General features: G+C 65.1%; 60 protein-coding genes and 1 tRNA gene (2 of these 61 only partly in view). 24 read left to right on the plus strand and 37 right to left on the minus strand.

Going from position 1 to position 56,564, the window contains the following annotated elements; genetic code table 11:
- Positions 1-376, plus strand: partial view of a DUF6542 domain-containing protein gene (locus ABZ827_RS16360; RefSeq protein WP_357237590.1) — the 3' portion only. It extends 614 nt beyond the left edge of the window; 376 of the gene's 990 nt are visible here — the last part of the coding sequence; its start codon lies off the left edge, out of view; its stop codon occupies positions 374-376.
- 30 nt (positions 377-406) lie between these two features.
- Here the strand turns inward: ABZ827_RS16360 and ABZ827_RS16365 are convergent, their stop codons facing one another.
- Positions 407-1,414: a 4-hydroxy-3-methylbut-2-enyl diphosphate reductase gene (locus ABZ827_RS16365; RefSeq protein WP_357237591.1), complete on the minus strand. Its 1,008-nt coding sequence runs from the start codon at positions 1,412-1,414 to the stop codon at positions 407-409.
- Between the two features lie 259 nt (positions 1,415-1,673).
- Between ABZ827_RS16365 and ABZ827_RS16370 the strand changes: the two genes are divergently transcribed.
- From ABZ827_RS16370 to ABZ827_RS16380, 3 genes are all read left to right on the plus strand, one after another.
- Positions 1,674-2,441 (plus strand): lipid droplet-associated protein, encoded by a 768-nt coding sequence (locus ABZ827_RS16370; protein WP_357237592.1) that lies wholly within the window; start codon positions 1,674-1,676, stop codon positions 2,439-2,441.
- Between the two features lie 95 nt (positions 2,442-2,536).
- Positions 2,537-3,796, plus strand: coding sequence for an exodeoxyribonuclease VII large subunit (xseA, locus tag ABZ827_RS16375; protein ID WP_357237726.1), 1,260 nt, complete (start codon positions 2,537-2,539; stop codon positions 3,794-3,796).
- A 2-nt stretch (positions 3,797-3,798) separates the two neighbouring features.
- Positions 3,799-4,029: an exodeoxyribonuclease VII small subunit gene (locus tag ABZ827_RS16380; RefSeq protein ID WP_357237593.1), complete on the plus strand. Its 231-nt coding sequence runs from the start codon at positions 3,799-3,801 to the stop codon at positions 4,027-4,029.
- 13 nt (positions 4,030-4,042) lie between these two features.
- Here the strand turns inward: ABZ827_RS16380 and ABZ827_RS16385 are convergent, their stop codons facing one another.
- Positions 4,043-4,603 carry a DUF4245 domain-containing protein gene (locus tag ABZ827_RS16385; protein ID WP_357237594.1) on the minus strand — a complete coding sequence of 187 codons (561 nt, stop codon included), beginning with the start codon at positions 4,601-4,603 and terminating at the stop codon, positions 4,043-4,045.
- A 131-nt stretch (positions 4,604-4,734) separates the two neighbouring features.
- Between ABZ827_RS16385 and glpX the strand changes: the two genes are divergently transcribed.
- The 3 genes from glpX to ABZ827_RS16400 all read left to right on the plus strand — a co-directional run bounded on the left by glpX (position 4,735) and on the right by ABZ827_RS16400 (position 7,793).
- A complete protein-coding gene (gene glpX, locus ABZ827_RS16390) occupies positions 4,735-5,778 on the plus strand; it encodes a class II fructose-bisphosphatase (RefSeq protein WP_357237595.1) in 1,044 nt (347 codons plus the stop codon).
- A gap of 308 nt (positions 5,779-6,086) precedes the next feature.
- The gene (locus tag ABZ827_RS16395; protein ID WP_357237596.1) at positions 6,087-6,713 is read left to right on the plus strand and encodes an esterase; all 627 of its coding nucleotides are present in this window, start codon (positions 6,087-6,089) and stop codon (positions 6,711-6,713) included.
- Positions 6,714-6,935: 222 nt separating this feature from the next.
- On the plus strand, positions 6,936-7,793 hold the full coding sequence (locus tag ABZ827_RS16400; protein ID WP_357237597.1) for an acyl-ACP desaturase: 858 nt from the start codon (positions 6,936-6,938) through the stop codon (positions 7,791-7,793).
- A gap of 69 nt (positions 7,794-7,862) precedes the next feature.
- On the opposite strand, the gene ABZ827_RS16405 is transcribed toward ABZ827_RS16400, so the two are convergent.
- The 8 genes from ABZ827_RS16405 to ABZ827_RS16440 form a co-directional block, all read right to left on the minus strand.
- Positions 7,863-9,263, minus strand: coding sequence for a class II fumarate hydratase (locus tag ABZ827_RS16405; protein ID WP_357237598.1), 1,401 nt, complete (start codon positions 9,261-9,263; stop codon positions 7,863-7,865).
- A gap of 270 nt (positions 9,264-9,533) precedes the next feature.
- A complete protein-coding gene (locus tag ABZ827_RS16410) occupies positions 9,534-9,794 on the minus strand; it encodes a PIN domain-containing protein (protein ID WP_357237599.1) in 261 nt (86 codons plus the stop codon).
- A 64-nt stretch (positions 9,795-9,858) separates the two neighbouring features.
- A complete protein-coding gene (locus ABZ827_RS16415; protein WP_357237600.1) occupies positions 9,859-10,848 on the minus strand; it encodes an LpqN/LpqT family lipoprotein in 990 nt (329 codons plus the stop codon).
- On the minus strand, positions 10,845-11,756 hold the full coding sequence (locus tag ABZ827_RS16420; RefSeq protein WP_357237601.1) for a hypothetical protein: 912 nt from the start codon (positions 11,754-11,756) through the stop codon (positions 10,845-10,847). Before ABZ827_RS16420 ends, ABZ827_RS16415 begins: the two co-directional genes overlap by 4 nt.
- Positions 11,753-12,796 (minus strand): hypothetical protein, encoded by a 1,044-nt coding sequence (locus tag ABZ827_RS16425; protein WP_357237602.1) that lies wholly within the window; start codon positions 12,794-12,796, stop codon positions 11,753-11,755. The genes ABZ827_RS16420 and ABZ827_RS16425 overlap by 4 nt, the downstream gene beginning before the upstream one ends.
- Before the next feature lie 6 nt (positions 12,797-12,802).
- Positions 12,803-13,111 (minus strand): hypothetical protein, encoded by a 309-nt coding sequence (locus tag ABZ827_RS16430; RefSeq protein WP_357237603.1) that lies wholly within the window; start codon positions 13,109-13,111, stop codon positions 12,803-12,805.
- Between the two features lie 109 nt (positions 13,112-13,220).
- Positions 13,221-13,418, minus strand: coding sequence for a hypothetical protein (locus tag ABZ827_RS16435; RefSeq protein WP_357237604.1), 198 nt, complete (start codon positions 13,416-13,418; stop codon positions 13,221-13,223).
- On the minus strand, positions 13,415-13,810 hold the full coding sequence (locus ABZ827_RS16440; RefSeq protein WP_357237605.1) for a protein kinase: 396 nt from the start codon (positions 13,808-13,810) through the stop codon (positions 13,415-13,417). Before ABZ827_RS16440 ends, ABZ827_RS16435 begins: the two co-directional genes overlap by 4 nt.
- Before the next feature lie 312 nt (positions 13,811-14,122).
- Between ABZ827_RS16440 and ABZ827_RS16445 the strand changes: the two genes are divergently transcribed.
- Genes ABZ827_RS16445 through ABZ827_RS16460 form a run of 4 tightly spaced genes read left to right on the plus strand, consistent with a single transcriptional unit; the run spans position 14,123 to position 16,516 of the window.
- The gene (locus ABZ827_RS16445) at positions 14,123-14,443 is read left to right on the plus strand and encodes a WXG100 family type VII secretion target (RefSeq protein ID WP_357237606.1); all 321 of its coding nucleotides are present in this window, start codon (positions 14,123-14,125) and stop codon (positions 14,441-14,443) included.
- Between the two features lie 19 nt (positions 14,444-14,462).
- Complete coding sequence (locus tag ABZ827_RS16450) at positions 14,463-14,768, plus strand: WXG100 family type VII secretion target (protein WP_357237607.1); 306 nt, start codon at positions 14,463-14,465, stop codon at positions 14,766-14,768.
- Positions 14,769-14,774: 6 nt separating this feature from the next.
- Positions 14,775-16,106: a polymorphic toxin type 24 domain-containing protein gene (locus ABZ827_RS16455; protein ID WP_357237608.1), complete on the plus strand. Its 1,332-nt coding sequence runs from the start codon at positions 14,775-14,777 to the stop codon at positions 16,104-16,106.
- On the plus strand, positions 16,103-16,516 hold the full coding sequence (locus tag ABZ827_RS16460) for a hypothetical protein (RefSeq protein ID WP_357237609.1): 414 nt from the start codon (positions 16,103-16,105) through the stop codon (positions 16,514-16,516). The genes ABZ827_RS16455 and ABZ827_RS16460 overlap by 4 nt, the downstream gene beginning before the upstream one ends.
- A gap of 139 nt (positions 16,517-16,655) precedes the next feature.
- On the opposite strand, the gene ABZ827_RS16465 is transcribed toward ABZ827_RS16460, so the two are convergent.
- The 6 genes from ABZ827_RS16465 to ABZ827_RS16490 form a co-directional block, all read right to left on the minus strand.
- The gene (locus tag ABZ827_RS16465; protein WP_357237610.1) at positions 16,656-16,865 is read right to left on the minus strand and encodes a DUF397 domain-containing protein; all 210 of its coding nucleotides are present in this window, start codon (positions 16,863-16,865) and stop codon (positions 16,656-16,658) included.
- A complete protein-coding gene (locus ABZ827_RS16470; RefSeq protein WP_357237727.1) occupies positions 16,858-17,733 on the minus strand; it encodes a helix-turn-helix transcriptional regulator in 876 nt (291 codons plus the stop codon). The genes ABZ827_RS16465 and ABZ827_RS16470 overlap by 8 nt, the downstream gene beginning before the upstream one ends.
- A 392-nt stretch (positions 17,734-18,125) precedes the next feature.
- Positions 18,126-18,833, minus strand: a complete 708-nt coding sequence (locus ABZ827_RS16475) for an ESX secretion-associated protein EspG (RefSeq protein WP_357237611.1) — start codon at positions 18,831-18,833, stop codon at positions 18,126-18,128.
- Complete coding sequence (locus ABZ827_RS16480) at positions 18,830-20,170, minus strand: hypothetical protein (protein WP_357237612.1); 1,341 nt, start codon at positions 20,168-20,170, stop codon at positions 18,830-18,832. The genes ABZ827_RS16475 and ABZ827_RS16480 overlap by 4 nt, the downstream gene beginning before the upstream one ends.
- A 3-nt stretch (positions 20,171-20,173) precedes the next feature.
- Positions 20,174-20,803, minus strand: a complete 630-nt coding sequence (locus tag ABZ827_RS16485) for a DUF3558 domain-containing protein (RefSeq protein WP_357237613.1) — start codon at positions 20,801-20,803, stop codon at positions 20,174-20,176.
- Entirely contained in the window at positions 20,800-21,168 is a 369-nt protein-coding gene (locus ABZ827_RS16490) for a hypothetical protein (RefSeq protein WP_357237614.1), read from the minus strand. Before ABZ827_RS16490 ends, ABZ827_RS16485 begins: the two co-directional genes overlap by 4 nt.
- A gap of 261 nt (positions 21,169-21,429) precedes the next feature.
- Here ABZ827_RS16490 and adh point away from each other — a divergent pair, with 261 nt between their 5' ends.
- The 3 genes from adh to ABZ827_RS16505 all read left to right on the plus strand — a co-directional run bounded on the left by adh (position 21,430) and on the right by ABZ827_RS16505 (position 23,926).
- A complete protein-coding gene (adh, locus tag ABZ827_RS16495) occupies positions 21,430-22,947 on the plus strand; it encodes an aldehyde dehydrogenase (RefSeq protein WP_357237615.1) in 1,518 nt (505 codons plus the stop codon).
- Complete coding sequence (locus ABZ827_RS16500; protein ID WP_357237616.1) at positions 22,947-23,348, plus strand: DUF779 domain-containing protein; 402 nt, start codon at positions 22,947-22,949, stop codon at positions 23,346-23,348. The genes adh and ABZ827_RS16500 overlap by 1 nt, the downstream gene beginning before the upstream one ends.
- A 92-nt stretch (positions 23,349-23,440) precedes the next feature.
- Positions 23,441-23,926, plus strand: coding sequence for a VOC family protein (locus tag ABZ827_RS16505; protein WP_357237617.1), 486 nt, complete (start codon positions 23,441-23,443; stop codon positions 23,924-23,926).
- 13 nt (positions 23,927-23,939) lie between these two features.
- Here ABZ827_RS16505 and ABZ827_RS16510 read toward each other — a convergent pair whose 3' ends face one another.
- Entirely contained in the window at positions 23,940-24,212 is a 273-nt protein-coding gene (locus tag ABZ827_RS16510; protein WP_357237618.1) for a hypothetical protein, read from the minus strand.
- Between the two features lie 101 nt (positions 24,213-24,313).
- On the opposite strand from ABZ827_RS16510, the gene ABZ827_RS16515 reads away from it, so the two are divergent.
- Both ABZ827_RS16515 and ABZ827_RS16520 read left to right on the plus strand, forming a co-directional pair.
- Positions 24,314-24,697, plus strand: coding sequence for a DUF488 family protein (locus tag ABZ827_RS16515; protein ID WP_357237619.1), 384 nt, complete (start codon positions 24,314-24,316; stop codon positions 24,695-24,697).
- A 393-nt stretch (positions 24,698-25,090) separates the two neighbouring features.
- Complete coding sequence (locus ABZ827_RS16520; RefSeq protein WP_357237620.1) at positions 25,091-26,440, plus strand: PhoH family protein; 1,350 nt, start codon at positions 25,091-25,093, stop codon at positions 26,438-26,440.
- Between the two features lie 473 nt (positions 26,441-26,913).
- Here the strand turns inward: ABZ827_RS16520 and ABZ827_RS16525 are convergent, their stop codons facing one another.
- From ABZ827_RS16525 to ABZ827_RS16535, 3 genes are all read right to left on the minus strand, one after another.
- Positions 26,914-27,327: a limonene-1,2-epoxide hydrolase family protein gene (locus tag ABZ827_RS16525; RefSeq protein ID WP_357237621.1), complete on the minus strand. Its 414-nt coding sequence runs from the start codon at positions 27,325-27,327 to the stop codon at positions 26,914-26,916.
- Positions 27,328-27,485: 158 nt separating this feature from the next.
- Positions 27,486-28,778: a serine hydroxymethyltransferase gene (glyA, locus tag ABZ827_RS16530; protein ID WP_357237622.1), complete on the minus strand. Its 1,293-nt coding sequence runs from the start codon at positions 28,776-28,778 to the stop codon at positions 27,486-27,488.
- An 83-nt stretch (positions 28,779-28,861) separates the two neighbouring features.
- Positions 28,862-30,052 carry a DUF885 domain-containing protein gene (locus ABZ827_RS16535; RefSeq protein WP_357237623.1) on the minus strand — a complete coding sequence of 397 codons (1,191 nt, stop codon included), beginning with the start codon at positions 30,050-30,052 and terminating at the stop codon, positions 28,862-28,864.
- A 275-nt stretch (positions 30,053-30,327) separates the two neighbouring features.
- Here ABZ827_RS16535 and coaA point away from each other — a divergent pair, with 275 nt between their 5' ends.
- Complete coding sequence (gene coaA, locus ABZ827_RS16540; RefSeq protein ID WP_357237624.1) at positions 30,328-31,260, plus strand: type I pantothenate kinase; 933 nt, start codon at positions 30,328-30,330, stop codon at positions 31,258-31,260.
- 366 nt (positions 31,261-31,626) lie between these two features.
- Here coaA and ABZ827_RS16545 read toward each other — a convergent pair whose 3' ends face one another.
- Positions 31,627-33,300 (minus strand): 4Fe-4S binding protein, encoded by a 1,674-nt coding sequence (locus tag ABZ827_RS16545; protein WP_357237625.1) that lies wholly within the window; start codon positions 33,298-33,300, stop codon positions 31,627-31,629.
- A gap of 175 nt (positions 33,301-33,475) precedes the next feature.
- On the opposite strand from ABZ827_RS16545, the gene ABZ827_RS16550 reads away from it, so the two are divergent.
- Positions 33,476-33,967: a histidine phosphatase family protein gene (locus ABZ827_RS16550; protein ID WP_357237626.1), complete on the plus strand. Its 492-nt coding sequence runs from the start codon at positions 33,476-33,478 to the stop codon at positions 33,965-33,967.
- Positions 33,968-34,004: 37 nt separating this feature from the next.
- Here the strand turns inward: ABZ827_RS16550 and ABZ827_RS16555 are convergent, their stop codons facing one another.
- Positions 34,005-34,208, minus strand: coding sequence for a hypothetical protein (locus ABZ827_RS16555; protein ID WP_357237728.1), 204 nt, complete (start codon positions 34,206-34,208; stop codon positions 34,005-34,007).
- A 180-nt stretch (positions 34,209-34,388) separates the two neighbouring features.
- Between ABZ827_RS16555 and ABZ827_RS16560 the strand changes: the two genes are divergently transcribed.
- From ABZ827_RS16560 to ABZ827_RS16575, 4 genes are all read left to right on the plus strand, one after another.
- Positions 34,389-34,697, plus strand: a complete 309-nt coding sequence (locus ABZ827_RS16560) for a GNAT family N-acetyltransferase (protein WP_357237627.1) — start codon at positions 34,389-34,391, stop codon at positions 34,695-34,697.
- Positions 34,690-35,670: a pirin family protein gene (locus ABZ827_RS16565; protein WP_357237628.1), complete on the plus strand. Its 981-nt coding sequence runs from the start codon at positions 34,690-34,692 to the stop codon at positions 35,668-35,670. The genes ABZ827_RS16560 and ABZ827_RS16565 overlap by 8 nt, the downstream gene beginning before the upstream one ends.
- 130 nt (positions 35,671-35,800) lie before the next feature.
- Positions 35,801-36,241: a MerR family transcriptional regulator gene (locus ABZ827_RS16570; protein ID WP_357237629.1), complete on the plus strand. Its 441-nt coding sequence runs from the start codon at positions 35,801-35,803 to the stop codon at positions 36,239-36,241.
- A 13-nt stretch (positions 36,242-36,254) separates the two neighbouring features.
- Entirely contained in the window at positions 36,255-37,271 is a 1,017-nt protein-coding gene (locus ABZ827_RS16575; RefSeq protein WP_357237630.1) for an aldo/keto reductase, read from the plus strand.
- Here ABZ827_RS16575 and ABZ827_RS16580 read toward each other — a convergent pair.
- The gene (locus ABZ827_RS16580; protein ID WP_357237631.1) at positions 37,232-38,122 is read right to left on the minus strand and encodes a helix-turn-helix transcriptional regulator; all 891 of its coding nucleotides are present in this window, start codon (positions 38,120-38,122) and stop codon (positions 37,232-37,234) included. The two genes, ABZ827_RS16575 and ABZ827_RS16580, sit on opposite strands and share 40 nt — an antisense overlap.
- Positions 38,123-38,223: 101 nt before the next feature.
- Between ABZ827_RS16580 and ABZ827_RS16585 the strand changes: the two genes are divergently transcribed.
- Positions 38,224-39,234: an aldo/keto reductase gene (locus tag ABZ827_RS16585; protein WP_357237632.1), complete on the plus strand. Its 1,011-nt coding sequence runs from the start codon at positions 38,224-38,226 to the stop codon at positions 39,232-39,234.
- Between the two features lie 43 nt (positions 39,235-39,277).
- Here ABZ827_RS16585 and ABZ827_RS16590 read toward each other — a convergent pair whose 3' ends face one another.
- The 3 genes from ABZ827_RS16590 to cynS all read right to left on the minus strand — a co-directional run bounded on the left by ABZ827_RS16590 (position 39,278) and on the right by cynS (position 40,715).
- Positions 39,278-39,760 carry an SRPBCC family protein gene (locus ABZ827_RS16590; protein WP_357237633.1) on the minus strand — a complete coding sequence of 161 codons (483 nt, stop codon included), beginning with the start codon at positions 39,758-39,760 and terminating at the stop codon, positions 39,278-39,280.
- Positions 39,757-40,116 (minus strand): metalloregulator ArsR/SmtB family transcription factor, encoded by a 360-nt coding sequence (locus ABZ827_RS16595; RefSeq protein ID WP_357237634.1) that lies wholly within the window; start codon positions 40,114-40,116, stop codon positions 39,757-39,759. Before ABZ827_RS16595 ends, ABZ827_RS16590 begins: the two co-directional genes overlap by 4 nt.
- Positions 40,117-40,265: 149 nt before the next feature.
- The gene (gene cynS, locus ABZ827_RS16600) at positions 40,266-40,715 is read right to left on the minus strand and encodes a cyanase (RefSeq protein ID WP_357237635.1); all 450 of its coding nucleotides are present in this window, start codon (positions 40,713-40,715) and stop codon (positions 40,266-40,268) included.
- Between the two features lie 259 nt (positions 40,716-40,974).
- On the opposite strand from cynS, the gene ABZ827_RS16605 reads away from it, so the two are divergent.
- Positions 40,975-41,847 carry a formate/nitrite transporter family protein gene (locus tag ABZ827_RS16605; RefSeq protein WP_357237636.1) on the plus strand — a complete coding sequence of 291 codons (873 nt, stop codon included), beginning with the start codon at positions 40,975-40,977 and terminating at the stop codon, positions 41,845-41,847.
- Positions 41,848-41,997: 150 nt separating this feature from the next.
- On the opposite strand, the gene ABZ827_RS16610 is transcribed toward ABZ827_RS16605, so the two are convergent.
- The 11 genes from ABZ827_RS16610 to ABZ827_RS16660 all read right to left on the minus strand — a co-directional run.
- Complete coding sequence (locus ABZ827_RS16610; protein ID WP_357237637.1) at positions 41,998-45,951, minus strand: DNA-directed RNA polymerase subunit beta'; 3,954 nt, start codon at positions 45,949-45,951, stop codon at positions 41,998-42,000.
- A gap of 109 nt (positions 45,952-46,060) precedes the next feature.
- Positions 46,061-49,585, minus strand: coding sequence for a DNA-directed RNA polymerase subunit beta (locus ABZ827_RS16615; RefSeq protein WP_357237638.1), 3,525 nt, complete (start codon positions 49,583-49,585; stop codon positions 46,061-46,063).
- Between the two features lie 552 nt (positions 49,586-50,137).
- A complete protein-coding gene (locus ABZ827_RS16620) occupies positions 50,138-51,226 on the minus strand; it encodes an ABC transporter ATP-binding protein (protein ID WP_357237639.1) in 1,089 nt (362 codons plus the stop codon).
- Between the two features lie 236 nt (positions 51,227-51,462).
- Entirely contained in the window at positions 51,463-51,843 is a 381-nt protein-coding gene (gene rplL / locus ABZ827_RS16625) for a 50S ribosomal protein L7/L12 (RefSeq protein ID WP_357237640.1), read from the minus strand.
- 78 nt (positions 51,844-51,921) lie between these two features.
- Entirely contained in the window at positions 51,922-52,461 is a 540-nt protein-coding gene (rplJ, locus tag ABZ827_RS16630; RefSeq protein ID WP_357237641.1) for a 50S ribosomal protein L10, read from the minus strand.
- Between the two features lie 380 nt (positions 52,462-52,841).
- Positions 52,842-53,561 carry a 50S ribosomal protein L1 gene (gene rplA, locus ABZ827_RS16635; RefSeq protein ID WP_357237642.1) on the minus strand — a complete coding sequence of 240 codons (720 nt, stop codon included), beginning with the start codon at positions 53,559-53,561 and terminating at the stop codon, positions 52,842-52,844.
- Between the two features lie 156 nt (positions 53,562-53,717).
- The gene (gene rplK, locus ABZ827_RS16640; RefSeq protein ID WP_357237643.1) at positions 53,718-54,152 is read right to left on the minus strand and encodes a 50S ribosomal protein L11; all 435 of its coding nucleotides are present in this window, start codon (positions 54,150-54,152) and stop codon (positions 53,718-53,720) included.
- Between the two features lie 86 nt (positions 54,153-54,238).
- Complete coding sequence (nusG, locus tag ABZ827_RS16645; RefSeq protein WP_357237644.1) at positions 54,239-55,021, minus strand: transcription termination/antitermination protein NusG; 783 nt, start codon at positions 55,019-55,021, stop codon at positions 54,239-54,241.
- Positions 55,022-55,141: 120 nt separating this feature from the next.
- On the minus strand, positions 55,142-55,543 hold the full coding sequence (secE, locus tag ABZ827_RS16650) for a preprotein translocase subunit SecE (RefSeq protein ID WP_357237645.1): 402 nt from the start codon (positions 55,541-55,543) through the stop codon (positions 55,142-55,144).
- Between the two features lie 31 nt (positions 55,544-55,574).
- A tRNA-Trp gene (locus ABZ827_RS16655) sits at positions 55,575-55,647 on the minus strand.
- Between the two features lie 281 nt (positions 55,648-55,928).
- Positions 55,929-56,564, minus strand: the 3' portion of a protein-coding gene (locus tag ABZ827_RS16660) for a fused (3R)-hydroxyacyl-ACP dehydratase subunits HadA/HadB (RefSeq protein ID WP_357237729.1). 387 nt of this gene lie beyond the right edge of the window; 636 of the gene's 1,023 nt are visible here — the last part of the coding sequence; the start codon falls outside the window, past its right edge; it ends in the stop codon at positions 55,929-55,931.

Here is a 56,564-nt window from a genome sequence, read left to right on the forward strand (position 1 = left end):
TCGCGCCAGTAAGCCGACACGCGCCGAAACGCTGGCCGCCCGCTCGAAGGCGAACGCGAAAACAAAGACGAAGGCGCGGCCCGAACGCCCCGGGCAGCCGGAACCCGATTACACCCGCGATGCCGCCCCCGAACCCCCGCGCCGCGGGGGCCGGCGCCGGCCCCCGGCACCCGCGGAGCCCGGCCCGCGGACGGCCGCGACCCGGTCTCGTGATCTCCATCAGCAACGCCCCCCACGGCCGCCCGCCCCGGCCCCGGAAGAACCCGCACGGGCACGGCCCCGGCGCGGCGGCGGTGAACCGCCCCGTCAGCCGCAGGTCACCCGGTTTCGCGGGCGCGAGCCCATCCCGGAACGGCGGCGACCGGACCGGATGTGATGTCCGGCCGCCGGGCGGCCCGGGGTTACGTCAGGCCCGGGCTGCCCGCAGCTCCCGCGGCAGCGCGAAAACGAGTGTTTCGTTCGCGGTGGTCACCGGCTGAACCTCACCGAATCCGTGTTCGGCCAGCATGTCCAGCACACCCCGCACCAGGATCTCGGGGACCGACGCGCCCGAGGTGATCCCGACGGTGTCCACCCCCGCAAGCCAGGCCGGGTCGATTTCGCGCGCGTAGTCCACCAGATACGACGCTTTCGCCCCCGCGCCCAGCGCGACCTCCACCAGGCGCACCGAGTTGGACGAATTCCGCGATCCGACGACGATCACGAGATCGCATTCGGGGGCCATGGCCTTCACCGCGACCTGCCGGTTCTGGGTGGCGTAACAGATATCGTCGCTGGGCGGATCCTGCAGCGCCGGGAACTTCTCGCGCAACCGGGAGACGGTCTCCATGGTCTCGTCCACGCTGAGCGTGGTCTGCGAAAGCCAGATCACCTTGGACTCGTCGCGTACCCGCACCCTCTCGACCGCGTCCGGACCGTCGACCAGTTGCACATGGTCGGGAGCCTCACCGGCCGTACCCTCGACCTCCTCGTGCCCCTCGTGGCCGATCAGCAGGATGTCGTAGTCGTCGCGGGCGAACCGCTTGGCCTCCTGGTGGACCTTGGTCACCAGGGGGCAGGTCGCATCGATGGTGCGTAGTTTGCGTTCGGAGGCGGTCGCGTGGACCGCCGGGGAGACACCGTGGGCGGAGAACACCACGAGCTCACCTTCGGGCACCTCGTCGGTGCTGTCGACGAAGATCACCCCGCGTTCGCGCAGGGTTTCCACCACGTGGCGGTTGTGCACGATCTCTTTGCGGACATAGATCGGTGCGCCGTGTTTCTCCAGCGCCTTCTCCACGGTTTCCACCGCGCGGTCCACGCCCGCGCAGTAGCCACGCGGTTCGGCGAGCAGCACTCGTTTCCCCTCCGGGGCCACGGTGGCGGCGCCGGCGGAGCGAGCGATTCCGACATTCAACGGTATTGCCGAGGACATGCCGACAGGATACGTGCGTGCCTTCCGCCCCGCTGCGGCCGTGCGCCACGGCACACCCCCGCAGGCGCGGCCGACCGCCGCCGATACCGGTGCGCAGCGGAGACAGCGCTCTGACCTGCAACGGAGGGATCATCACAGTTTCCGGATCCCATGCGCGGACGCCGACGGGCCCGGCAGGCGCGCCCCAATGGCCGTTCGCGGCTTGCCGGGTGGGCGCACCCTCTTTTGCTGACCGTGTGCTATCGGGCAGGCTAGTACCATGTTTCGACCACCGTTCCTGGCCCGTGTCGCCGCCGGAGCCGCCGTCTACGTTCTCGAGGAGACGCGCCGGCTACCTTCCGCGGCGGTGAAATTCCCCGTCACCGCGGTGAGCCAGCTGCTGCAGACCGGTATGCACGTCCAGCAGTTCGTCACCAGTCTCGCGATCAAAGGCGACTCGGTCTTCGACCGGATCATCAACCGTCCGGAAGAGCAGCCGGAATGGGCCACATTCGACGAAGACGAGGAGCTGCCCGTGCGCGCGCCGGGCGCCTCCGCTCCCGCCCGCAGTAGTGGGTTCGACCGGTTCGAATCCGATCCGGTCGAGGTCGAACTGGCACTGAAGGAAACCCTCGCCGGACTGCGCGCGATGCAGAACGGCAATGCCGTGCCCGAGGCCACCACCTTCGAAACCGAGGAGTGGGAATCGCCGGTGGTGACGGAGCCGACCCCGGAAACCGCAACCGGTGAGCGCGACACGGTCACGGCCGCCGACCCCGAACCGGAGCCGGAAACCGCGGGCGACCCCGAAACCACGGCGCCGGGCACTTCCGAGCCGGAGGCTGTGGGCGACCCCGAACCGGAACTCCCCGCGGTAGGCGCCCGCTACGACTACCCGAATATGACCCTCGCCCAGCTGCGCGGCCGGCTGCGCACCCTCACCGTCGCCGACCTGATCGCCCTGCTCGACTACGAGCAGCGCACCCTCGATCGCGCGGCGTTCGTCACCATGCTGACCAACCGGATCGCCACCGTGCGAGCCCAGTGACGGAAGCCGATTCGGTCGCCGCGGCCGGCCGGTCCGGTACCGGCCGGTCCGGGCAGCAGGCCGCGCCCGCCAATTCCGCCGAGCAGCCGTGGCCGGTGCGTTCGGTGTCGATGAAGGTCGCGCAATGGATCGACCGGCTCGGCAGCATCTGGGTCGAGGGACAGCTCACCCAGATCAATCTGCGACCCGGTACCCGCACGGCTTTTCTCGTGCTGCGCGACCCAGCCGCCGATATGTCGCTTTCGGTGACTTGCGATCCCGCGCTGCTCCGCGATGCCCCCGCGCCCCTGCAGGAGGGCAGCCGGGTGGTGGTGTACGGCAAACTCGGTTTCTTCACCGGCCGCGGCACGCTGTCGCTGCGGGTCACCGAGATCCGCCCGGTCGGGGTCGGTGAACTACTGGCCCGGATCGAACGGCTCAAGGCGCTGCTGAACGCCGAAGGGCTGTTCGACGACCGGATCAAACGCCCGATCCCCTTCCTTCCCGCGACCATCGGTTTGATCACAGGCCGCGGGAGCGCCGCCGAACACGATGTGCTGAGCGTGGCCCGGGGACGCTGGCCCGCCGTGCGGTTCGAAGTACGCAACACACCTGTGCAGGGTCCCTCCGCGGTGCCGCAGATACTGGACGCACTGACCGAACTCGACCGCGACCCGGCGGTCGATGTGATCGTGCTGGCCCGCGGGGGCGGCAGTGTCGAGGACCTACTGCCGTTCTCCGACGAGACCCTCTGCCGCGCGATCGTCGCCGCGACCACACCCATCGTCAGCGCGATCGGCCACGAACCCGATTCCCCGCTCTCCGACCTGGTCGCCGACCTGCGTGCCGCCACCCCCACCGACGCCGCCAAACGAATCGTCCCCGACGCCGCCGCGGAAACAGCGCTGATCGGCGAACTGCGTTCCCGCTCGGCGGCCGCGTTGCGCGGCTGGGTTCAGCGGGAGTCCGCCGCGCTGGCGCAGCTGCGCTCACGACCGGTGCTGGCCGACCCCATGCGTGAGCTCGGGTACCGCCACGACGAGGTCGAACGCCTCCGGACCGCGGCCCGCCGCAGCGTCGAAGACCTGGTCCGCACCGAATCCACCACCACCGATCATCTGCGCCGGCAGCTGACCGCGGTAGGCCCGGCCGCGACCCTCGCCCGGGGCTACGCTGTCGTGCAACGGGTGGCCGGCCCCGAACGCCATGTGGTGCGCGCCATCGAGGACGCGCCCGCGGGCAGTCAGCTACGGATCCGGGTCGGTGACGGCGCGATCTCCGCGGCCGGTCTGGGCACCACACCGCTCGGCGACCGCCGCTCCCCGGCGCGCCGGGCCACCACCGAACAGCCAGCCGACGAGACCGAGAGGACCTGACCGTGCCGGATACCAGCGCCGACGACGAAGTGGCCGAGATCGCCGGTTTCGGCTACGAACGCGCCCGTGACGAACTGGTCAATGTGGTGAAGATGCTGGAGCAGGGCGGTATGGATCTCGACGACGCCCTCGCCCTGTGGGAACGCGGTGAGGCGCTGGCCAACCGCTGCGCCGAACATCTGGCCGGTGCGCGGCAGCGCATCGAAAAAGCGCTGTCCGAATCCGACCGGTGACCGGGATCCCGGATTACAGGGGCCGCGCGGCGGTCACCGCCGCGGCCATCGTTTCGAAAGCCGCGGTATCCCCCGCCCCGCGGATCAGGACCCGGCTGTCACCGAAATCGGCGACCCACGCGGGTTCGGCGTCCGGTTCCGCGTACTCCACCCATTTCTGTCCGCCGGTTTCCCGGGTCCCCGTGGCGTAGCGAGCACCGACGATATGGTCCACCAGTACGTCCTCGGTGGCATCGCTCTGGTTCAGCTGCATATAGGTTCCCGCACCGGTGATGTAGCCGATGGTGCTCACCGTCCCGCCACCGGCGCCGGTGACGGTGTCGCGGCTGCCCGAATTCGGCTTCCAGTTCTCCGGCAGGGCCGGTTCGCGGATCGGGAACCGCAGATTCTGCGCATCCGAACGCAACGCCGAGGGCGCGTCGAAACTCGGGACGGTCCCCTGCGTCGGCCCGTTCGCCGCGAAACTGCACTGACTGGTGACACCGGCGAACACCACAGCGATCAGCACCAACGGGATCAGTGAGAAGAGCAGGTCCCGGTAGTCGTTCAGGATGCGTGGCTTCTGGTTCGGCACGCACTCAGTATCCCCGTGTCGCGGCACCTGCCCCGCGCCGCCCCCGGCACGGCCGTACCAGGTGATCAACTCCACGGATCCGGTCAATGCGACAATTACCGCGAAGTTACGACGCCAAGGAGGCACCCGCCATGACGGCATCTTCGACCCCTGCGAGCCGCCGCGAGGCACCCGACCGCAACCTCGCGCTCGAACTCGTCCGAGTCACCGAGGCCGGTGCCATGGCAGCGGGCCGCTGGGTCGGCCGGGGCGATAAGGAGGGCGGCGACGGCGCGGCCGTGGATGCCATGCGCCAGCTGGTCAGCTCGGTATCGATGCGCGGCGTGGTGGTTATCGGCGAGGGCGAGAAGGACGAAGCGCCCATGCTCTACAACGGGGAGAACGTCGGCGACAACACCGGCCCCGAGGTCGATTTCGCGGTCGACCCGATCGACGGCACCACGCTGATGTCCAAGGGTTCCCCGGGCGCCATCTCCGTACTCGCCGTCGCCGAACGCGGCGCCATGTTCGACCCGTCGGCCGTGTTCTATATGCACAAGATCGCCGTCGGCCCGGATGCCGCCGACGTGATCGATATCTCGGTCCCGATCGCGGAGAACGTCCGCAAGGTCGCCAAGGCGAAAGGCGCCTCGGTATCCGATATCACCGTCTGCATCCTCGACCGCCCCCGGCACGCCGACCTCATCCAGGAAGTCCGGGACGCGGGCGCCCGCATCCGCCTGATCTCCGACGGTGACGTCGCCGGCGCCATCGCCGCGGCCCGCCCCGATTCCGGCACCGATATCCTCGTCGGCATCGGCGGCACCCCCGAAGGCATCATCGCCGCGGCCGCCATGCGCTGTATGGGCGGTGTCCTGCAGGGCAAACTCGCGCCCAAGGACGACGAGGAACGGCAGAAAGCCATCGACGCCGGCCTCGACCTCGACCAGATCCTGGTCACCGAGGACCTGGTATCCGGGGACAATGTCTTCTTCTGCGCCACCGGCGTCACCGACGGCGACCTCCTGCGCGGCGTCCGCTACTCCGGCGGCGGCGCATCCACCCAATCCATCGTGATGCGGTCGAAATCGGGCACCGTACGAATGATCGACGCCTACCACCGCCTCACCAAACTCCGCGAATACTCCTCGGTCGATTTCCACGGCGACGAACACGCCGCCCCACCCCTGCCGTGATTTTGGCGCCGCCTCCGGCGTCGCGAGGGCCGGGGCCCTATTAACCCCGGCCTCAAAGGTTTGGCCCTCCGGCACTGCCTTCAGCCCTGGACCAGCTCACCCCATTCACAACGCCCCCACCCACACCCAGCTAATTCCCGGCATACTATTCCACCCCCATCCGAGCGGGTACTATCCTCCTGACCACCGAAGCGGTAGCGCTACGAGTCTCGAACCAGATAGCCGTCGCGTTGCCACCTCATAGCGCCGGAGTGATGAGTACACGGCCTCGCCCGCGTATCACGCCGGCCTGTCGCGAGAGGATGGACATGCACCACTTCACCCGACGTTCGGCCGGATTCACCATGGCCCTCGCTGCCGCAGGCCTACTCGTCGCAGGTTGCGGCGACGACGACAACTCCGTATCGGATTCCGTCGGTTCCTTGACTTCGGCGGTTATGCCCGGGGGCGACAACACCGGCACCGGCGCCCCGTCCGAGTCCCCCGGAGCACAGGGTTCCCCCAGCGAGACCACCGGCGCCGAGGGATCGGGCACACCCGACCAGGATCCCAACGCCGACGCCGGCGAAACCACCGTGCAGACACCGGACGGTACCGAGGTCACCGTCTCCGGCAGCATCTATCAGAAGTACAACGAGGCAGGCGGCCCCGCCGGCACCCTCGGTATGCCCGAAGGCGAAGAGCAGGTCGCGGGCACCGGTGGCCGCTACCAGAACTTCGTCGGCGGCACCATCTTCTTCAGCGAGGAGACCGGAGCCCACATCGTATGGGGCGATATCCGCGAAGCCTGGGAGGCCAACGGCGGCGCCGAGGGCGATCTCGGGTTCCCGACCTCGGACGAGGAGGACACCCCCGAGGGTAAGCAGAGCCAGTTCGAAAACGGCACCATCACCTGGAACTCCTCCGACCGAACCACCGAGGTCACCCAGAATTGATCACCGGCGAATGGGGCGCTCGCGTAGTGGGTGCCCCATTCCTGTCCACACCGATCTCGCCGAAAATGGTTGCCACCCCGGACTCCGGACGGAATTTCCGGTAACTTTCCACACCCTCCGGAAATGGTGCGTGATCACGATAGGAACTGGACCCGCGACCGACAGTTCCCAACCCTGCACGGCGCTCACCCGATCTCCCGTCCGACCCGCTACCGTGTGTGCGTGCAGAATCTGTTGAGCGACCGCGACCTGCTGGAATCCCTCGCGGTCGAAGTGGAACTGACCATCCGGCGCCATATCGAAACCGCCGACGAATGGCAGCCGCACGACTACGTCCCCTGGGACGACGGTCGGAACTTCGCCTTTCTCGGTGGTGAGGATTGGGACAGCTCCCAATCCGAATTGAGCGATACCGCCCGGCTGGCGCTCACCGTGAGTGTGCTGATCGCCGATAACCTGCCGTCGTATCACCGCGAGGTCGGCAAATACCTGCGGACCGGCGCGTGGTGGCGCTGGGTGGGGCGCTGGACGGCCGAGGAGGCCCGGCATTCCATCCTGATCCGCAACTACCTGATGGTCACCCGCGCCTGCGACCCGGTGGAACTGGAACGGCTGCGCATGCGTCATATGACCGACAGCTTCCGCCGGCCACCGCTGCACCTGCTCGATGTGCTGGCCACCTGCGCGTTCGAGGAGAAGGCCTCCGCCATCCGGCACCGCAATACCGCCGCGCTCGGCGAGAACCCGCTGGTTACCGCCATCAGTGAGCGGATCGCCCAGGACGACGAGACCCAAGCCGAAGTTTTCGCGGATCTCGTGGCGGCCGGTTTCGCCGAAGCACCGGATCAGACCATGCGCGCCGTCGCCGATCAGATCGCCGCGTTCCGGGTGCCCTCGGTAACGCTGCCCGATGGGCGCAGCAGCGATGAGGTGCTGGCCGCGGCCGGAATCTACGATCCGGCGAAACAGGACGAACTGGTTTTCGCCCCGCTGTTGCAGCGCTGGGATGTATTCGGCCGCACCGATCTCGGCGAGGCCGGCGAGGCGGCGCGGGCCGAACTCGCCCGTTTCCGGTCCTGACCTACGTTTTCAGCTCACCCGGCTGTACGAGCGGCGGTCCGCCACCGCCGCTCGTACAGCCGACCGGGTTCAGTCCTTGTCGATATTCGTCATGGACAGCACATCCAAGCGCCGGTCCAGTTCTTCTTCGCTGAGTTTCTCCCCGATCAGCCCGCGGTCGATCACCGTCTGCCGGATCGTCTTCTGTTCCCGCAACGCCTGTTTCGCCACCGCCGCGGCCTCCTCGTAGCCGATCGCCGAATTCAGCGGCGTCACAATCGACGGCGAGGATTCCGCCAGTGTGCGCAGCCGTTCGGCATTCGCGGTCAACCCGTGGATACACCGGTCGGCGAACAGCCGCGATACCGCCGCCAGCAGCCGAATCGATTCGAGCACATTGCGCGCCATCACCGGAATGTAGACATTCAATTCGAAATGCCCGCCCGCCCCGGCGAACGCGACCGCGGCATCGTTACCGACCACTTGCGCCGCGACCTGGGTAACCGCTTCCGGCAGAACCGGATTCACCTTTCCGGGCATGATGGAACTGCCCGGCTGCAGATCCGGCAGCTGCAGCTCCCCGAGCCCGGTGAGCGGTCCCGACCCCATCCAGCGGATATCGTTGGCGATCTTCGTCAGGCTCACCGCCACGGTGCGCAGGGCCCCGGAAACCTCCACCAGCCCGTCGCGCGCGGCCTGCGCCTCGAAATGATCCTCGGCCTCGGTGAGCGCGTCGAGACCAGTGCTGCGGACCAGTTCGGCCACCACTTTCGTACCGAACCCGGCGGGCGCGTTCAGCCCGGTCCCGACCGCCGTCCCGCCGATGGGCAGCTCACCCAGCCGCGGCAGTGTCGCCAGCAGCCGCTCCATCCCCGCCGCCACCTGCCGGGTGTAGCCGCCGAACTCCTGCCCCAGGGTGACCGGTACGGCGTCCATCAAATGCGTCCGACCCGATTTCACCACCGTCTGCCACTGCCCGGATTTATCCAGCAGCGCGAGCCGCAGATGTTCCAGCGCGGGCAGCAGATCCTTGATCACCGCCTCGGTGGCGGCCAGATGGGTCGCGGTCGGAAAGGTATCGTTCGACGACTGCGACATATTCACGTGATCGTTCGGATGCACCGTGACCCCGTTTTTCGCCGCGATCGAGGCGATCACCTCATTGGCGTTCATATTCGAACTGGTCCCCGACCCGGTCTGGAACACATCGATCGGGAACTGGTCGTCGTGCAACCCCTCGGCGATCTCCGCGGCCGCCGCGACAACGGCCCCGGCCCGCTCGGCATCCAGCAGACCGAGATCCCGGTTGACGACCGCGCACGCCCCCTTCAGCAGCCCGAGCGCCCGTATCTGCGCCCGCTCCAGCCCCCGCCCGCTGATCGGGAAGTTCTCCACCGCCCGCTGCGTCTGCGCGCGCCACAACGCGTCCACCGGAACGCGGACCTCACCCATGGTGTCGTGCTCGATGCGATACTGCGTCTCCTCGCTCATAACCCGACCCTATGCGCGCGCCCAGGGAAGTTGGGATGCCACGCTCGAGGTCTCGATCACCCCGACCGATCGATGCTCACAGTCCACGAGCCCACCGCGTGGCCGCGTGCGCTTCAGGCGCCGGTCGAAATCACCGCGCTCCCCATAGCCGACAAAGAGTCGAACGCGTCCAGATGTCCGAGTTACTCGACCTACTGCCTCAGGGCGGTATCGACGGCTTCCTACTTCATACTGCACCCACGGTAGGTCTGCGATGATTCGGCCGACGGTTCAGGAGATCGAACCGCGTGGCACGATCCAGCGCTGACGCAACCCGGGGTACGCGGCAGATATCAATTCGAAGTGTTCGTCGTAGTGCAGGACCACGGCACCATAGTGGACCGCGGAGGCCGCGATGAGGATATCGGTGGCCTGAGCGGAGCGTCCCTGACCGGCGGACCACAGCTGCTGCCGGATCGAGCGGGCGATCGGGTCGATCGCCGGGTCCATCGGCAGATAGCGGAACGTCTCGGTGTAGATCGCCGCCAGCACCAGGTCACCAGAATCCTCCCCCGAGTAGGCAGTCCGCCGAACCCCCTTTCCCCTTCACGTGCAGCTAGCGCCACTCACGTGGAGGCGGTGACTGTGGATAGTGCTGCGATTGTGCAGGGCCATGCGGCGGCGGGCGATGTGGGTATTGTTGCCACGGATAAGGCTGTTCGGCCGCCGAGACATAGTCCGCCGGTCTGCTGGGCTGGTTGTCAGGCAGCCAGTCGCCGCCGGTGGTCGGCGCACGCCATTTCGACGGGTCCGGCACAGCCGTGTCCGACCGGATTGCTTCGCTGGATGGCAGGGCTGCCGCCGCGCGCTGGTAGGCATCGACGATGCTCGCCGCCAGCGCATCAGGCCCTTTGGCGAAAGCGTGGGCGTCAATGGTCAGACTGTGCAGGCGACCAGACGACTCCAACCCGATCCCGATACCCCGGACATCAGCTGTGGCGATAGTCCTCGGCTCGACATGTGGTCTCGCCTGGGTGCCACCGCTGGGTGCGCCTCTGTCGTCGGCCACGGCTATATTCAGGCCACTCATGATCATGCTGATATCAGCTACCGCAGTGGGCGAGCCGGCGCGGACCGTGGCCGTGACCTGTATCAGGTACTGAGCAGGCCCCCTGTCTATCATGACGTACCGTGTGTATGCGACGAACTCGTCATCCTCGACGCGATACTTACCCAAGATGGCCGCCGCTGGGAAACCTGAACAGTCGCTGGTGTCGGCTTGGATATCCTGCCACCCCGGCATTCGCCGCGAATCGGTGTGTCCGCAACGAAGCAGTGTGGTGGAATCCACCGCCTGGTCCAGACGGCCGATCATGATTAGGACATTATCCGCCCAATTCGTAGCACCATCCGGAACCCTGGACCAGGCGCAGTACGCGCCGGGGAGAACTTCACGAGGGATTTCCCGCCACCCTTGCGGTACTTGGATAGAAACTCGGGGTGCCGCTACGGTATCCGGATGGACGGGCGTCGAATGGACATTGTTCTCAGCGAGGTACTCGGCGATGCTGAGAAAATGCTGCGTATCGCTCGAAAATACGCTCACGCTTCCCCACCTCCGACCTTCCGGGCCCGGTAGCCTCCTCTGTCCCCCCGCCCCACTCGAAGAAACCACTGCGGAACGTCTGGACGCGTCAGCAAATCTCTCCGTTTTGGGTTGCCGTGCAAATATGCCAGTATCGAAAACGCCGAATTAGGGTCACATCTATATGTATACAACGGAATGCCGAGGATTCCCACCTGGTCGAACATTCGATTTCCGGGAGGAGTCGAAATATCCGATAAATTAATATTCAATACCGGTAAGTTCTTGGCCCTTCCCGACGAGAAGGTACCCGGAGTGAGCGAGGTTATGTCGCCCCAGGAGACGAACTCTCGTTTTTCTTTCCCGAATGGAATCGAATGGCGTCGAACAATCCCTGCGGGGTGAACAGTTACTTGTATCGCCCACCTCCCGAGCAGACTGAAGAGCAGCACCGCAAGCGCCAGGACCACGGCAAATATCAGGGCAAATGTGGCACCTCCGCTATTCGACCTGGACATCGGTAGCAGGCTGTCGCCACCTGCGCGCCAGTCCAGCCAACCACATAACCCGTAAACCGACATGCCGACCAGTGCCGGAATAAGTCGTGTCATCTCGCGGTGGTCAACTGCTAACCGAATTCCTGCACCGTGCTCATCGTCGATGGTCGGCACAATTCCCGCATTTCTGAGCGGAAGATATCCACGCAGCATAGAGGCGAAGAAATACGCCAAACCCAGGAATGCCAGAAGTCCTCCAACCGATCCCAGGGACACTACTGGACCGGCGTCCCATGGAGCACCCAGAATCGGCGTGACAGCGAGCGCCAGGAATATTACCGTCATCAGAATCGGTAATGTCATCGCGGATTTCGATCGATCTCTCGGCCACCCCTCGATCCAGTCGACCTCGGGGAACGTGGCGCCTGTCATGACCATATCTTTTGAATTCCCTTGGACGTCAGGTACGCCGCTCCAGCGGCTACACCCGCACCGACAACGAACCCGACCGCGGTACCAACACCTGGAACCGGCACCGCGGTGCCGATCGCGGCGCCGACGGTGCCGCCGCTGACCCAAGCAGCGGTCGCTCCGCCTGCGGCCATGCCGACAGCAGTGCCAGCGGATTCACTGACGACAGCTTTTGTGGGGTCCATTCCCCCTTCGATGTCGTTGGTGATGGCAGGTACGGTGCCTATCGCATTTCCGATTATGCCCAGCCGGCTCAATCCAGTGGTGTACTTTCCATCTGCTAGATTTCCCCATTCTTGGACCCATTTCAGAACAGCGGTATCGTTCGCGCTTTTCGCTGCGCCTTCCAGTCCCATTTTCACACCGTCGGTCATCATTCCGGAGATGGACGCCGCTGTCATTGCCGGCACGTCCGGCTTCCAGTGAGCCCAGGGGGACGCAGCGATTTCATCGGGCAGCGCTTTGGGATCATCAGTTTTGATTTGTTTTACGGCGTTCACAACGGCCGTGAGGGTTTCATCGGAGGCCATGCGTTCGAGCTCGGCGTTGGCATCCGCGAGCCGCGACCCCCATTGCGCATCGGCGGTCAGCAGCGCCTCCGCCAGACCTGGCAGGCGAGCGAGCTGGATTCCGGCCTCGGAATTCCAGTCCTCGACTCCGCTGACACTCCAATCCTCGCCGACATCGACAGGAGCGTGCACGTAGTTGCGGAAGAGCACTTTTATTTCGGTGAGAGTGTGTTCCATCGCCTGATAGGCTCCGGTGGCTGCCGAGGCAAGGTCGTCGTAGACGGTGGCGATTGCCCGCATCTGTGTCTGTTCGCGGTCGGCTTTGCCTTCCGCCGCGACCTTGGCTTCACCTTTCCACATGAGACCGTTGTGGAGCGTGTCGTACATTGTGCCAGTGGCTTTGATGATCCCGTCGGCAATGCCTGTCGCATTGGTCGCCACTGTCGGCAAGCTTGAAACGTCCCAGCTGAGAACTTCGGTCGGGGTTGCCATCTCGGACTACTTCACCGCATGCGGATCGCCGGAATTCAGATCGACGGCGGCAGCGATTCGGTGGGCCGCATCGACATCGGTTCCGGTGAAGCTGTTCGCAGACATAGCCAACAGGCCGGACAGCTGATTGAATCGCGCGTTGAGCAAGTTTTTCGCACGAGTGCTGGCCGAATTGGAACTCATCAGCGCGGCGCCGACGGCCGAGCCTTTCAATGTATTCCCGACTCGTTCGGCGTCGAGCTTCGGCACCGCATCGATATCGCTGGGCAGCAGAGCTAATGCCGCAGCGGCCTGCCGCAGGCTGTCCTCGTCCACCTCGATAGACATATGTCTCCCCCTTCGCGCTGACATGCCCAGGGCCGTAATCCGGTCCGCCCATTCGTACCATGACCAGACCAGGAGTCTCCGATCCGGGGTCTTGAGATCATCGTATGGAAGGCGGCGTGCCGAACATGCCGGTGGACGGATCGAATTGTTCCGGGGCCGCGTACCGGAAACTCGCATACACCTCCCCGGTGCGGGTGAGGCCCACCGATTCGTCCAGCGCTTTTGCAATATCCAAATCCGCGAGCAGGACCCGCGGCTGCGGGCCGCGGGACAGCAGGATGTTCGCTGGCTTCACATCACGGTGCAGGATGTTGTGCTGGTGCGCGCGATCGGGGGCCCGGGCCGCATCCACACCGCATGGCCCGGAGCCAGGCCACCGTTATCCAGCAGCGCAGCGACATCAGTGCCGTCCACGTATTCCATCGCGATCCAGAGCCGATCCGCGTATTCACCACGGGCATACACACTCACGATATTCGGATGCGCCAGCCGCGCGGCGGTATCGGCCTCACGCTGGAACCGCGCCCGCACCCCGGGGTCGCCGGCCACTGCGGCGCCGAGCAATTTCAAAGCAACCGGACGCGGCAGATCGCGGTCCTGTGCCAGATAAACCTCCCCCATACCACCGACACCGAGCAGCCGCTCAATGCGATAACCGGCAAAATCATCACCCTGTGCCAGCACCACCCGGTTCCCCTCTGCACCTCGAAATCCCGGGTAACCCTCCTGGACTCCATCACCCGCTGCCCGGCCACGCGACACCCACCTATCCGCCGCAGCTGTGGCCCTGGGCAGTCCAGAACACCGGCGGCCGCTACGTCGCCCCGGAGACGGTCGGATTAGCTGCCGCGGGTCACAGCCCGGCCCCGTGGTGGAGCCGCGCCGCGCGCGAGGTCTGGGTCACCGCGCGATCATTTCAGCCCAGCAGGACGGATTGACAATGCGATATGTGCCGGTACTGTTCGGCGGGAACGCTGTTCGATCGATTGTGGGGATGTTGTGGGGGATCCGGCAGATTCGGCTCCGGTATTGCGGGTCGTCCCCGAACATGTTCTGGATGCGGGCAGATTCGTGCAGCTCACCGCCGATCAACTGGTGAACGCCCTGCACTCGCTCGACACCGATATCGATGCCGTACTCGGCGTGTGGAGGGGCAACTCCGCGAACGCCTACCGGGCGGGCTGGGACGAAACCAAACAGGGCGCGGTCGAGGTCCTCGAGGCCCTGTCGACCATCGCCGAGCTGCTGGGAGTCACCACCGCGACCTTCGTGGAACAAGACGACAGCAACTCCCAGAGCTACCCATCGCTCAACCTATAACCACACATGGGGATCCACCGTGCCCGAAGATTCGCAGGCTTTCCAGGTCGACCTCGACCAACTCGACAACCTCACCGCCCGCGCCGCGAACTTCATCGGCTTCCTCAACGACAGCCTCACCGGCCTCGAACAACGCATGGCCACCCTGCATCAAACCTGGGGCGGCGAAACGGCTACCGCCCAAGCCGACGCGTTCCGGAAATGGTCGAACGGGGCCACCGATGTCCGCGAAGGCGTGGACGCCATGCGCCAGGCCGCCGTCGACGCCCACACCCGCTACACCACCGCCATCCAAACCGTCCAGCGCATCCTCGGCCCCAGATAACCGTCGATGAACTTCATCAACGTCGACCCGGCCGTCTATTACGAGGCCGCCACCATCATCAACCGCGCGGCAATCGCATTCTTCACCACCTACAGCAACAATCTGAAAGCACTCGAACCCACCACAGCCATGGCCGGAAGCGTCGGCCCCGGCAAGGACTGGGCCATCTCCTACGACAAGCAGGTCCGCGAAACCAACAGCATGGTGACCGCACTGACCATGCTCCTGGACCGATACACCAGCGCCCTCAACCAAATCGGGCACACCTACGCCCTCGGCGACCACAACCCCGCCTCCGGCACCCCACCCCCGGAAAAACCACCCATCCCACCCCTGGCCTACGCCAGCTGCCCGATACCACCCCCCTCGGCCGGCGGCCCCGGCAGCGGATTGATCGACGACGGCCTCGACCTCGCCAAAAAGATCGGTATCGACCTGCCCGTCCCCGACGGCGACACCGACAAACTCAACACCGCCGCCACCACCTGGAACGCCCTCGCCCACGCCCCCGAAGTCACCGGCCTCCCCGCCGAACTCGAACGCGCCGCCGCGATGTTCCAGACCGTCACCGCACCCGAAGTCGCCACCATCGACGACGACCTACGCACCGCGAAAACCGCCGCCGAAGACCTGATCGCCGCCTTCACCGACCTCGCAGGCGAGTGCGCCCACCAGAAAACCGCGCACGACAAGATGAAAACCGACCTCCAAGGCATCCTCGACTCGTTCGCCAAAGAACTCGGCAAGCAAGTCGCCGTCACCGTCGCCCTCGCCGTCGCCGCCTCCGTCATCAGCTTCGGCGTCGGCAGCGCCGCGGTAACCGCCGTCCGAGCCGGCAAATTCGCCAAACTCGTCAACGACACCGTCGGGCTGCTGCGCGGCATCGTCGCCGCCGCGGGCCTCCGCCGCCTCATCACCCTCACCCGCAACCTCGCCGACACCCGCACCAAACTCGAACGCCTCCACGACGCCATCGAAACCGCCGAAGACACAGTCGAAGCCGGCGCCCCTGAGCCCCCACTCGCACAGAAATTGGCTGGTGCGCAGGTATGGACGAAAGGAAACCTGCCGGTCATCAATGGCCCGCCGAATGGATATATCGTCAAGAAGGACGCAAACGGTAACATCACAAACTACTCGTATTATGACGAAGATGGCGTGGCGACCAGCCGAGTCGATCTCACAGGAAAGCCACATTTGGACAAGCAAACAGGACAGTATATTCCTACGCCGCACGTCGTCGAGGTACAGAAGAATGTGAATCCGAAGACTGGTGAGATCTTCGCCAAGACACTCAGCGATACCGTACGTCCCGCTCTACCCCAGGAGATTCCGTGACCGATCCGAATGACGACTCAACCACCCTGGAGAACGCGTTGGCGGAATCCAGGAGCACGGATGGCATGACCAGAGATCACGCTATATATAGCCTAGCGGAATATATTCATGATGGCAGAGCAGTCGAACGCCTGCACGAGATGTTGGACGATGAGATCGTCACGATGCAGGTTGATGCCGCCGATGTTCTGGCCCGTAGGGGCGGCAAAGAAGGTATTTTCCTTGTCCTCGACGAGATCGGAAGACGTCGGGACGATCCGGACGCGGACTACATGGCCAACAGACTCTATGAGCTGGACGCAAGCGGTGAAATCGAGATCCTCGATATCATCGAGCCGGTACGAGACCAATTGTCAGATAATGGCGCCATCGGCTTCCAGCAGCTCAAAAGACTCCGAGGACGGGAGTAGCAATTCACTCGTATTCCCGGCGGAGAATCAGCCGTATGGCGTACTGACAGGCGAACCCAGCCCGCGGCGGGATTTCTGTGGGAGGTAGGCTCAAGCGAGCTCGACCGGTTTGTTTACGCAATGCATAATAGTCAATTCTCTAGCGATCCCAACTCTTGAACCAAGCGCCCGCCAGGCCGGTGAGGAAACCGTCCCAGTCCTCCGGACGGAAGACCAGGGCCGGACCAGCGGGGTTCTTGGAATCTCGCACACCGACCAGACCGTCACCCAAGAAGGCGACCTCCACGCAGTTTCCGTCTCCTTGACTTCTACTGCTTTTGAACCACTGGGCGGTTGACAAGTCACTCATTGTTCAACTCCTTCAATGCCGCGAGCACCAGCGCACCAGAATCCTCCTCCGAGTATGCAGTCCTCCGAATCCTTTCCCTAACGCGCGCATACTCGGCGACGTCCGACTCATCTTCGAGGTAGATCCTGCCGAAGTGACCTTCCATGTACACCACCGGCGCCTGCCGCAGCCGTGATGTCGGCATTGGAGGAAGATCGAACAGTACGAACGGTCCGGTGACTACGCCGACCTGGTCATTAGCGCGTCTGCTGACAACGCGCATGGTCACGTTCGGCCGATGAGAGACCTCCAGCAGGTGTGAAAGCTGGTCCGCGAGGACGGCTGGGCCTCCTATCGCGGTGGTCAGTACCGACTCGGCTATCAGCCCCTCGAAGTGAAAATCCGCCTTGTTCAACAGCTGCTGTCGCCGCGCAACGACGTCCAGGGTCGACTCCACCTGATGCGAGGGCATTTCGGGGAACTCCGCCCACAGCAATGCGCGACGATACTCCCTGGTTTGCAGCAGGCCGGGAACGAGACATGTCTCCCACGAAAAGACGTGTGTCGCAGATTCTTCCAGAGTAACGAAGTCGCTGAAGCTGTTCGACACCGAAACCCTCTGCGATAGCCACCATCCGCCATCGAACTTGGCGGACTTCCTGATGACCTGTGCGAGGTCGAGAACGATCGACCGCTCCTCGTCCGTACTAGAGAATGCGTTGCACAGCGCGTTCATGGCCAGATCGGTGACCTTGGTCTGCCTGCCGTCCTCCAATCGTCCGTAGGACTGCGGCGATACCTCCGCGACCCGTGCGGCACCGGACTGCGTGATCCCCTCGCGCAGGCGCATTTTGCGCAGCTGTCGCCCCAAGGCACGGCGGGGAAGCATGGACCCACTACCCACGATATTTACCCTCGCTAACTGGATTGGCTCTATATGGAAGGCGCCGTGGTGGAAAGTCGGCTTTCCCACGGCAATTCCCCAATGAAGAGGCGGCGCAACCGCGCGCCTGTCCTATCTACTGGGGATACGCCCCGCACGGGATGTTCCGCGACTCACCTTCGCGGAACGTCACCGCCGCAGCCGGAAATCTGCTGCGGGAGGGTCCGGCACCGTCCATATGCCCCCGCCGGACCCTGCGCCGGGCGTAGGCCAAGACTAACCCGAGGAGTGAAAGATGGTGTGTGATTGCACTTCTGCGCCACCGGCCGGTCCGGGCGTGACCTGCCACGTCCGGGTACCTGCCGGCCCAGGAACGCCGACTACCGGTCGGATGCGGCTCAGGAAGGAGCGATCAATTGCGTGAGCGCACGTTTGAATTCGTCGTGCGAAACCGGGTCGATGTGGAAGTCCTGGTAGCGGTGCCCGTAGATGTAGCGGCCGTCGTCGGCGATATCGAACCAGCTGAGATAACGCGGCTCCGGTGGCTGAGGGTCGCGAAGCCGATGACGGGCCTGCAGGAAGCCCGAGCCCGCGCGGGGGGCCTTCAACAGGCGGCGCATCCGGTCCGCCGGTTGCGGTTTGCCGCCGTTCCACACCTCATAGGTGTCACGCAGCCGATCGATACTCTCCACCAGCGGCGGGCGGGTGCCCTTGGGCAGCTCACCGAGGATCTGCAGGAAGATCCGCGGGACGATCGCCGGCGACCCGATCTGCACCACGAACTTTCCGTCGAAATCCGTTGCCGTTCCCGGGAACTGCACCACGGTCACACCGGCGGCACTCGCGAACGCTCCACAGGCGCGGATCCGGCGGCGACGACTACCCGAGAGGGTGAGCGTCGACTCCGGTTCCGCCGCGATCCGCAGCGCCGCCGTGAGGTCTGGGTCGCCGCCCCGCGGATACTCGGTTTCGATCCGCGCGGCCAATCGGTGGAACTCGTCCTCCCAGCGCACCGAGGAACGCAGCTCGAGCGGGTACGGGTAACGATCCTTACCCGTCTCCTTCCAGACGTGCATGAACTCGTCCGGCGTGAACTCCCACTTCACCAACGTTCTCCACGATCATCGGCCGGTTGCGCGGCGGGGGCGTCGCCGCCCAGCACACCGTCCAGGAGTTGGGGCCGCGCGCCGAACAACTCTTCCTCGCGATCCTGGATCAGGTAGTCGGGCACCGTATGGTCGGCGTCGTCCTCACCTTTCCTGGCTCCCGCACCACCGCCCATCATCCCGGGCATTCCCGACATCGCCCTATTGGTCCCCGCGGCAGTCGATGTCGCCGCCGGACCGCCGGAGGGACTGTTCGGCGGGCCGCCGGGAGCTCCCGGGACAGTTTTGCCCGGCGTCTGGTTCTGGGGTGGAGCACCGCCCGGCATACCAGGTGTCCCCGCCGGCGTCCCAGGCGAACCGGGCGTAGTGGTCGACGGGGTGGTGCGTGGCGGGTCACCGGCGGGGTTACCGGGAGTGGTACCCGGCTGTTGCGAGGTCGGAGCCTCGTTGGTACTCGCCGTAGTCGTCTGCGGTTCTTCGGTTCCGGGTGCCTCGGGCGTCTGTTCTTCGGTGGGATTCTCCCCCGGAGCCTCGCCACCCGGCGTTTGGGAACCAGGCCCGGATGTGGTGCCGCTGGGACCGGCAGTACCGTTCGGGCCGGTGGGACCGGGCTGATCACCGGGAACCTGGACCGGTACAAATGTCGGCACACCATCACCCGCGGGCTGGTACGTGGGTTTATAGGCCATATTCATCACTTCGACGGCGGCCAGCCGCTGATCTTCCTTATATGTATCGAAAGCCGCCGCGGCCGCCGGGTCGGTCGCACCCACGACGACCTCCGCGACCTTCATCGGATCGACCACGCCTGTCGTCACGGCGGTATTGCCACCCGGCGCTTGGGTAGGCGGCGGTGGAACAGATTTCTTCACCACCTCGGCACCGTAGGCAGCGGCATGGATCCGCATACCGACAGCATTGATTACTTCCTGCACATCGGTCGCCTGGTCGAAGAATGCCCTGGACGCCTGATTCGCGGCATCCGCGAACTGGCCGTCCATACCGTCGGAGAGTTCACGCTGGATGGACAGGAAGGAACCGAATAGTGCACCGCCCAGAGAATTTGCAACCGACTGATAGGCGTCGGCAACACTGTGCATGATGCCGGGCGTCATCTCGCTGACCTTCGCGTAGATCTCTTCGTGCGACAGTCCCTCGAAAAGCTCCATCTGAGTGATGTAGGCGGGGTCCTGCCCGTCATGCGACAGCTGCGAACCGAAATACTGCGCGCCGGACAAGCTCTGCTGGCCCGAGAGCCGATCCTCCACAGATCCGGGGTCGATACCCAGCGCTGGGCCGAACATACCGAGCGGCGGAGGTGTCTTTTCATCGCCCATCGTTCAGTTCTCCGCCCCGATCTCGGGCTCCAGGACTTTCGCGATCTCCAGAACGCCATCGCAGCGTTGAAGTCCCGCCTCGGACCCTTCGAAGGTTCGGGACGAACTGAACATGACGAATCCGACCTTCGTACGCATATGGATGCCGCAAACCCCGGGCTGCTGCGGATCCTGCACCAGCAGCCCTTCCCGGCCATTTACCGTCAACGGCTCACTGTATGTGCCAGTCTTCTGCAGGTTCTCTTCCCAGGCAACATTGCCCGATTCGATCGAAAGGTTACGGAGCTTGCCCTCGAAGTCGCACGTCAAAAAGGTATATTCGGCCACCAGATCAGTCCCTCGGCGCCGGGTGGCCGGATCAAGTCCGGCCTTGCTGACGGCCTCATCACTGATCCATGTGCACGGATCGAACACCACTTCGGGGCGACCCTGAGTCGTATATTCGTTCTCCAAGGGCGGAGGCTGCAATCGCGACTCGGTCAATGTCGGCCGCGGCGAGTTCGTTTGGGACACCGCAGATGACGCGGATGTGGCTGAAGCCGTCTCGCCCGACTGATCGGGGGTCGAGCAAGCCACCAAACCCATCAGGGCTCCCGCGGCGACGACAACAGTCAACAAGTTCCGAGGGTTCATTCCACAGCCTCTCCCATGACACTCAGCGCGCGACTGTTCATCGCATCTGCTTCCTCGACTGCGCCGCCGGCCTGCAGGTAGGCTGCGGCCATTCGCAGTGCGGCTTCCTTCATGCCCTTCAGCGCATCGGTCACCGACGCCCCTTTGGTGGCAAACCCCGCCTGCAACTCCTGCGCCGATACGAAACCGCCGAATCCGGACACTCGGTGCAGCTGTTCAGAGTCCACAATCTGCTTATCCAGGCAGGTATCCACCAACCTGGTGTAGACCGCTGCGCACCGCTCGGCAGCCCCCCGCTCCATCCGGAACGTCCCGGCCGCCGCCTGCCGATACAACGCGTTCGCGGTCCCCTGCCCCACATCCATAGCGTCAGCCCACCCTTCGTAAAACTTCCCTCACCCTACTGGACGCAACCCGACCCTCACCGGTTCCCTCGATCGCCACATGACCCCATCCACTCGACCCCACCCGCGCCCCCACCTCCCCGTGGCATAGTGATTTACATCACGAAGCAAAACGTCGTGTATCACTGCGTCCGAGTCGACCGAGGAGCTCGTCATGATGCGATACCTCCGCCTTCGCTTCGGCCTCCGCGGACCGCATGAATCCACTTCGAGGAGCACCCCATGACCTACGCCAAGCCCGGTACCGACGGCAGCATCGTCAGTTATGCCAGCCGATACGACAACTTCATCGGTGGTGAGTGGACCGCGCCCGTCGAAGGGAAATACTTCGACAACCCGTCCCCGGTCGATGGCGAAACCTTCTGCGAGATAGCGCGTTCCACCGCTCCCGACGTCGAACTGGCCCTCGATGCCGCGCATGCCGCCGCGGACGGGTGGGGGGCCACCTCCGCGACCGAGCGGGCGAATCTGCTCAACAAGATCGCCGATCGGATCGAGGAGAACCTCGAGGCGCTGGCCGTCGCCGAGACCTGGGAGAACGGGAAACCCGTCCGGGAGACGAAGGCCGCCGATCTGCCGCTGGCCGTCGACCATTTCCGGTATTTCGCCGGCGCGATCCGGGCTCAGGAGGGCGGGATCAGCGAGATCGACGCCGATACGGTCGCGTATCACTTCCATGAGCCGCTCGGGGTGGTCGGGCAGATCATTCCGTGGAATTTCCCGATTCTGATGGCCACCTGGAAACTCGCGCCCGCGCTGGCGGCGGGGAACGCCGTGGTGCTGAAACCCGCGGAGCAGACTCCGGCGTCGATCTTGAAAGTTGTCGAGCTGATCGCCGATCTGCTGCCGCCCGGTGTGCTCAATGTCGTGAACGGATTCGGGGTGGAAACCGGCAAACCGCTGGCGTCGAGCCCGCGCGTCGCGAAGGTGGCCTTCACCGGGGAAACCACCACGGGCCGGTTGATCATGCAGTACGCCAGCGAGAACATCATCCCGGTCACCCTGGAGCTCGGCGGGAAGAGCCCGAATATCTTCCTGCCCGATGTCATGGCCGCCGACGACGATTTCCTGGACAAAGCGGTCGAGGGATTCGTGATGTTCGCGCTGAATCAGGGCGAGGTGTGCACCTGCCCCTCGCGCGCCCTCATCCATTCCTCGATCTACGACGAGTTCATGGCCCGCTGTCTGGAGCGGACGAAGGCCATCGTCAGCGGCGACCCGCTGGACGACGCCACCATGATCGGCGCACAGGCCAGTAACGACCAGTTCGAGAAGATCATGTCGTATATCGATATCGGCAAGAAGGAGGGTGCCGAGATCCTCACCGGCGGCAATTCGCGTTCGGTGGACGGTTACCCGAACGGCTACTACGTGGAGCCGACGATCTTCAAGGGCAGCAACGATATGCGGATCTTCCAGGAGGAGATCTTCGGCCCGGTCGTATCTGTCGCCACCTTCGACTCCACCGAGGAGGCCTTGAAGATCGCCAACGACACGCTCTACGGCCTGGGGGCGGGGGTGTGGACCCGCGATACCAACACCGCCTACCGGCTCGGCCGCGGTATCAAAGCCGGGCGGGTGTGGACGAACTGCTATCACGCCTATCCGGCGCACGCGGCGTTCGGCGGTTACAAGAAATCGGGCATCGGCCGGGAGAACCACGCCCAGATGCTGGACCACTACCAGCAGACGAAGAACCTGCTGGTGAGCTATTCACCGAAGAAACTGGGATTCTTCTGATGCCGGAGCCGAACCGGGTGGAACTCACCGCGGCCGCGGCGAGCCTGCTGGCCGAGCTGATCGAACGGCACGGCCCGGTGATGTTCCACCAGTCCGGCGGCTGCTGCGACGGTAGTGCGCCCATGTGCTATCTGCGGGGCGAGTTCAGGGTCGGCGGGCAGGACGTACTGCTCGGGCACGTGGACGCTGGCACACCGTTCTGGATGAGTGCCGACCAGTACGAGTACTGGAAGCACACACACCTGACGGTGGACGTGGTACCCGGCCGCGGGAGCGGTTTCTCGCTGGAAGCACCGGAAGGGGTGCGCTTCCTGATCCGCTCCCGGCTGCTGACCGACGAGGAATTCCTCCGGCTCGAGTCCGCGCCCGCGCCGAAGACGGGAGCCGAGATCGACAGCTGAGGCACAGACAGGCCGCGGTAGTGGCTCCCGATGAATTCCCGGCCCGCGCGTCGTCTCCACAGCAGACCAGCCGACCGTCCAGGAGGATCGCCATGCAGAAGATCGTCACCAATCTCTGGTACGACACGCAGGCCGAGGAGGCCGCGGAGTTCTACTGTTCGCTGTTTCCGGACGCGAAGATCATCGGCGTCGTGCGCTACACCGAATCCGGTATGGGCGAACCCGGCACCGTGATGACTGTCGACTTCGAACTCGCCGGACAGCAGTTCACCGCCATCAACGGCGGCGGCGACTATCACTACACCCACGCCATGTCACTGCTGGTCAACTGCGATGATCAGGCCGAGGTCGACCGCCTGTGGGAGGCCCTGCTCGCCGGCGGTGGCCAGGAGATCCAATGCGGGTGGCTCAACGACAAGTACGGGGTTCCGTGGCAGATCTGGCCGAGTGAGGCCAACGAAGTGCTGGGCGGTGGCGACCCAGTGGCCGTCGACCGCGCTGTGCAGGCCATGTTGACGATGAAGAAGATCGACGTGCGCGCCCTGCGGGACGCTTATGCGGGCAACTCCGCCGACTGACTCCGCACCGGCCTCAGGAGTGCCCGCGCAGATAGTCGAGGTAGAAATCGCGCAGCGCCTCGGCGAGTTCGCCGTCACCGGAATGGACGTAATCGTCCAGCATGGGCACCACCCATTTGATATCGGCTTCGCTCTCCCCGGCCCGGCCCGCCGTGGCCTCCGCGGCGGGAATCCGGGTGAGCAATTGCCAGAGAAAGCGGATATCGCCGTGCCGGACCGCGAGCTTGACCGCACGATCGTGCAGCTCCTTCGACGACAGACTGTCCAACTCCTCGCTCGGACTCATACCGCCGACTCTAATAGCGCCGGCGGCCGCCGGCCGGGTTTCCGGCTACGCCGGCTGCGTGGCGCTGTCCGATGGGGCAGTGCACATGATGCGATGACGTCATGACCGACGACCCACACACCGCACCCGCCGGATTCCAGGTCAAACGGATATACGAGGCGCCGGAACCGGACGACGGCTACCGGGTGCTGGTCGACCGGCTGTGGCCGCGCGGGGTCGCCAAAGCCACTGCCCACATCGACGAATGGGCCAAGGACATCACCCCGTCCAGTGAGTTGCGGCGCTGGTTCCACGAGGACCCACCCGGCCGTCACGACGAGTTCACCGACCGGTACCGGGAAGAGCTGTCCGCCCGGACCGCGCACGAAATCCTGGTGCGGCTGCGCGGGCTGGCCCGGACCAAGCCGCCGGTCACCCTGGTCACCGCGGTCAAAGACCCGGACAACAGCCACGTTCCCGTGCTTCTCCAGATGTTGCGCGAATAGTCCCGAGCCGGTCGAAGGCGAATCCGTGGCGAACCCGGCGGCCGGACGTCGGGTTCGGGCAGTTTGCCCGAATACTCGACGGGTACCGACCCGAACCCCCCAATACCCATGCTGACCTGCGTTTACGTCACAGAACCCGGACACGTTCACAGTGAATTCATCAAACCCGCCCGCATTTCTGCGAGCGCGAAGGGCCTGGTACGGGGTAGCTTCGGAGTGGCGGGTCGCGCGTTGTGGCTCGCTCGGGAGGTCCTGACCGTGACTGAGAAACTCAGTACGAGGGGGCCGGCACCCGGCCCTCGTGGCAGCTGACGCACCCCGTCAGCCGTCATCCGGACCGACCGGCCCAGCGAGACTGTCTGTGTGGGTGCCGCGCAGACCTAGGAGCCTACCGTGACTGATAATCGCTCCGTATCCGCCCCCTCGGCGAATTCTCGCTCCATTCAGAAAGGTTTGAAGACCTTCGTCATCGACACCTCGGTACTGCTGTCCGATCCCTGGGCAGTGACCCGGTTCGGCGAGCATCAGGTGGTGCTACCGCTGGTCGTGATCAGCGAACTCGAAGGTAAACGACACCACCACGAACTCGGCTGGTTCGCCCGCGAAGCCCTGCGCATGCTCGACGATCTGCGCCTGACCCACGGACGGCTGGACGAACCCCTGCCGATCGGTACCGAAGGTGGCACGTTACAGGTCGAACTGAACCACACCGATCCCACGGTGCTACCGGTCGGTTTCCGCACCGAGAGCAACGATTCCCGCATTCTGGCCTGCGCGCTGAACCTCGATGCGGACGGCCACCAGGTGGTTCTGGTGTCCAAGGACATCCCGATGCGGGTCAAGGCCAGCGCGGTAGGTCTACACGCAGAGGGATATCACGCACAGGACGTGGTGACCTCGGGCTGGTCGGGCATGGTCGAAATCGACACTGCCTCCGATATCGTCGACCAGCTCTACAGCGAATCGATCGTCGATCTCGACGAGGCACGGGAACTGCCCTGCCACACCGGGATCCGGCTGTTGGGCAACAGTTCCAGCGCCCTCGGCCGGGTAACCGCGGACAAACGGGTGCAGCTGGTACGCGAACGCGAGGCATTCGGGCTGCACGGCCGCTCCGCGGAACAGCGCGTCGCCCTGGACCTGCTGCTCGACGAGAGTGTCGGCATTGTGTCGCTCGGCGGGCGCGCGGGCACCGGTAAATCGGCGCTGGCGCTCACCGCCGGACTGGAAGCGGTGCTGGAGAAACGCAGTCACCGCAAGGTCGTGGTGTTCCGGCCGCTCTACGCGGTGGGCGGACAGGAACTGGGCTACCTACCGGGCACCGAGAACGAGAAGATGGGCCCCTGGGCGCAGGCCGTTTTCGACACCCTGGACGGCCTGGCCAGTCGCGAGGTGATGGAGGAGGTCCTCAGCCGCGATATGCTCGAAGTCCTTCCGCTGACCCATATCCGGGGCCGGTCACTACACGATTCGTTCGTGATCGTGGACGAAGCCCAATCGCTGGAACGCAACGTACTACTCACGGTCCTCAGCCGGCTGGGTAGCGGTTCCCGGGTCGTCCTCACCCACGATGTGGCACAACGCGACAACCTGCGCGTCGGCCGCCACGACGGTGTCGCCGCGGTAATCGAGAAACTCAAGGGCCACCCCTTGTTCGCCCACATCACCCTCACCCGCAGCGAACGCTCCCCGATCGCTGCCCTGGTCACCGAAATGCTGGAGGAATACGGCCCCAACGCCTGACCGATCGACCTGTTGAGCACCCCCGCCCCCACCAGCATCCGGGGGTGCTTCAACAACACCCCCACACCCCACATCCACGGTCGGGGCCCGCCCCGCGTCTGCAGCGACAGAGCGAAGGAGCGCAGCGACTGAGCGCCGGAGTGAAGACGCGGGGTTAATAGGGCCCCGACCTCGAGGCGCGGAGCGCCTCCAAAAACACAGCCCGCCCCTCCACGGACGGCTACGCCGAGAACTCGCCTTCTCGGATGGTCTACACCGGGACGCGCCTTGTCGGATGGTCTACGCCGAGAGCGCGGGTTACCCCACGGATGATCAACGCCGAGAGCGCCCCTAGCGGATGGTCTACACCGAGAGCGCGCCTCCACCGATGGTCTACACCGAGTAGCGCGATTAGTAGGTCCCTCGACCCACGCGACACCGGAGGCGGCGCCGAAAACACAGCCCCCCGCGACGCCGAAATCACCGCGCCGCAATCACCGCCCGAGAATCGCCTTGACGATGCCCACCGCCGTACCGCGCAGGAAATTCTCCCAGCTGAAGTGGTCGTGCCACAGGATGATCCGGCCGTCCACCAATTCGAAGGTCCCCATAACCCAGAACTCGATACTCACCGGCCCGAACCGCAGAATATCGGTGCGATCAGTGAGCACGATCGGGCCGTCCGCCGCGATATGGTGCATCCGCGCAGCGAACCCGAACCGGTCTCCGTCCAGACCACGCAAGACTTTCCCGACCCGGCGCGCTCCCTTCACGTCCGGAAGCGATGTGTTCTTCCAGACCATATCCGGGTGCGCGAGCTCGAGCGCCTCATCAATTGCGCCGACCTCCATCGCGCGGAAGAACTCGCGGACCGTGGTGATTGCGTCCTGGTTCAGCTCGGTTTCCATAACACGAGCGTAGACCAGGGGGTCTCGGGTTGCTGGTGACGTGTTGGCGTGCACCGTACGAGCAGGGTGCGGTGACCACGGGTCTCGGGGGACCAAAGTTCACCGCCCCTGGGTCGGGCTGTGTTTTTGCGCCGCCGGAGGCAGCGCAAAAAACAGACTTACAGCAGGTTCCAGTCCTCCAGGCCCTGGTACAGCGGAACATCCTGGGCCAGCTTCTTCACCCGGCCCCGCAGCGCGTCCAGATCGGCGCCGCCGGCGAGGGCAGTGCCGATGATATCGGCGACCTCGGTGAACTCCGTATCGCCGAAGCCGCGGGTGGCCAGCGCCGCGGTGCCGATCCGCAGACCGGAGGTCACCATCGGGGGCCGTGGGTCGAACGGGACCGCGTTGCGGTTCACCGTGATACCGATTTCGTGCAGCAGGTCCTCACCCTGCTGGCCGTCGATATCGGAGTTGCGCAGGTCGACCAGTACCAGATGCACATCGGTACCGCCGGTGAGCACGCTGACCCCGTTGCCCGAGACATCGGCGGCGGTGAGACGTTCGGCCAGGATCTTGGCACCGGACACAGTACGCTGCTGCCGTTCGGCGAACTCCTCGGTGCCCGCGATCTTGAAAGCCGCCGCCTTGGCCGCGATGACATGCATGAGCGGCCCGCCCTGCTGGCCCGGGAACACCGAACTGTTCAGCTTCTTCGCGTAATCCTGTTTTGCCAGGATGAGCCCGGACCGCGGCCCGCCGAGCGTTTTGTGCACGGTGGACGAGACGACATCGGCGTAAGGCACGGGCGAGGGGTGCAGCCCGGCCGCGACCAGCCCGGCGAAATGCGCCATATCCACCCACAGGTAGGCGCCGACCTCGTCGGCGATCTCCCGGAACGCCGCGAAATCCTGGTGCCGCGGGTACGCGGACCAGCCGGCCACGATCACCTTCGGCCGGGCCTCGCGGGCGATGGCCCGGACATTGTCCATATCGACACGGTGGTCTTCTTTGGACACGCCGTAGGAGTGGACCTCGTACAGCTTGCCGGAGAAGTTCAGCCGCATCCCGTGTGTGAGATGACCGCCGTGCGCCAGATCGAGACCGAGCAGCCTGTCACCGGGATCCATCAGCGACATCAGCACGGCGGCGTTGGCCTGCGCGCCCGAATGCGGCTGGACGTTGGCGAAGTCGGCTCCGAACAGCGCTTTAGCGCGCTCGCGGGCGAGGTTCTCCACCACGTCGACGTGCTCGCAACCGCCGTAGTAGCGGCGTCCGGGATACCCCTCGGCATATTTGTTGGTGAGCACACTGCCCTGCGCCTGCAGCACCGCGCGCGGCACGAAATTCTCCGACGCGATCATCTCCAGGGTGTCGCGTTCACGGGCGAGCTCACCCGCCATCGCGGCGGCGAGCTCCGGATCGAGCTCACCGAGAGACTGAGTATTGACAGAGGCGGTCGTCTGCGTCACGGGCCCAGTGTATGTATGGGTCCTGGCTTGCCACGCCGCGGGTGGTGTGTCCGTCGGCACCGGCTGCGGGGCGCGGGCGGTGTTCAGCGGAGTGACGACGGGATGAGCGGTTCGTCCAGCAGCCGCCGGAAACGGTCGGCCCGTTCGTCGGCGTCGACAGCTCGATCCAGCCAGCCTCCGAGCAGCTTGTACCCCTCCACATATGTGCTGATATACGCCCGCCACAGCGGCGACGACAAGAAGCGCAGCGATTGGCGGGCCCGGTCGGGTGTGGTCAGTGACCAGCGTTCCAGGAAGCCGGCCACCTCGTCCGCGTCCTTGCCCTGGTCGTGCAACATGAGCGCGGCATCCTGGCGGACGCCGAGCAATTGCGCCGAGGCCTCCGACAACCGCTCCGCGCGTTCACCGTCGAACCGCAGGCCCAGGTCCGCGTAGATCTCCTGGGCCCATTTACCCCAGCCCGGCCCGATGATCGATTGCAGCGCCAGATCGGCCAGACCTTCCGCCATCAGGCACTGCGGCGTGTTCACCAGGAAGATCGTCTGCTCACCGTGCCCGGCGGACACCAGACCGGCTTCTTTGCGGCAGTGTTCGGTGTGGTGGCCCGGGTAGGACTCGTGCGCGATGAGCCGCGGCAGTACGGCCATATGCTGACGCAGATCGGAGTTGATCGCGACCTTCGAGCGGTAGTTGCCCAGGTAGTAGTTGAACCCGGACCACGGTTTATCGCCCACCACCTCGTAGGTGACATGTTCGTGATCGGGTAGTGGGTACCGCGCCCGCACCAGCTCGCGGAGCGCGCCGGAGAACGCCTCGACGCAGGCCTCCAGGCGGTCCGGCGGGATTTCGTCGGCTTTGCGGTGGGCCGCCATCCGCTCGGCGAGCGGGCCCGTGCCGCCCAGCACCTCATCGATCTTCTGGTGGGCCTCGTGGTATTCGGCCGGGTCACCGAGCGCGATATCCACGTCGAAGTACCGGCTGACCTCGTCCACGAAACCGATCTCATCGCCCGCGAATTTGCGCCCGGAACATTCCAATGCCCGCAGATGGGCATCGAGGAACGCGGTTCGTCGCGGGCCCAGCCCGGCGGCCAGGAGTTCGGCGCGCAACCGCGTGGCGGTAACGGCCAGTTCCCGGGGTTCGGGCCGGGGCGCGTTCTCGACATCGCGCCGCAGCTGCGGATCGGCGGTGTAGGCGTCGACAAAACCCTCTTCGAGCCGGTCGAATGACAGACCGAGCCGCAGGTATTCGGTCACCAGAGGATGGGCTTGCATGATCTCGACGATAGCCGTGAATACGAGAGACCGGCCGGTTCGCGCCGGGTCGGGCCCGCCTTACTGCGAACGCCGAGCCGGGATAACCGGAGGTCTGTAGTTATATCAATCGGTAATGGACCCCCTCTGCGGACCAGAGGTACCCGGGGGGCAGAATTCAGCCATGAGGGCACAGCCAGAGCGCCGGATCGACCGGAGTCGAGCCAGCCGTGACCACGGCATCTCCCAGGTACGGCACCGCGAGCACGAGTGTCCGGCAGAGCGGAGCTGAGTAGATGGCCAAGGCGAGCGAGCCCAGCCCTTATGTGGAGTTCGACCGGAAACGGTGGCGGGAACTGCGCAAGTCGACTCCGCTGGTGCTCACCGAAGAGGAACTGATCGGACTGCGGGGCCTGGGCGAGCAGATCGACCTGGAGGAAGTCGCAGAGGTCTACCTGCCGCTCGCTCGGCTCATCCATCTGCAGGTCGCGGCGAGACAGCGGTTGTTCGCGGCCACCGCCACCTTCCTCGGCGAAGTACATCCGGACAAACAGGTGCCGTTCGTGATCGGGGTCGCGGGCAGTGTCGCGGTAGGTAAATCCACCACCGCCCGCGTACTGCAGGCACTGCTGGCCCGCTGGGATCACCATCCGCGCGTGGATCTGGTGACAACCGACGGATTCCTCTACCCCACCGCCGAACTCACCCGCCGCGGCATCATGCACCGCAAGGGTTTCCCCGAAAGCTACGACCGGCGCAAACTGCTGCGATTCGTGACAGAGGTGAAATCGGGCGCCGAAGAAGTATGCGCACCGGTGTATTCACATATCTCCTACGACATCGTTCCCGGCGAATTCCACTGCGTCCGCCAGCCCGATATCCTCATCGTCGAGGGCCTGAATGTCCTGCAGACAGGTCCACGGCTGATGGTGTCGGACCTGTTCGACTTCTCGATCTACGTAGACGCCCGTATCGAGGACATCGAAAGCTGGTACGTGCGCCGGTTCCTGAGCCTGCGCGCCACAGGTTTCGCCGACCCCAAGGCCCATTTCCACCATTACGCGAAGTTCACCGATTCCGAGGCGACCGCCGCCGCGAAGGACATCTGGAACTCCACCAACCGCCCAAACCTGGTGGACAACATCCTGCCCACCCGCCCCCGCGCAACCCTGGTGCTACGCAAAGACTCCGACCACAGCATCAACCGCCTCCGCCTCCGCAAGCTGTAATCTTGGCGCGCCTCCGGCACGCGGGGTTCCGTCAGGCACGTTCGGCTCGACGTGGAGCCGAAACCCAAAGTCCGAACTCGCCGCCGCCGTCAGGCGCGTTTGATCCCCTACCGCCAGGCTGTCCACATCCGACCCCCACCCCGTTTCCTGCATGCGATCAGTCCACCTCGGTGGTTCGGGGCCCGTCTCGTTCTGGAGCGACCAGAGCGAAGGAGCGCAGCGACTGAGCGCCGGGAGTGAAGAACGAGACCAAGGGGGGCCCCGAACCCCGCGACGCCGCAGGCGGCGCCAAAAAACACTGACCCGCGTGTCACCTTCTCGGACCGATGGTCCCGGTAGCTCCACGCGGGTCAGTGCCGGCGAGAATTACTCGCCTTTGGCTGCCTGCAACAAGTCGGGCCGGGTCGTTAACTTGACCCGGGGACGCCCCGATTCCTTTCCGGCGCCGCGTTCCGCCTGGTCGATCGCCTTCCAGCCGACCCTGTCCACCAGATCCGGCTGGCGTTCCTGTACCAGGGCACGCAGGGCGTCGCGGTCGCCCTCAGGGGCAACCAGTTTGCCCGACATGAAGTCCGAGATCAGGCCTTCGACCGTTTCCTCCGAATCGATCCGGTTCGAGCCGATCACTCCGCGTGGTCCCCGTTTGATCCAGCCGCTGACGTACACGCCGGTCAGTGGTGTGCCGTCGGGGCCGGTGACCCGCCCGTGTTCGTTGGGCACCACCGCACGCTTATCGTCGAACGGCAGATCCGGTACCGGCTCACCGCGGTAGCCGATCGAGCGCAGCACCAGCGATGCCTCGTAGGTTCCGGTGCGGTCGGTGGCCCGGGCGTTCAGTACACCGTCGATATCGACCAGTTCGTTGTGGGCGACCTCCAGCCCTTCGACCTTGTCCGTGCCGGTCACCTCGGTGGGCGAGGCCAGGTACTTGAAGACGATCCGCTTATTGCCTTCGGTAGGCGATTTCGCGGCGAATTCCTCGGCCAGGGTGTATTTCAACTTCAGCGACGGTTCGATATCCGGATCGTCGAGCAGGGCCTGCGAGGTCGGGTCGAGTTCCAGTTCGGCCGGGTCGATGATCACGTCGACTCCGGACAGATGCTCGAGCGCCAGGAATTCCGGTGACGTGTAGGCGGCCTGCAGTGGTCCGCGGCGGCCCAGTACCACCACTTCCCGGATATTGCTGTCGCGCAGGGCGGCCAGGGCGTGGTCGGCGATATCGGTTTTCGCCAGTTCGTCCGGATGCACGGTCAGTACCCGGGCAACGTCGAGTGCGACGTTGCCGTTACCGACGATGATCGCCCGCTCCCCCGACAGGTCGAAGGTGCGGTCGGCGTAGTCGGGATGGCCGTTGTACCAGGCCACGAATTCGGTCGCGGAGTGGCTACCGGGCAGATCCTCCCCCGGCACATCCATCCGCCGATCCGAGGACGCACCGACCGCGTAGAGGACCGCGTGGTGATGTGCCAGCAGTTCTTCGTGGCTGATGTGTTTACCGACCTCGACGTTCAGGTAGTACTGCAGGGTGTCGCGGCGGAAGGCCGATTCGAACATCCCGGCCACCGTTTTGGTACCGGGGTGGTCGGGGGCCACACCCGCCCGGACCAGGCCCCACGGCGTGGGTAGCCGGTCGAACATCTCCACCTGGACATCGCATCGGCGCAGCAACTCGTCGGCCGCGTAGGCGGCCGCCGGGCCGGCTCCGACGATGGCGACGCGGAGCGTGCCCAGCTCCTTGGGCGGTCGCACCGGGGTGGAGATCGGGTCCAGGTTGGATTCCAGGGGATGCCGCTCGAACCAGGCGGCGTTGATATCCCGGAAGCGGGCCAGCGACGCGGAGAGATCGTCCTCGGAGAAGATGGCCTCCACCGGGCACGCGTCGACACAGGCGCCGCAGTCGATGCAGGTGTCGGGGTCGATGTAGAGCATTTCGGTCGTGGCGAATTCCGGCTGGTCCGGAGTCGGGCGGATGCAGTCGACCGGGCACTCGGAAACGCAGCTGGCATCGTTACAACAACGCTGCGTGATTACGTAGGCCATATTTGTGCAGATCCTCGAGACTTATGTGCGGGCTGGTGCCTTCCGGGTTGCGGTGGGCAGGGCGTGACAATCGAGCGCGGACCGGGATCGCCGGGCCACCTCCATTGTGACTCCGCTTTCAGTTTGCCTCGAGTGTGTTATGTATCTCCGCACCGAGGGTGCCTACGGTGGTCTCATGACCCGGACTCTGATCTTGATGCGGCACGGAAAGTCGGCGTATCCGCCGGGAACCGAGGACCATGAGCGCCCGCTGGCACCGCGCGGCCGGCGTGAAGCCGCGCTGGCCGGAGACTGGTTACGTACCACCGTGCCGGCCGTGGACGCAGTGCGCTGCTCCACCGCGACCCGCACCCGCGAGACCCTCGCCGCTACCGGTATCGCCGCCCCGGTCGAATTCGATGCCGGCATCTACGGGGCCGAGCCCGACGATCTGATCGAACTGATCCAGATGACCGACCCGGCGGCGGCGACCCTGCTGGTGATCGGGCACGCTCCGGGGATGCCGCAGACGGCGTGGGATCTGGCGGCCGAGCACGACACCGAGGACGCGCTGCGGATCAGCCGCAAGTTTCCCACCTCGGCGCTGGCGGTGCTGCGCTTCGCGCAGGCCTGGGACGAGGTGCTACCCGGTACGGGCGACCTGGTGACATTCCACGTCCCTCGCTGAGCCGGCGCGGCCGTTCGGCCCGGCAGGTTTCGACCGCTCAGCGCAGCAGTTTGCCGCCGAATACCGCTCCGGCGCCGAGCAGCACCAGCAGCAGGAATGCGGCCCAGCCGCCGATCAGCCACCAGACCAGCCCGAACACCACCACGATCGGTGCCACCGCGATGGCGGTGATCACCGGGCTTTCCTTGACCGTGGCCCAGGCGGAACGCGCCCGGATCCGGTCGATTTCCTTCGCCATAATCCCAGGTTACGTCTTCGGCACCGGATGCGCTGGGGGGCTCGGGATCCGGCCGGCCCGCCCGCCGGTTCCGTTCCGTCCAGGCGGTGTCCCGGCCGGGCGGGCTGAGTACGCTGGCGCTCGGCGGACCCCGGCGGCCCAGACCGGCGGGGACAGTGATCCCGACCGAGAGGAAATGCGGAGATGGCTGAAGCAACCGAGCAGAGCACAGTTGTCCGCAACGCGGACAAGGACCGCTACGAGGTGTTCTACGGCGGCGATCTGGCCGGATTCGCCGAATACACCGAACGCGGCTCGGAAACGGTATTCACCCATACCGAGATCGACTCGGCTTTCGAGGGTAAGGGGTTGGGCAGCAAACTCGCCGGGTTCGCGATCGGCGATACCGTCGAACGCGAACGGAAGATCCGGCCGGAATGCCCGTTCATCCGTGGCTACCTGGAGAAGCATCCCGAATACTCCGCGCATGTGGTCGGCACCGGCAGTGAGTGATCTCGACCCACACCCGGCCGAAACACTGTGCGAACCGGTCCTCGGCCCGGGTCCGGTGGCCGAGCTGTATCCGGCACGGGAGGTACCGCTGGGCGGGGTGCGCGGAACCTATGTCGAGCGCACGCTGCCGCAGCGGGATCTGCCGACGGTGGGAGCCTGGTGCTTCCTGGACTATTTCGGCGCGCCGACGGTGACCACTACCGGCGCTCCACCCGATATCGATCCGCACCCGCATATCGGCCTACAGACCGTGACCTGGCCTTTCGAGGGCATGATCAGGCATCGGGATTCGGTCCACTCGGATGTCCGGATCGAACCGGGGCAGCTCAATCTGATGACCTCCGGCCGCGGTATCGCGCATTCGGAATACACCGTGCCCGATTCCCCCGCCGGTCGCGGACTGCAGCTGTGGATCGCGCTGCCCGATGATCATCGCGAGATCGCACCGCATTTCGAGCAGCACCGCGAACTGCCGGTCCATCGCGCGCCGGGTCTGCACGCCACGGTGTTGATGGGAACGCTTGCCGGGGTGACTTCGCCGGCGATGATCTACACCCCGCTGGTGGGCGCGGATATCGAGATCGACCCCGCCACCACGACCACCCTGCCGGTGCATCCCGAGTTCGAGTACGCGGTTCTGGTGGTCGCGGGCGCGGTAACGGTGGCCGGGGTCGAGTTGGCGCCCGGTCCGCTGCTGTACCTGGGTACCGGGCGCACGGAGCTGGACCTGTCCAGCGCGACCGGCGGCCGGTTCGCGCTGATCGGCGGCGAGCCGCTGGCCGCGGAATTGGTGATGTGGTGGAACTTCGTCGCCCGCGACCATGCTGAGATCGCCGCGGCGCGCACGGACTGGGAGCAGCACAATACGGCACGTTTCGGAGATATCGACGGCCATCCGCCGGAGCAGCGCATCCCGGCTCCGCCGCTGCCCGGCGGGCAGTTGAAGCCGAGGAGTCGGCGGCCGCGCGGCTGAAGACTCCGCAATCACCGCTTGCCTGGAGTCCACTCCAGGTGGCTAGCGTTATCGGTGTTCGACGAGAGGGCATCGGCGCCCAGAGCAGAAAGTTTTGTGGCGCAGAATAATTCGGCACGAAGGGTGGCCCGTGAGCGTATCCGAACTGAATCGGGACGAGCCCGGCCGGGATCTCCCCCGGCATACGATCAGCGCGGCCGCCCGGCACTGCGGGCTCAGCCAGGACACGCTGCGCTGGTACGAGCGCATCGGTCTGCTCTCCCATATCGGCCGCGACCACACCGGCAAACGCCGGTTCAGCGACCGGGACCTGGAATGGCTGACCCTGATCACGCGCTTGCGCACGACCGGGATGTCGGTGGCCGATATGATCCGCTACGCGGAGCTGGTCCGGGCCGGTGAGAACACCGTTCCCGAGCGGCTCGCGATGTTCCGCGCGACCCGCGCCGAAGTCCTCGACCGAATCGCCGAACTACAGCAGACCATGGCGGTTCTGGATCACAAGATCGCGATCTACGAAGAGCACACCGCGCCCGACGCCGCCCGGTCACCCGATAACGCCGCATCGTGAAGGGAACCTCCGCATGACCACCCCCGCAGCACTCCCGGCAACCCCGCTGGGCTCCGACGGAATCCGCGTCGGCATCCAGGGCCTGGGTTGTATGGGTATGAGCGAGTTCTACGGCCCCACCGACCGCGCGGAATCCCGCGCGACACTGGACCGTGCGCTCGAACTCGGTGTCACACTGTTCGATACCGCCGATATATACGGGTCCGGCGACAACGAGGAATTCCTCGCCGATTTCGTCCGCGCCAATCGGGAACAGATCACGCTGGCCACCAAATTCGCCATCGTCCGCAAACCGGACGACATCCATTACCGCGGCATCGACAACTCACCCGGCTACATCCGTGGCGCCGTGGACGCGAGTCTGCGCAGGCTCGGAATCGACACGATCGACCTCTACTACATGCACCGGCGCGACCCCGCGGTACCGATCGAGGAGACGGTCGGAGTGATGGCCGAACTCGTCCGTGCGGGCAAGGTTCGCGCCCTCGGGCTCTCCGAGGTCACCGGTGACGAACTGCGCGCCGCGCACGCCGTCCATCCGATCGCGGCCGTGCAGTCGGAGTGGTCGCTGTTCTCCCGGGACGTCGAACGCACCGCGGTGCCCGCCGCCGCCGAGCTGGGCGTCACCTTCGTGCCCTACTCCCCGCTCGGGCGCGGATTTCTCACCGGGTCGTTCGCCCGCGCCGACGATCTGAACGACACCGATTTCCGGCGGCATATGCCGCGTTTCACGGGTACGAACGCGGCGCACAACATCGCCCTGCTGGCGCCCGTACACGCCATAGCCGAAGACCGCGGTATAACTCCCGCACAGGTCGCGCTGGCCTGGGTGCATTCCCGTGCACAGGAGCACGGACTGCCGGTCGTCCCGATTCCGGGCACCCGCAAGCGTTCGAGACTCGCCGAGAACGTGGCGGCGGCGACCGTCGGGCTGACCTCGGCCGAACTGGGCCGGCTCGAACCGATCGCCGAACAGGTGGCGGGACCGCGCTACGCGGATATGTCCTTCACATCGGCGGGCCGCGAATAGGGCAGGTCCGCCGATTCGTCCAGCCGCTGGGTACCGATAACGCGCAGCAACTCCAGTTTCTCCGCGGCATCGGTGCCCGGCCGGGGCCGGTAGATCAGCAGCCGCTGGGTGGCGCTGGTGGTGAGCAGGGTTTCACAGTCGAAAGCGATCACGCCGACTTCCGGGTGCACAATGCTCTTGATATCGGAAAGTCGCACGCTCACCTGGTGTTCGTTCCATAGCCGATCGAATTCGACGCTGGCCGCGCGGAGCGCGCCGACGAAATCGAGCACTTCGGGGTCCTTCGCGCGCCGTGCCGCGGTGGCGCGCAGATCGGCCACCTGCCGTCGCGATATCCGGTCCACGTCCTGCGGCGGGCAGAAATCACGAGCAACCGGATCGGTGAACCAGCGCCAGGCAAAGAAACGATTCCGGCCGGGCAACGCGCTCTGGTCACCGATCAGCAGGATATGCATCCGGTTCTGCACCAGGGTTTCGCCGAGGTCGGTGATCACGGCCGCCGGTGTGTCGTCCAGCTTCGCCAGCACGTGCATCATTCCCGGCCCGACATGTTTATCGGGCCCGCTGCCGCGCGGCGGCGCATGATCGCACAGCAGGTAGACGTGATCGCGTTCATCGCTGGTGTACCGCAGTGCCCGGGTAAGCGCGGCCAGGACCTGTGTGGACGGCCGCGGACCCCGGGCCTGCTCCAACCGGGTGTAGTAGTCGGTGGAGATCCCAGCGAGCTGAGCCACCTCGTCGCGGCGCAGCCCCGGCGTCCGGCGGCGCGAACCGGCGGGCAGCCCGACAGCCGAAGGCGTCAGCTGCTCGCGGCGGCGGCGAAGGAAATCGGCGAGTTCGCTACGCTCCATACCTCCACTGTGGCGCACCCCGGCATTGCGAGCCAGGGATCGCCGCTCCCCCGATAAAGCGTCTCTGCCTACGGCGCGAGCGGCACGCCAGCCTGGAGTGCATGACGAACACACAGATGCAGACCTCGAAGCTGGGCAGCACCGGCCCCACGGTCGGACGTATCGGCTACGGCGCGATGGGCCTGTCGGGCGTGTACGGCCCCGCCGACGAGGCGGAGTCGATCGCCACCATCCACGCCGCGCTCGATTCCGGCGCCGGACTCATCGATACCGGCGATTTCTACGGCAGCGGCCACAACGAGATGCTGGTCGGCCGGGCGATCGCCGACCGGGCCCGCGAGGAGATCACCCTCAGCGTGAAGTTCGGGGCCATGATGGGTCCGGATATCAGCTGGCAGGGTATGGACACCCGGCCCGCCGCGGTGAAGAACTTCGTGAGCTACAGCCTGCGCCGGCTCGGGGTGGACTACCTCGATATCTATCGCCCGGCGCGGCTGGACCCCGCGGTCCCGATCGAGGACACCGTCGGCGCCGTTTCCGAACTGATCGAGGCCGGCTACGTCCGGCATATCGGGCTGTCCGAGGTGGGCGCGGAAACCCTGCGCCGCGCCGCCGCGGTGCACCCGATCGCCGACCTGCAAATCGAGTACTCCCTGTTCTCCTGCGGTATCGAAGCCGAGATCCTGCCCACCTGCCGCGAACTCGGCATCGGAATCACCGCCTACGGCGTGCTCTCCCGGGGCCTGCTCAGCGATTCGCTCCGCGGGCGCGCAAATGCCGTGGTGTCGGATTCTCGGGCGGGCATCCCCCGTTTCCAGGGCGAGAATCTCATGGCCAACTTGAAGTTGGTCGACACCCTGGCCGGTCTGGCCGCGGAAAAGGGCATAACCACCGCGCAGCTGGCCATCGCCTGGGTGCTGAGCCGCGGCGACGATATCGTCCCGCTGATCGGCACCCGCACCCCGCGGCGCTGGGCCGAGTCGATCGCCGCCGCGGCCATCTCGCTCACTCCGGCGGAGCAGGCCGCGATCAGCGAGGCCGTCCCGGCCGAGGCGGTAATCGGGAGCCGCTACCCCGAACCTCTGATGACCACACTGGACAGCGAGCGGTGACCCGCCACTCGGCCCCGGTCCGAACCGGGGCCGAGATACTCGCTCAGCCGGACTGTTTCGCCAGCAGGGCGTCCAGCGCCCGGTAGCTGTCATTGAGCCCCTCGGCCATACCGGACTGCAGCATGCCGTCCCGTTCTTCCGGTGTGTGGAACTGACTGACGGTGACAACCCGGGTACGCCCGTCACCGAGATCTTCGAACGTCGCCGCGTCGATCGCGATATGGGCGGGCATACCGTCCCATTCGAAGGACTGCACGATTCGCTCCTGCGGCACGATCTCCCGGATCCGGCCCTCGAACCCGTGGGCCTGGCCCTGATCGTGTTCGACGAAACGCCAGTGCCCGCCGGCACGGAACTCCCAGCGCTCGACGTCGACCTGATGCCCACGGCCCCACCATTGGATCAACTGTTCGAGCCGGGTGTAGGCATCCCACACCCGCTCCCGGGATGCGTTGAAAACACGTTCCACCCGGATCTCGCGATCCGCGGCCGGCGTGACTACGGCTTCTTCGGTACTGGTGCTCATTTCTCGTGCTCCGTTCGTTGCAGGAATTCGCCGAGACGCGTTCGTTGCAGGAATTCGCCGAGACGGTCCATGCGCGCTTCCAGCATCCGCCGGTAGCTCTGCATCCAGGCCACCTCCCGTTCGAAAACATCGGCGCCGATCCGGCAGTACCGAACCCGGCCCTGCTTCTCGGTGATCACCATTCCGGCGTCCTCGAGCAGCTGGATGTGCTTCTTGATGCCGGTGAGGGTCATCGAGAAATCGTCGGCCAGTTCACTGACGGTGGCGGGGCCACGGCCGAGCCGCTCGAGGATGCCCCGCCTGGTGGGGTCCGCGAGCGCCCCGAAGGAGACGTCCAAGAACTCATACTGAACCATCTAGTTCAGTATTGAGCCGTGACCCTGGAAAGTCAACAGGCCATCCGAAACTTGCGGAGCCGCCGGCCGAGGGCTCCCCGGCCGCGGCCACAACCGTCGCCTCACCGATCACCTACCGCGCCCGCCCACGAACGGCTGGACGCGGCCCCTCACCACCGATAGTCGAGGAACTTCCCGTCGAAGGTGATGACCACCCGGTCCCCATCGGGATCCGGACGGCGCGCGAAATCGACCTTGAAATTGATCGCGCTCATGATCCCGTCCCCGAACTCCTCATGGATCAATTCCTTGAGCGCGGGCCCGTACACAGAGATCGCTTCCACGAATCGATAGATCGTGGGATCACTCATCAGAGCTGGATCGGCAGCACGGGCAGGCTGCAGGCTCAAGCTCTCCGCCACCGCGTCGTCCAACCCGAGCAGATCACACACCTGCCGGGCCTGCTCCGCCGTCATCGGATGCTGCCCGAGCAGCGCGGCCGTGGTCCACACCAGCGGAGCGCCGAGTGCGCCGGCAATATCGGCCCAGGACAGCCCCCGCCGAATACGTGCCGCGACAACGAGATCGGCGGCCGCGCTCTTCTTCATGATCGGTTCCATACAACACTCCTGGCGTGGGAAACATCGGAAACAGCGAAAGCCTCCCACCGCACGACAAAGCCGGCCGAACCGGTATCACACTATTTACCTTGCTGATACATAACGAACTTCGATGCACGACCCGACGACTCCCGAAAAGGCAAACGGGACCGCGAGATCCGGTGAGGGCCCGGTAACACGGGCGCGCCCGTCTCGATACGACCAGGAAATCTGGACATCGCACACTTCGCCCACGAGCACTACAAGCGAAGGACGTGTCATGTCTTATCTCAAACCGGCGGAATTCGTCGGCAAAATGATCGACGCCGGAGAAGCGAAGGCATTCATGTCCACCCGCGATACGGTGATCCGCGCCTATATGGCGGGCGCGATCCTGGCCCTCGCCGCCGCGTTCGCCGTCACCATCACCGTGCAGACGGGTAATGCGCTGGTCGGCGCCGTCCTTTTCCCGGTCGGTTTCTGCCTGCTGTACCTTCTGGGCTTCGACTTGCTCACCGGCGTATTCACTCTGGTCCCGCTGGCCTGGATCGATAAGAGACCGGGCGTGAATTGGCGTGCGGTACTGCGCAACTGGGGCCTGGTGTTCGTCGGCAATTTCGCGGGCGCGCTCACCGTCGCTGTCATGATGGCGATCATCGTGACCATGGGATTCTCGATGGACCCCAACGAAGTCGGCCAGCGACTCGGCGAAATCGGCGTCTCGCGCACAGTCGGCTACGCCGACCACGGCGCATCCGGAATGCTCACACTTTTCATCCGCGGCGTGCTGTGCAACTGGATGGTCTCCACGGGCGTGGTAGCGGCCATGATGTCGACTTCGGTCTCCGGCAAGGTTATCGCCATGTGGATGCCGATCATGCTGTTCTTCTACATGGGTTTCGAACATTCGATCGTGAATATGTTCCTGTTCCCCTCCGGCCTGCTCCTGGGCGGCGATTTCTCCATCGGCGACTATTTCATCTGGAATGAAATTCCCACAGTGATCGGCAATCTCGTAGGCGGTCTGGCCTTCGTCGGCCTGACGCTCTATGCGACCCACGCCCGCACCGGGAACCCCAGGCCCCGGCCGGCGGCTGCGGAATCCGGTACAGCAGCCGAAAGCACACCGGCCGAGACCAGCGCACGGCCCTGAAACCCCCTCTTGTACTCACTTATCCAACAACTGAGTACAAGGCGCCGATATTGGAATCAGCACGAGATCTTCCGGATCTTCGGGGCATCACACAGTTCGGCCCCGCTCCGAAAACGGAGCGGGGCCGAACTGCTGACAACCGTCAGGCGATTACCGGTAGTCGCTGAACCCGTAATCGTCCAGCGGGACCGCGGCACCGGTGGCGGCACCGAAGCCCTCCGGGCTGTAGTAGGTGTCGTCGTAGGACGGCACCGCGTACGCCGCGGCACGTGCTTCTTCGGTCGGCTGAACCTGGATATTGCGGTAGCGGTTGATACCGGTACCGGCGGGGATCAGCTTACCGATGATCACGTTCTCCTTGAGACCGATGAGCCTGTCGGAGCGGCAATTGATGGCCGCATCCGTGAGGACTCGGGTGGTCTCCTGGAAGGACGCCGCCGACAGCCACGAATCGGTGGCCAGCGACGCCTTGGTGATACCCATCAGCACCGGACGGCCGGCCGCGGGCTCGCCGCCCTCGGCGACGACCCGGCGGTTGGACGCCTCGAACTCGGCACGCTCGGTGAGCGAACCGGGCAGGAACTCGGTGGCACCCGAATCGATGATCGTCACCCGGCGCAGCATCTGGCGGACGATGACCTCGATGTGCTTGTCGTGGATCGACACACCCTGCGAGCGGTAGACCTCCTGGACCTCGTGGACCAGGTGGATCTGCACCTGCCGGGGGCCCATCACGCGCAGCACCTCGTGCGGATCCGCCGCGCCTTCCAGCAGCTGCTGACCGACCTCGACGTGGTCGCCGTCGGACAGCAGACGCTCGGAACCGTCGTCGTGCTTGAAGACACGCAGACGCTGGCGCTTGGACAGCTTGTCGTAGACCACTTCGTCGCCACCGTCATCGGGAATGATGGTGATCTTGTAGAAGCGGTCGTCGTCCTCCAGCCGGATCCGGCCCGATACTTCGGCGATGGGCGCCTTGCCCTTCGGCACACGCGCCTCGAACAGCTCCTGCACACGCGGCAGACCACCGGTGATGTCATCACCCGCGACACCACCCTGGTGGAAGGTACGCATGGTCAGCTGGGTACCGGGCTCACCGATGGACTGAGCGGCGACGATACCGACGGCCTCACCGATATCGACCAGCTTGCCGGTCGCCATCGAACGGCCGTAGCAGACCGCGCAGACCCCGGTACCGGTGCCGCAGGTCAGCACGGAGCGGACCCGGACCTCGGTGATACCGGCTTCCAGCAGCGCTTCGATGGCCGGGTCGCCGAGGTCGGCACCCTTACCCACCACCACGTTGCCGGCGGTGTCCAGCGCGTCGGACGCGAGCGTCCGGGCGTAGGCGGAGGTCTCCACATGCGCATCGCGGATCATCGTGCCGTCCGGCTGCTTCTCCGCGATATGCACCACGATGCCGCGCTCGGTGGCGCAGTCGGTCTCGCGCACGATCACGTCCTGCGAGACGTCCACCAGACGACGGGTCAGGTAACCCGAGTCGGCGGTACGCAGCGCGGTATCGGCCAGACCTTTACGCGCGCCGTGGGTGTTGATGAAGTACTCCAGAACGGTCAGGCCCTCACGGAACGAGGACTTGATCGGCCGCGGGATGAACTCACCCTTCGGGTTCGTCACCAGGCCCTTCATACCGGCGAGGGTACGGGTCTGGGTGAAGTTACCCGTGGCGCCCGAATCGACGATCGTGATGATCGGGTTATCGGCCGGGTAGTGCGCACGCAGCGCCCTACCGACTTCCTCGGTCGCTTCCTGCCAGATCTTCACCAGGGCGTTGTTGCGCTCCTGATGATCGAGAGCACCACGCTGGTACTTCTTCTCGATCTGATCGGACTGCTGCTCGTAGCGCTCCATGATGTCGGCCTTCTCCGGCGGAACGAGAACGTCCGACATGGAGACGGTGACACCCGAACGCGTGGCCCAGTAGAAACCGGCGTCCTTGAGCTTGTCGACGGTCTGCGCGACCACGATCATCGGGTAGCGCTCGGCGAGATCGTTGATGATCGTCGCCTGCCGCTTCTTCGGCATCGGCTCGTTGATGAAGGCGTAATCCCCGGGCAGCAGTTCGTTGAACAGCACCCGGCCCAGCGTGGTCTGCGTGGTCCACGCATCGCCGCGCCGCCAGCCGTCCGGGAACAGCTCCGCTTCGACATCCTTCGGCGGACGCTGATCGGTCAGCCGCACCTTGATATTCGACCGCACGGTGAGTTCACCGCGGTCGACCGCCATCTGGGCCTCGGCCGGCGAGGAGTACACGCCCTGCTCCGGACCGTCGGCGGTGGACGGCTGGTACTCGCCCTTGGCGCCCTCTTCGAGCCGGGTCAGATAGAACAGACCCGTCACCATGTCCAGACGCGGCATGGCCAGCGGGCGACCCGACGCCGGAGACAGGATGTTGTTCGAGGACAGCATCAGGATGCGGGCCTCGGCCTGCGCCTCCGACGACAGCGGCAGATGGACGGCCATCTGGTCACCGTCGAAGTCGGCGTTGAACGCCTCACAGACCAGCGGATGCAGCTGGATGGCCTTACCTTCCACCAGCTGCGGTTCGAAGGCCTGGATACCGAGACGGTGCAGGGTCGGCGCGCGGTTCAGCAGCACCGGGTGTTCGGCGATGACCTCTTCGAGGACATCCCACACCTGCGGCCGCTGCCGCTCCACCATCCGCTTGGCGGATTTGATGTTCTGGGCGTGGTTCAGGTCGACCAGCCGCTTCATCACGAACGGCTTGAACAGCTCCAGCGCCATCAGCTTCGGCAGACCGCACTGATGCAGTTTCAGCTGCGGGCCGACGACGATAACCGAACGACCGGAGTAGTCGACGCGCTTACCGAGCAGGTTCTGCCGGAAGCGGCCCTGCTTGCCCTTGAGCAGATCGGACAGCGACTTGAGCGGACGGTTACCCGGACCGGTGACCGGCCGGCCACGACGGCCGTTGTCGAACAGCGCGTCCACGGACTCCTGCAGCATCCGCTTCTCGTTGTTGACGATGATCTCGGGCGCACCGAGGTCGATCAGTCGCTTGAGGCGGTTGTTGCGGTTGATCACGCGGCGGTACAGGTCGTTCAGGTCGGAGGTGGCGAAGCGGCCACCGTCGAGCTGGACCATCGGCCGCAGTTCCGGCGGGATCACCGGAACAGCGTCGAGCACCATGCCCATCGGCGAGTTGCCGTTGGTCTGGAACGCCGCGACGACCTTGAGCCGCTTGAGCGCGCGCAGCTTCTTCTGACCCTTACCGCTGCGGATGGTCTCCCGCAGATTCTCGGCCTCGGCCTCGATATCGAAGTTCTCCATCAGCTTCTGGATGGACTCCGCGCCCATCGCGCCGGTGAAGTACTCGCCGTAACGGTCGATGAGCTCGCGGTAGAGCACCTCGTCCACGATCAGCTGCTTCGGAGCCAGCTTGGTGAAGGTGTTCCAGATCTCCTCGAGCCGGTCCAGCTCACGCTGGGCACGGTCGCGGAGCTGCTTCATCTCGCGCTCGCCGCCGTCCTTGACCTTGCGGCGCACATCGGACTTCGCGCCCTCGGCCTCCAGCTCGGCCAGATCGGCCTCGAGCTTCTGGGCCCGGGCCTCGAGATCGGCATCGCGCTGGTCGGTGACGGTCTTCTTCTCGACCTCCATCTCCGCCTCGAGCGTCGACAGCTCGTTGTGCCGCATCTCGTCGTCGACAGCGGTGATGACGTAGGCGGCGAAGTAGATGATCTTTTCCAGATCCTTCGGCGCCAGGTCGAGCAGGTAGCCGAGCCGGCTCGGCACACCCTTGAAATACCAGATATGGGTGACCGGGGCGGCCAGCTCGATATGGCCCATCCGCTCACGGCGCACCTTCGCACGGGTCACCTCGACGCCGCAGCGTTCACAGATGATGCCCTTGAAGCGGACGCGCTTGTACTTACCGCAGTAGCACTCCCAGTCCCGGGTGGGACCGAAGATCTTCTCGCAGAACAAGCCGTCCTTCTCCGGCTTGAGCGTGCGGTAGTTGATGGTCTCCGGTTTCTTCACCTCGCCGAAAGACCAGTTGCGGATGTCTTCGGCGGTGGCCAGGCCGATCCGGAGTTCATCGAAGAAGTTGACGTCTAGCACGTAACTTCCTTTCCCCTGTTCGGGTCGAATACGAGCAAAAGTTCTCTAATGGTTCGAACGCGGTGGCCGGGTGCCGAGCCGTGATCCGGTACGGCAGCCGGCCATCGCCCTAGTTCGCCAAATCGTCGACGGTGGCCGCTTCGTTCCGGGACAGATTGATGCCCAGATTGGCCGCCGCCCGCTCCAGATCCTCGTCGTCGCCGTCGCGCATCTCGATCGCGGCGCCATCGGACGACAGCACCTCGACATTGAGGCACAGCGACTGGAGTTCCTTGAGCAGAACCTTGAACGATTCCGGAATGCCCGGTTCCGGAATGTTCTCGCCCTTGACGATCGCCTCGTAGACCTTCACGCGGCCCACGACATCGTCGGACTTGATGGTCAGCAGTTCCTGCAGGGTGTAGGCGGCGCCGTAGGCCTGCATGGCCCAGCATTCCATTTCACCGAAGCGCTGACCGCCGAACTGCGCCTTACCACCGAGCGGCTGCTGGGTGATCATCGAGTACGGACCGGTCGACCGGGCGTGGATCTTGTCGTCGACCAGGTGGTGCAGCTTCAGGATGTACATATAGCCGACCGCCACCGGGTACGGGAACGGTTCGCCGGAACGTCCGTCGAACAGCGTCGACTTACCGTCGTCGTTGACCATCCGCTCACCGTCGCGGTTGGGCAGCGTCGAGCTGAGCAGACCGGTGAGCTCCTCCTCGCGCGCACCGTCGAAGACGGGGGTCGCGATATTGGAGTCCGACGGTGCGCCCAGCATCTGCTCCGGCAGCGCCTGCGCCCAGTCCGGGCGGGTGCCGTCGGCGGCGACGTCGACCTGCCAGCCCGCCTTGCCGATCCAGCCGAGATGGGTTTCCAGGATCTGGCCGATGTTCATACGACGCGGCACACCGTGGGTGTTCAGGATGATGTCGACCGGGGTGCCGTCCGGCATGAACGGCATATCCTCGGTCGGCAGGATCTTGCCGATAACACCCTTGTTGCCGTGCCGGCCGGCCAGCTTGTCGCCGTCCTGGATCTTGCGCTTCTGCGCCACGTACACCCGGACCAGCTCGTTCACGCCCGGAGGCAGATCGTCGTCGTCCTCGCGGGAGAACACCCGGATGCCGATGACCTTGCCGGACTCACCGTGCGGGACCTTCAGCGAGGTATCGCGCACCTCGCGCGCCTTCTCACCGAAGATCGCGCGCAGCAGCCGCTCCTCCGGAGTGAGCTCGGTCTCGCCCTTCGGGGTGACCTTGCCGACCAGGATGTCGCCGTCACGAACCTCGGCGCCGATACGCACGATGCCACGCTCGTCCAGATCGGCCAGCACCTCGTCGGAGACGTTCGGGATATCCCGGGTGATCTCCTCGGCGCCCAGTTTGGTGTCACGGGCGTCGATCTCGTGCTCTTCGATATGGATCGAGGTCAGGACATCGTCCTCCACGAGGCGCTGCGACAGGATGATCGCGTCCTCGTAGTTGTGACCCTCCCACGGCATGATCGCCACGAGCAGGTTCTTGCCGAGCGCCATCTCGCCGTTCTCGGTGCACGGCCCGTCGGCCAGCACCTGGCCGTATTCGACCCGCTGACCCTCGTCCACGATCGGCCGCTGGTTGGCGCAGGTGCCCTGGTTGGAGCGGGCGAACTTACGCATCCGGTAGCTGCGCCGGGTGCCGTCGTCGTGCATGACGGTGATGTAGTCGGCGGAGACCTCCTCCACCACACCGGGCTTCTCGTTCACGACCACATCGCCGGCGTCGACCGCGGCCCGCAGCTCCATACCGGTGCCGACCAGCGGCGATTCGGAACGGATCAGCGGTACGGCCTGACGCTGCATATTCGCACCCATCAGGGCACGGTTGGCGTCGTCGTGTTCGAGGAACGGAATCATGGCGGTCGCCACCGACACCATCTGGCGCGGCGAGACGTCCATATAGTCGACCTCGAGCGGGCCGACGAACTCCATCTCCTCATTGCCCTTACGGGCCAGAATCCGATCCTCGGCGAAGGTGCCGTCCGCGCGGACCGCCGAGTTGGCCTGGGCACGCGTGTGCCGGTCCTCCTCGTCCGCTGTCAGGTAGACGACCTCGTCGGTGACCCGGCCTTCGATGACCTTCCGGTACGGCGTCTCGATGAAGCCGAACGGATTGACCCGCGCGTACACCGCCAGCGAACCGATCAGGCCGATGTTCGGGCCTTCCGGGGTCTCGATGGGGCACATACGGCCGTAGTGCGACGGGTGGACGTCACGAACTTCGAGGCCGGCGCGCTCACGGGAAAGACCACCCGGACCCAGCGCGTTCAGGCGGCGCTTATGAGTCAGGCCCGAGAGCGGGTTGTTCTGGTCCATGAACTGCGACAGCTGCGAGGTGCCGAAGAACTCCTTGATCGCCGCCACGACGGGACGGATATTGATCAGGGTCTGCGGCGTGATGGCCTCGACGTCCTGGGTGGTCATGCGCTCACGCACGACACGTTCCATCCGGGACAGACCGACACGGATCTGGTTCTGGATGAGTTCGCCGACCGTACGGATACGCCGGTTACCGAAGTGATCGATATCGTCGACCTCGACCGGAACCTCGACACCGCCGGGAACGGTCATCATCCGGTCGCCCTGATGCAGGCGAACCAGGTATTCGATGATCGCGACGATATCGTCCTTGGTCAGCACCGAGCCCTTGACCGGGACGCCGGCGTTGACGCCCAGCTTCTTGTTGACCTTGTAGCGGCCGACGCGGGCCAGGTCGTAACGCTTCTCCTTGAAGAACAGGTTCTCCAGCAGGGTCTGCGCGGATTCCTTGGTCGGCGGTTCGCCCGGCCGCAGTTTGCGGTAGATATCGAGCAGCGCCTCGTCCTGGCCGGCGGTGTTGTCCTTCTCCAGCGTGGACATCATGATCTCGGAGAAACCGAACCGCTCGGCGATCTCCTCGTTGGTCCAGCCGAGGGCCTTGAGCAGAACGGTGACGGGCTGACGACGCTTACGGTCGATTCGCACGCCGACGGTATCGCGCTTGTCGACGTCGAATTCCAGCCAGGCGCCACGGCTCGGGATGACCCGGACGCTGTGCAGATCCTTTTCGGTGCTCTTGTCGACCGACTGGTCGAAGTAGACGCCCGGCGAGCGCACCAGCTGGGACACCACGACACGCTCGGTGCCGTTGATGATGAAGGTGCCCTTATCGGTCATCATCGGGAAATCTCCCATGAAGACCGTCTGGCTCTTGATCTCACCGGTGTTGTTGTTGATGAACTCCGCGGTGACGAACAACGGCGCCGCGTAGGTCATGTCCTTGTCTTTGCACTCGTCGATGGAGGCCTTGACCTCTTCGAAGCGCGGATCGGAGAAGGACAGGGACATCGAGCCGGAGAAGTCCTCGATCGGCGAAAGCTCTTCGAGGACCTCCTCGAGCCCGCCGGCCAGCCCGCCGTCGCCGCGAGCGGCGGCCCGCTCACGCCATTCCGGCGTGCCGACCAGCCAGGCGAAAGATTCCGTTTGTAGATCGAGAAGTCCGGGCACCTCCAGCGGCTCCCGGAGCTTCGCGAAAGACACCCGCAATGGAGCCCCGGGGATACCCCCTGAAACTCCCAGCTTCGTATTGGCGCTTGTCTGGGTGGAGACTGCCAAGATGCGTCCTTCCAGCACCTCACGCGCGTCGCGTGGTGGTCCGCGACCGTCGCTTGTCTGCTACATTTTGGGATTCTCGCTGGTCACAACCCGAACGAGACTCGAACAGCAAACAACGGAAGCATCACCGGAAGGGTGGGACTTTCGCAGTGCGATCAAGGTATGGACAGGAGGCAGCCAGCGCAACGTCCAAACCTACACCTACCTATACGGAGGTGTCAAAGTACCACCCCGGCGAACCGCTGCGCGGCTGACGCGCCGGGCCCGTATCGCTGGCTGCGTTCCGGGCCACGGCCGTGCCGCCGAAAACCGATTCGGCGTGGGTGGTCGTGCACTACCGAGGCAACTCATGCTGCCTCCACTAGCGTGACTGGTCCGGCGAAACTCGTCAAGTGGCCGTGCCGACCTGGACGTCTGCCGGATCGACTGGCGCACTACAAGATCAGCGGTAACCCGCGGATCGCGCCCAGTCCGCTGGGTGGGAGCGACGGGCCCGGCGCCGACCCGGCAGCGAAACGAACAGCGCGCCGGGTGAGAACCCGGCGCGCTGCTTCTCGGAGGCGAGATCGATCAGACCTTGGGGTACTGCATGGTGTCGAAGTCGGAGCCGGGGAAATCGTTGCCCTGATCACCCGACCCGAGCTGCCGCCCGGAGTTGTAGGACATGACCATCGTCTCGTCGTTCTCATCGAGCGATTCGTTGATGGCCGCTTGCGCCGTATGCGGCAGGGTGTGCATGATCTCGCGCACCCGCAGCTTCCGCCGCTGCACGGCCTGCCGGACCGGCATACCCGGCGTCGCCTTCATCTGCGGGATGATGCCTTCCACCTCTTCGGCACCACCGTGGTGATGACCGGCATCGACCATGGCCTGCTCACGCGCCATCTGGGCTTCGTCCTTCTCCTCGGACATACCGATGGGGCCGATCATGCGGCCGTTGAGGAACTGCTTGACCACCGGCTCCTCGCTGGTGAGCAGCACCTCACGCGGGCCGAACATCACCAGCTGGCGGCGGAAGAGCATGCCGATGTTGTCGGGCACCGTACGCGCCAGGTTGATGTTGTGCGTCACGATCAGGATCGTGGCGTCGATCTGCGCGTTGATATCGATCAGCAACTGGCTGAGGTACGAGGTGCGCACCGGGTCCAGGCCCGAGTCGGGCTCATCGACCAGGATGATCTGGGGGTCGAGTACCAGCGCGCGAGCCAGGCCGGCTCGTTTGCGCATACCGCCGGAGATTTCGCCGGGTAGTTTGCCCTCGGCGCCGAGAAGACCGGTGAGCTCCAGCTTCTCCATCACGATCTTGCGGATCTCGGACTCGGGCTTCTTCGTATGTTCGCGCAGCGGGAAGGCCACATTGTCGTACAGATTCATCGACCCGAACAGCGCACCGTCCTGGAACAGCACGCCGAACAGTTTGCGAATCTCGTAGAGCTCCTTGTTGGAGCAAGTGGTGATATCGGTACCACCGATGAAAATAGAGCCACGTTCCGGCCGCAACAAGCCGATCAACGACTTCAAGAATACGGACTTACCAGTGCCCGACGGGCCCAGCAGCGCGCTGACCTCACCGGCAGGCAGGGTAATCGAAACGTCCTGCCAAATCCGCTGTGAACCGAACGACTTGGTTACACTCTCGGTCCTGACCTCGACGCCCACGCCAACCTCCACATTTCTCAGCGAGCTACCCACTCGGCACCACAGACCCGGAAGCGGTGCGTCACGTCACAGTGGGTCCGGCCACTGTAACTCATGGGACCGCTATAACACACCCGACCTGACCGAAGAGTAACCATCGAGGCGGGTGTCCACACGGCGGAATCGCGGTTAACCAGCGAACAAGAAACGGGCGGTTCCTCTGCGGAACCGCCCGTTTTTCTTGCTGCCGGTCGGAATTACTTGACCGAAACCTTGGCGCCGGCGCCTTCCAGCTTCTCCTTGGCGGCGTCAGCGGCTTCCTTGGCCACCTTCTCCAGGATCGGCTTCGGCGCGCCCTCGACGAGGTCCTTGGCTTCCTTCAGGCCCAGGCCGGAGACGATCTCACGGACCACCTTGATGACCTGGATCTTCTTATCGCCGGCACCCTCGAGGATGACGTCGAACTCGTCCTGCTCCTCGGCGGCCTCGGCGGCGGCCGGGGCGGCACCCGCGGCGGCGACGGCGACCGGCGCAGCGGCGGTGACCTCGAACTTCTCCTCGAACTTCTTCACGAAGTCCGACAGCTCCAGCAGGGTCATGCTGCCGAAGGTTTCGAGCAGCTCGTCAACGTTGGCCATTGTTGTTTCCTTTCGATAGTGAATGTCTGTGCGGGCGAGCCGGAGGCGGCCGTTCCGCGAATGGAGATGCGGAAAGTGCTACTCCGCGGCGGCGTCTCCGCCTTCGCTCTGCTTCTTCTCCTGCAGCGCGGCGGCCAGCCGGGCCACCTGCGAAGCCGGAGCGTTGAACAGACCGGCGGCCTTGGACAGATTGCCCTTCATCGCACCGGCCAGCTTGGCCAGCAGGACCTCGCGGGACTCCAGGTCGGCGATCCGCTCGACCTCGGACACGGACAGCGGAGCGCCGTCCATGTACCCGCCCTTGATGACGAGCGCCTTGTGCTCCTTGGCGAAGGTCTTCAGCGCCTTGGCGGCGTCGACCGGCTCACCGGAGATGAACGCGATCGCGGTGGGTCCGACGAACAGCTCGTCCAGGCCCTCCACACCGGCCTCGGCCGCGGCGCGCTTCACCAGGGTGTTCTTGGCGACGGAGTACGTGGCGCCGGTACCGAGCGCACGACGCAGTTCGGTCAGAGCACTGACGGACAGGCCACGGTATTCCGTGATCACTGCAGCCGTCGAGCCCTTGAACTGCTCGGTGATCTCCGTGACCGCGGCAACCTTTTCGGGTTTCGCCATACTTCGCCTCCTCTCTGATGTCGGTTGGCGTAATGCCCTACCGAATCAGGGGCCGGCGAAAGAACAAGCGCCCCGAACGCAGAGCGTCCCGGGGCGCGAAAGAAGATCTCGACCACAGGCCCGCCTGTGCTCGCTTCCAGCCTCGGCTCTCCCTGCGTGGGCCGCCGGCACTCTCGCCGGACCTTCGACCGATTCCATCCGGAATCGACGACCTACGGTCTTCGGTAGAACAGATTGGGTGGTGTCGAACCAGTCGACAACCTGAGCAAGCGTACCTGGCGGATCCCTGTCCTGGCAAAACGGCCTACTCGTAATACGACAACAGCGGCGGGAACTGTATCCGTTCCCGCCGCTGTCGACGTACTCACCAGCTGAGCGCCTTACGCGGTCGCGTCCTCTTCGAGGAGGTTGCGGGTGCGGTTCGGGTCCACCGGGATGCCCGGTCCGGTGTTCGTCGAAACCGTCACCTTTTTGACGTAACGCCCCTTGGCGGTAGACGGCTTGGCGCGCAGGATCTCATCCAGCGCGGCACCGTAGTTCTCCACCAGCTTGCTGTCGTCGAACGACGCTTTACCGATGACGAAATGCAGGTTGGCCTGCTTGTCGACACGGAAGTTGATCTTGCCGCCCTTGATATCGGCGACCGCTTTGGTCACATCGGTGGTGACCGTGCCGGTCTTCGGGTTCGGCATCAGGCCGCGCGGGCCCAGCACACGCGCGATCCGACCGACCTTGGCCATCTGATCCGGGGTGGCGATCGCGGCGTCGAAATCCAGCCAGCCGCCCTGGATCCGCTCGATCAGATCCTCGGCGCCGACAGCGTCCGCACCGGCGGCCTCGGCCTCGGCGGCCTTCTCACCGGCCGCGAACACGATGACGCGGGCGGTTTTACCGGTGCCGTGCGGCAGATTCACCGTGCCGCGGACCATCTGGTCGGCCTTACGGGGATCCACGCCGAGCCGGACCGCAACCTCGACGGTCGCGTCGGTCTTCGTGGTGGAGGTCTCCTTGGCCAGCCGCGCGGCGGCCAGCGGGGAGTAGAGCTTCGCGCGATCGACCTTCTCGGCCGCGGCGAGATATGCCTTGCTTCGTTTTGCCATGTTCCTCTGTCCTTGTCCTGGTTCAGCTGTGGTTATCGGGCCTGGCCGGCCCTCCCACCGATAGCGGTAGCGATGAACCGCTCAGCCTTCAGTGTCGGATGGAAGGCTGCGCTACGCCTGCGTGGTTACGCTGCGCTGCCTCTCCGGCGCTGACGCTCAGCCTTCGACGGTGATACCCATCGAGCGTGCGGTCCCGGCAATGATCTTGGCCGCCTGATCGATATCGTTGGCGTTCAGATCTTCCTGCTTGGTCTTCGCGATCTCGCGCACCTGATCCATGGTCACCTTGGCGACCTTGTTGCGATGCGGCTCGGGCGAACCCTTCTGCACACCGGCAGCCTTGAGCAGCAGCTTGGCGGCGGGCGGCGTCTTCAGCTTGAAGTCGAAGGACCGATCCTCGTACACCGAGATCTCGACCGGCACGACATTGCCGCGCTGCGATTCGGTCGCGGCATTGTACGCCTTGCAGAACTCCATGATGTTGACGCCGTGCTGACCGAGCGCCGGGCCCACCGGCGGAGCCGGATTCGCCGCGCCGGCCTGGATCTGAAGCTTGATGATCCCGGCGAGCTTCTTCTTCTTGGGGGGCATCTTTCTTTCCTAGTTGTGTGGTGTTCCTTGCTCTCTGCAAGGTCCGGCCCGGGGCACGACGGCCCCGGGAAGCACAGGCGCCGCCGCTAGATCTTGGCGACCTTGGTGAATTCCAGCTCGACAGGCGTTTCCCGGCCGAAGATCGAAACCAGCACCTTGAGCTTCTGCTGTTCGGCATTGACCTCGGAGATGGTGGCGGGCAACGTCGCGAACGGGCCGTCCATCACCGTCACCGATTCGCCGACCTCGAAATCGACCTCGATAGCGGGCTTGGCCGGGGTCTCGCCGCCGGTGTCCTGGGCGGCAGAGGCAGCGGCCGGTGCGGGCGCCTTCTTCTGCTGCGAAGCCGGGACCAGGAATTTCACCACTTCGTTGATGGTCAGCGGCGAGGGGCGCGAGGTCGCGCCGACGAAGCCGGTGACACCCGGAGTGTTGCGCACCGCACCCCAGGACTCGTCGTTCAGATCCATCCGCACCAGGATGTAGCCCGGCAGCACTTTGCGGTTGACGCTCTTGCGCTGGCCGTTCTTGATCTCGGTGACCTCTTCGGTGGGCACCTCCACCTGGAAGATGTACTCCTCCAGGTCCAGGTTCTGCACACGGGTCTCGAGGTTGGTCTTCACCTTGTTCTCGTAACCGGCGTAGGAGTGCACGACGTACCAGTCGCCGGGAGAACGCCGCAGAACGGCCTTCATCTGTTCGACCGGGTCCACTTCTTCCGCTTCGGCCTCGGTGGATGCGGGCGCGGCCTCGTCGGCAGCCTCGGGCGCGGCGTCGGACGCCGGCTCCTCGACAGATACGGCGGCCTCCTCGGCCGTCTGATCGTCGACCGGGAACTCGTCGGTGGTGTCGTTCTCCGGGGTGCTCACTGGGCACTCGCTTCCTGTGTCGTCACGTGCATCCTCTGCGTGCCGGGGTTCGGGCGCGGCGGTCGCCTCTGGCGTCCGGCCCGCGGCGCGGATCGGGTTACCGGCGCCGATATCGCCTGGCTAACCGAACAACCAGTCGACACCCTTGATGAACGCCAGATCCAATCCGCTGATGAACGCGACCATGAAGATCACGAACACCAGCACAACGGTCGTATAGGTGACCATCTGCTTCCGGTTGGGCCAGATAACCTTCCGCAGTTCCGCGATCACCTCACGCAGGAACTTGAACAAACGCTTGAACGGATTCCGTGACCCGCCCCGCTCCGCTCCGCCGGACTTCTTCTCGGCTTTGCGTGCGGGCCGATCGATGGTCGCGATCGAACCGGTATCGGATGCGCCCGACGAGGCGGACCGGCTCCGCCGAGCGGAACGCTTTCCGCTCGGCCGCTGTGCGGCGGCGGTATCGTCGCCGTCGTCGGCGCCATATTCGCCGCGGCGAGTGTCCCGCTCGTCGGTCACGTCGATCCTCTCTCATCGCCGGCATCCAGGGCAGGGGCGACAGGACTTGAACCTGCAACCTGCGGTTTTGGAGACCGCTGCTCTGCCATTTGAGCTACGCCCCTTCGGCTGAACCCCGACACTGCCGGGCAATCCAGCCACACTGCGATATTCAGTTGTCGGCACTCGGGTCACACAACACGCGCGCCGCTCCGGCAGATGCCGGCCCCGTTGGCGGGGACCGGTCCTACCGGATCGACTCGAGCCTACTCAGCCGGTGCGGCCGATACTCGAGAACCCCGCCTGGAACCAGCCTTGCAGAGCAGCGCGCATCGGCTGGTGACCCCAGAATCCCGAGTGTACGGCACGGCCGCCGACAGAAGCCAATCAGGGCCACTCGTCCAGGTCAGGACAACTGGACGGTCGCGGTCGCACGGCCGAAGATCTTGCGACCACCGGACTTCGCCACGATCGCGATAACCGCGGTCCGGGTCTCCGGATCCACGGATTTGACCTTGCCGCTGTACTCGACCTCGGCCGGTTCGGTAGCGCTCACGAACACCGGGCTGGTGAATCGGACGTTGTACTCCTTCACCGAGCCCGGATCGCCCAGCCACGACGTGACGAACCCGCCACCCAGGCCCATGGAAAGCATGCCGTGCGCAACGCAGGTGTCCAGATCCACGAGTTTCACGACTTCGTCGCTCCAGTGGATCGGATTGGCGTCACCGGAGACACCGGCGTAGTTCACCAGGTCCCCGCGGGTGAGCCGGACCGTCCGCACCGGCAGTTCGTCCCCCACGGAGATCTCGTCGAACGAGCGTGCGAAACGAGTCGCCGGGACCTTGCTCACAGCGGGAGCCGGCGGCGCGGGATGCGACCGCGGGGTGTGGTCGGGGAGCGAGGAGTCCATGCCGTGCATGAGAACCTTGCGGACGGCGTCGTTGAGGTTGGGATCGATATCGCCGCCGCTGCGGCCGACCAGCGTCGTGTAGGTGGTGAGAACCAGCTCGTCGTGCTGATCGGTGACGATGTTCTTGGT

Source organism: Nocardia sp. NPDC019395, from assembly GCF_040632335.1.
Lineage (GTDB): Bacteria > Actinomycetota > Actinomycetes > Mycobacteriales > Mycobacteriaceae > Nocardia.

Bases quoted from the DNA above. Each gene is read 5' to 3' on its own strand.
- ABZ827_RS16395 (WP_357237596.1), top strand. From the start codon at position 6,087: ATGCACCACTTCACCCGACGTTCGGCCGGATTCACCATGGCCCTCGCT.
- ABZ827_RS16365 (WP_357237591.1), bottom strand. From the start codon at position 1,414: ATGTCCTCGGCAATACCGTTGAATGTCGGAATCGCTCGCTCCGCCGGC.
- coaA (WP_357237624.1), top strand. From the start codon at position 30,328: ATGGCCAAGGCGAGCGAGCCCAGCCCTTATGTGGAGTTCGACCGGAAA.
- ABZ827_RS16545 (WP_357237625.1), bottom strand. From the start codon at position 33,300: ATGGCCTACGTAATCACGCAGCGTTGTTGTAACGATGCCAGCTGCGTT.
- ABZ827_RS16405 (WP_357237598.1), bottom strand. From the start codon at position 9,263: ATGAGCGAGGAGACGCAGTATCGCATCGAGCACGACACCATGGGTGAG.
- ABZ827_RS16465 (WP_357237610.1), bottom strand. From the start codon at position 16,865: ATGAGTGACTTGTCAACCGCCCAGTGGTTCAAAAGCAGTAGAAGTCAA.
- ABZ827_RS16370 (WP_357237592.1), top strand. From the start codon at position 1,674: ATGTTTCGACCACCGTTCCTGGCCCGTGTCGCCGCCGGAGCCGCCGTC.
- adh (WP_357237615.1), top strand. From the start codon at position 21,430: ATGACCTACGCCAAGCCCGGTACCGACGGCAGCATCGTCAGTTATGCC.
- ABZ827_RS16550 (WP_357237626.1), top strand. From the start codon at position 33,476: ATGACCCGGACTCTGATCTTGATGCGGCACGGAAAGTCGGCGTATCCG.
- ABZ827_RS16595 (WP_357237634.1), bottom strand. From the start codon at position 40,116: ATGGTTCAGTATGAGTTCTTGGACGTCTCCTTCGGGGCGCTCGCGGAC.
- cynS (WP_357237635.1), bottom strand. From the start codon at position 40,715: ATGGAACCGATCATGAAGAAGAGCGCGGCCGCCGATCTCGTTGTCGCG.
- rplA (WP_357237642.1), bottom strand. From the start codon at position 53,561: ATGGCAAAACGAAGCAAGGCATATCTCGCCGCGGCCGAGAAGGTCGAT.
- ABZ827_RS16455 (WP_357237608.1), top strand. From the start codon at position 14,775: ATGAACTTCATCAACGTCGACCCGGCCGTCTATTACGAGGCCGCCACC.
- ABZ827_RS16425 (WP_357237602.1), bottom strand. From the start codon at position 12,796: ATGGCAACCCCGACCGAAGTTCTCAGCTGGGACGTTTCAAGCTTGCCG.
- ABZ827_RS16590 (WP_357237633.1), bottom strand. From the start codon at position 39,760: ATGAGCACCAGTACCGAAGAAGCCGTAGTCACGCCGGCCGCGGATCGC.
- ABZ827_RS16500 (WP_357237616.1), top strand. From the start codon at position 22,947: ATGCCGGAGCCGAACCGGGTGGAACTCACCGCGGCCGCGGCGAGCCTG.
- ABZ827_RS16510 (WP_357237618.1), bottom strand. From the start codon at position 24,212: ATGAGTCCGAGCGAGGAGTTGGACAGTCTGTCGTCGAAGGAGCTGCAC.
- glpX (WP_357237595.1), top strand. From the start codon at position 4,735: ATGACGGCATCTTCGACCCCTGCGAGCCGCCGCGAGGCACCCGACCGC.
- rplJ (WP_357237641.1), bottom strand. From the start codon at position 52,461: ATGGCGAAACCCGAAAAGGTTGCCGCGGTCACGGAGATCACCGAGCAG.
- ABZ827_RS16470 (WP_357237727.1), bottom strand. From the start codon at position 17,733: ATGCTTCCCCGCCGTGCCTTGGGGCGACAGCTGCGCAAAATGCGCCTG.
- ABZ827_RS16485 (WP_357237613.1), bottom strand. From the start codon at position 20,803: ATGAACCCTCGGAACTTGTTGACTGTTGTCGTCGCCGCGGGAGCCCTG.
- rplK (WP_357237643.1), bottom strand. From the start codon at position 54,152: ATGCCCCCCAAGAAGAAGAAGCTCGCCGGGATCATCAAGCTTCAGATC.
- ABZ827_RS16420 (WP_357237601.1), bottom strand. From the start codon at position 11,756: ATGACAGGCGCCACGTTCCCCGAGGTCGACTGGATCGAGGGGTGGCCG.
- ABZ827_RS16535 (WP_357237623.1), bottom strand. From the start codon at position 30,052: ATGCAAGCCCATCCTCTGGTGACCGAATACCTGCGGCTCGGTCTGTCA.
- ABZ827_RS16605 (WP_357237636.1), top strand. From the start codon at position 40,975: ATGTCTTATCTCAAACCGGCGGAATTCGTCGGCAAAATGATCGACGCC.
- rplL (WP_357237640.1), bottom strand. From the start codon at position 51,843: ATGGCCAACGTTGACGAGCTGCTCGAAACCTTCGGCAGCATGACCCTG.
- ABZ827_RS16585 (WP_357237632.1), top strand. From the start codon at position 38,224: ATGACGAACACACAGATGCAGACCTCGAAGCTGGGCAGCACCGGCCCC.
- ABZ827_RS16575 (WP_357237630.1), top strand. From the start codon at position 36,255: ATGACCACCCCCGCAGCACTCCCGGCAACCCCGCTGGGCTCCGACGGA.
- ABZ827_RS16580 (WP_357237631.1), bottom strand. From the start codon at position 38,122: ATGGAGCGTAGCGAACTCGCCGATTTCCTTCGCCGCCGCCGCGAGCAG.
- ABZ827_RS16515 (WP_357237619.1), top strand. From the start codon at position 24,314: ATGACCGACGACCCACACACCGCACCCGCCGGATTCCAGGTCAAACGG.
- ABZ827_RS16490 (WP_357237614.1), bottom strand. From the start codon at position 21,168: ATGGATGTGGGGCAGGGGACCGCGAACGCGTTGTATCGGCAGGCGGCG.
- ABZ827_RS16505 (WP_357237617.1), top strand. From the start codon at position 23,441: ATGCAGAAGATCGTCACCAATCTCTGGTACGACACGCAGGCCGAGGAG.
- ABZ827_RS16525 (WP_357237621.1), bottom strand. From the start codon at position 27,327: ATGGAAACCGAGCTGAACCAGGACGCAATCACCACGGTCCGCGAGTTC.
- ABZ827_RS16560 (WP_357237627.1), top strand. From the start codon at position 34,389: ATGGCTGAAGCAACCGAGCAGAGCACAGTTGTCCGCAACGCGGACAAG.
- ABZ827_RS16480 (WP_357237612.1), bottom strand. From the start codon at position 20,170: ATGGGCGATGAAAAGACACCTCCGCCGCTCGGTATGTTCGGCCCAGCG.